This window comes from Sphingomonas sp. BK036 (assembly GCF_004216825.1).
GTDB lineage: Bacteria > Pseudomonadota > Alphaproteobacteria > Sphingomonadales > Sphingomonadaceae > Sphingomonas.
Genome location: NZ_SGXR01000003.1, coordinates 629,799 through 684,940, shown reverse-complemented (window position 1 = coordinate 684,940; position 55,142 = coordinate 629,799). Strand labels below are relative to the sequence as shown.

Genomic DNA, 55,142 nt, shown 5'->3' with positions numbered 1-55,142 from the left:
CTCCGGCTCGGTCGGTCTCGTCAGCGACTATCGCTTTCGCGGCGTGTCGCAGTCGGACGAGAATCTCGCCGTCCAGGGTGGCATCACCATCGCGCACAAGAGCGGCCTGTATATCGGCACCTGGGGATCGAACCTCGCGGGCTGGGGCACGTTCGGCGGCGCGAACATGGAGCTCGACCTGATCGCGGGCTACAAGCTGCCGGTCGGCGGCGGCGGGACGCTCGACGTCGGCGCGACCTGGTACATGTACCCGAGCGGCTTCAACAACACCGACTTCATCGAACCTTATGCCAAGCTGTCGGGCACGGCCGGCCCGGTCGCGCTGACCGCGGGCGTCGCCTATGCGCCCAAGCAGCAGGCGCTGGGGCCGTGGTACGCCAATGGCACATCGGCGGCGAACGGCGTCTATGACCGGGTCAACGCCAAGGACAGCAACCTGTACCTTTGGGGCGACGTCAGCAGCGGGATCCCCAACACCGGGCTGACCGTGAAGGGGCATGTCGGCTATTCGAACGGCAACAAGGGGCTCGGACCGTTCGCGACCAGCGTGTCCCCGACCGGCGAGTATTTCGACTGGCTGCTTGGCGCCGACTATGTGATCCCGTCGACTCCGCTGACGCTGGGTGTCGCGTATGTCGATACCGATATCGGCAAGGGCGAGTCGGCGTATCTCCAGCCGAGCTTCAGCCGTGGGCAGGACGGCAATGGCTCGATCGCCAACGGCAAGGTGCTCGTCTCGCTCACCGCGGCGTTCTGAACCGTCTCGGCAGACGGCGCGCCTGACCCATGTGTCCCCGCGAAGGCGGGGATTCAGACTGGGCTCCCGCCTTCGCGGGAGAACAAGGGGGCGGGACGAGGCTTCCAAACTCCGTCGTGGGAGAACAAGGCGCGCGCCGAGACTTCCCAACTCCGTCACCCCGGCGAACGCTGGGGTATCTCTCGAGGCAGATGATGCCTGCCACACGGGGAGATCCCAGCGTTCGCTGGGATGACGGGTGGGGTGGGGGCATCCACGACGACGGGCGGTGGGGTGGGGCTTCTCGGACGACGAGCCAAGTCCTGCGGGCACAAAAAAAGGGCGGCTCCCGCGCGGGGGCCGCCCTTTTTTCGTTCGTCCCGATCAGTTCGCGGTGGTGCGCGCGTCCTGGCCGTCGCCCTCTGGCGCGGCGACGATGTCGCGCGTGGTCGAGCCCTTGTCGACCACCGTCGTGCCCGGATCGCCCGCGTTGGAGCGGATGCCGGGATCGTCGCTGTCTGCGCCTGCATCGGCGACGACGCCCGATTCCGCCGGGCTGCGCGCGGCGGCGCCACCGAACAGCGCGTCGAGCGTCTGTGCGTTGGCGGCGGTATCCTGCGGGCGGGCGGCACCCGGCTGCGGCGGCACGAGCGCGAAGTCGGGCGGGATCACGAGCGGCGCCTGGCGCGCGACGGCGAACTCGTCCGGGCGCGCACGATCAAGGCTTCGGCCTGCGCCACAACCGGACAGAAGGGCGACGCTCGCCAGACCGGCAGCCAGGGGTACGAACTTACGCATGGGAATTCTCCACAGGGGGCTTTTCGCGCACGAGAAGCGCCCGGACAAGCAGGACGAGCACACCGACAGTAATCGCTGCATCGGCGACATTGAAGACCAAAAACGGACGCCACTCGCCGATATGCAGGTCGGCGAAATCGACCACATAGCCGAGCCGGATCCGGTCGAGGATATTGCCGATCGCACCGCCAAGCACGAAGCCCAGCGCGACCTGATCGGCGGGGTTCTTCTCGCGAGTCATCCACACCGCGACGCCGACCGCGATCGCGCCGGTCAGCAGCACCAGCGCCCAGCGAGTCAAATGGCCGTCGGCGGGGAGCAGCCCGAGCGAGATGCCGATATTGGGTACGAACCGCAGGTCGAAGAACGACGTGATCGTCCGCGCATCGCCGAGCGAATCGATCCCGAGCGGCTTCGTCACCGCCCATTTGCTGAGCTGGTCGGCGAGGAACAGCGCGATCGCCGCCCCGAACCCGGCCTTGGGGAGATTACGCATGCGCCACGACCCCTTCGCAGCGATCGCAGAGCTCGCCGTCGACGGTCACCTCGGGGAGGTGACGCCAGCAGCGGCCGCATTTGTGGAAGTCGGTGCGCGTCACGGTGACCGAGTCGCCCGGCGTGACCTTGGCGACGATGAACGCCTCGGCCAACTCCGCTGCTTCATTCGGCGCAAGAGGCGAGACCGATCGAATTGTCACCTCTGCCTCTAAGCTTGAGCGAACAGTCTTTTCGCGACGCATCGGTTCGATTGCTTCGGTAACGGTTTCGCGCAGCGCGCGGATCTGCGTCCACTTCTTCCCGATAGCAACGCCATCCTCCACCTCTGGCAGCGACGGCCATTCGAGGTAGTGTACCGAGCTGTCGTCGTTGGGGAAGCGTGACTGCCAGACTTCCTCCGCGGTGAAGCACAGCACCGGTGCGGCGTAGCGGACCAGCGCGTGGAACAGCACGTCGAGGACGGTGCGGTACGCGCGGCGCTTCACGTCGCCCGTCGCGTCGCAATAGAGCGAGTCCTTGCGGATATCGAAGAAGAACGCCGACAGGTCCTCGTTCGCGAAGTCGGTCAGCAGGCGCGTGTAGCGGTTGAACTCATAGCTTTCTGCCGCCTGACGCAGTTCGGTGTCGATCATGCCGAGACGGTGGAGCACATAGCGCTCCAGCTCGGGCATGTCGGAGACCGCGACGCGCTCCGAATCGTCGAAGCCTTCGAGCGCACCCAGCATGTAGCGGAACGTGTTGCGCAGCTTGCGGTACGCATCGGAGGCGGTGGCGAGCACCTCCTTGCCGATCTTCACGTCGTCGAAATAGTCGGTCGAGGCGACCCACATGCGCAGGATGTCCGCGCCGCTCTCGCCGATGATCTTGAGCGGATCGACGACGTTGCCGAGGCTCTTCGACATCTTGCGGCCCTGGCCGTCGAGCGCGAAGCCGTGGGTGAGGACCGCGTCATACGGTGCGCGACCGCGGGTGCCGCAGCTTTCGAGCAGCGACGACTGGAACCAGCCGCGATGCTGGTCCGAGCCTTCGAGGTAGAGATTGGCTCGCGTTCCTTCGCCGTAGCGCGCTTCGACGGTGAAGACGTGCGTGCAGCCCGAATCGAACCAGACGTCGAGGATGTCCTTCACGACCTCATAGTCGGCGAGGTTGTAGTCGGGGCCGAGCAGCGCTTGATGGCCGTCGGCGTACCATGCATCAGCGCCGTTCTCGCGGAAGGCTTCGACGATGCGCGCGTTGACCGCGGGGTCGTTGAGATACTGGCCGGTGGCGCGGTCGACGAACAGCGCGATGGGGACGCCCCAGGCGCGCTGGCGCGAGATGACCCAGTCGGGGCGGCCCTGCACCATCGACGTGATCCGGTTTTCCGCGCGCGCGGGGATCCAGGTGGTCGCGGCGATCGCATCGAGCGCGATCTCGCGCAGCGTGGCGCCGTTGCCGTCTTCTGCTCCCCTCCCGCTTGCGGGAGGGGTCGGGGGAGGGGAGGCGTCGAGCGCAGCATTCGCGGCACTGCCCTCCCCTGACCCCTCCCGCAGGCGGGAGGGGGACTCTGTGTCGCTCCGGTCCATCGGGATGAACCATTGCGGCGTCGCGCGGAAGATCACCTTGGCCTTGGAGCGCCACGAATGCGGGTAGCTGTGCTTGAAGTCGTCGCTCGCCGCGAGCAGCGCGCCGGTCGCGCGCAGGTCGGTGCAGATCTGGCCGTCGGCGGCCACGAACTTCTTGTTGATGACCGACCCTTGCCCGCCGAGCCACGCCCAGTCCGCGCGGTACATCCCCGCGCCGTCGACCGCGAAGACCGGGTCGATGCCGTACTGCTTGCAGAGCTCGAAATCGTCCTCGCCGTGGTCCGGCGACATGTGGACGAGCCCGGTGCCCGCGTCGGTCGTGACGAAGCTGCCGGGGAGGAATGGGCGGGGCTTTGCGAAGAAGCCGCCGAGCGCGTGCATCGGGTGGCGGGCGGTCGCGCCTTCGAGCTGCGAGCCCTTGCCTTCCCAGAAGATACCAGCAGTTGCGCCGGTATTTTCAAGATCAACTGGTTTGAACCGCTGGATAAATGTCTGAACCAGCGCTTCTGCGACCAAGAAAGTTCGATCATCTTCATGGCTGATCTTCACAGCCACGTAGTTGATCTCAGGCCCATAGCTCAGCGCCTGGTTCACCGGGATCGTCCACGGCGTCGTCGTCCAGATCACCGCATGCGCGCCGACCAGTTCGGGCGCGTTCGGCGCGTCGACGATCTCGAATGCGACGTCGATCTGCGTCGAGACGATGTCCTCATACTCGACCTCGGCCTCGGCGAGCGCGGTCTTTTCGACCGGCGACCACATCACGGGCTTCGCGCCGCGGTACAGCTGGCCGCTCTCGGCGAACTTCAGCAGTTCGCCGACGATCGTCGCTTCGGCCTCGTACTTCATCGTGAGGTACGGATCGGCCCAGTCGCCCATCACGCCGAGCCGTTCGAACTCACCCTTCTGCACGGCGACCCATTTTTCGGCATAGGCGCGGCATTCGGCGCGGAACTGGTCGACGGGGACGTCGTCCTTGTTGAGCTTCTTCGCGCGATATGCTTCCTCGACCTTCCACTCGATCGGCAGGCCGTGGCAGTCCCAGCCGGGGACATACGGCGCGTCCTTGCCCATCAGCGATTGCGAGCGGACGATGATGTCCTTCAGCACCTTGTTCATGGCGTGACCCATGTGGATGTCGCCGTTCGCGTACGGGGGGCCGTCGTGCAGGATGAACCGCTCGCGCCCGAGCCGCTGTTCGCGCAGCCGGTCGTAGATGCCGAGCTTGGCCCAGCGCTCGAGGATCGCCGGCTCCTTGGCGGCGAGGCCCGCCTTCATCGGGAAGTCGGTCTTCGGCAGGAAGACGGTGTCGCGGTAATCGCGGGCGGGCGCAGGAGTATCGGTCATAAGTGGGCCGGGCTGTAGCGGGTCGCGCGCCGCGTTGCCATCCCCTCTCCCTCGGGGACACAAGCACTACCTTCGTCACCCCAGCGAACGCTGGGGTGTCGTGCGGCAGGGGGCCGCTTCATTACCGGGATACCCCAGCGTTCGCTGGGGTGACGGACTCTGGCGGGTCTATCGCGCCAGGATCGCGCGTGCCCGCGCGCAATCGGCGTCCATCTGGGTGATGAGCGCATCGAGGCCGTCGAACTTGGCCTCGGGGCGCAGATACTCGATCAGCGAGACCTCGATCTGCTGCCCGTACAGGTCCTCGGCGAAATCGAAGAAATGCGGCTCGAGCAGTTCCTTCGGCGGATCGAAGCTGGGGCGGATGCCGAGATTCGCCGCGCCCTTCAGCACGCGGCCGTCTTCGAGCCGCCCTGTCACCGCATAGATCCCGTAGGCGGGGCGCAGATAATTGCCCATGTCGAGATTGGCGGTCGGATAGCCGATCGTGCGGCCGAGCTTGTCGCCATGCTGCACCACGCCCTCGATCGCGAATGGACGCGTCAGCAGCCGAGTCGCGGTCGCCATGTCGCCGGCTCGCAGCGCCTCGCGGATGCGGGTCGAGGACACCGTCTCGCCATCCAGCGCGACCGCGCCGACGGTTTCCGCGCGGAACCCGTGGACCGGGCCGCGCGCGGCGAGCGTGTGGACGGTGCCGCTCTTGGCATGGCCGAAGGTGAAGTCCTCGCCCGTCACCACGCCGCCGATCCGCAGATTGCGTTCGAGTCGGTCGGCGACGAACTGCTCGGCGGTCAGCGCGGCGAGATCGCCGTCGAAATGGAACACCACCATCGCATCGGCGCCCGCCGCGGCGAACAGCCGTTCGCGCTGGTCGAGCGTGGTGAGGCGGAAGGCGGGTGTATCGGGGCGGAAATGGCGGACCGGATGCGGATCGAACGTCGCCACCAGCGCGGGGCGACCCTCCGCCTTGGCCCACGTGATCGCGCGCGCGACCACCGCCTGGTGACCGAGATGGAATCCGTCGAAATTACCCAGCGCCACGATCCCGTCCGCCAGATGCGAAGGGATGGATGCGCCACCGTCGAGCCGTTGCATGCACGGCTCAGTACCCAGACGCCGCGGATCACGATAGTCCTTCCTTACGCTGGCGCGCCTTCGCGGGAGAACAATCCTCAGCGGCGGGTGAGGGTTACGAAGCTGTAGGGTGGGCGCTGCTTTTCTCCCGGGTGGTCTTCGCGGGCGATCTCGTGCCAGCCGTCGAACGCGGGGACGATGGCGTCGCCTTCGGGTTCGTCATGGACTTCGGTGAGTTCGATCCGGTCGGCATGGGGGAGCAGCTGCGCATAGATCTGCGCGCCGCCGATCACTGCGACGTCGTCGCCGGCCATCGCGAGCGCCTCGTCGATCGAGCGTGCCACTTCCGCGCCGTCGGCGTGCCAATGGCCGCGCGTGAGGACGATGTGGCGGCGGCCGGGGAGCGGGCTCGGGAAGCTCTCGAACGTTTTGCGGCCCATCACCATCGGCTTGCCCATCGTCAGCGCCTTGAAGCGCTTGAGATCGGCGGGGAGGCGCCAGGGGAGCTGGCCATCGCGGCCGATGACGCCGTTGGTGGCGCGGGCGAGATAGAAGGTGATCATGCGCGTATTATGCCGGATCGGGGGGCGGGGGGCTATGCTTGTATCACCACCCCGGCGAAGGCCGGGGCCCAGTTGGGGGGCGTCGGTGGTGAAAGACGGCGCCCCGTTACGACCACCTTTCCACCTGGACCCCGGCCTTCGCCGGGGTGGTGGTGTCAGGGGAGGCTCCGATCTCTAACTCCCCCGGCGAAGGCCGGGGCCCAATTGGGGAACGTCGCTAATGGAAACAGGGTGCCCCGTTACTGCGACCTGTCCAATTGGGCCCCGGCCTTCGCCGGGGTGGTAAGTAGCGGGTGGATCAGTTCGGCGCGTGTTCCTTCACATACGCCTCGGGATCCTTCTCGACGACCTTCACCCCGTTCAGGTGGTTCGCCTCGAACGCCGCGAACCGGACGCCGAGTTCGTGGCGCTCCTCCAACGTCGCATGCTTGCGGAAGTCGGTCAGGCCCTGGCGCTCTTCCTCGGCGAGGTGATCGCTGTTCGCCTTGTTGCACTCGCCGACCGCCTCGAACCACGCGTCCGAGCCGACCGGGTGCTTGTCGACCGCTTCGCCAGTTTCGCGGATGTCGTTGTGATCCTCGATCGCGTCCTCGGTCTCCTCGGCGGCCGAGTCGGCGTCGTTGCCGCCGGTGCCGATCTTCATGAGGCGCGGGTAGAAGAAGCGCTCCTCGGCCTCGGCATGCGCGTCGAGCAAATTCTTGAGGCGGGTCCACAGCGCCGACAGCGCCTCGGTGTCCTTGGCGTCGATCGAATCGATCTGCGCGAACAGCGCACGCTGCTGCGCGTGTTCGTCGAGGATGAGCTGGGTGATGTCCATGATAGGCCTTCCGAATAGGTTCGGACGGTCAACCGTGCGGACGGCACCCAGTTCCTATTGCGATTCGCTCTCTGTTCAGACCGCGACGGGCGCCTTGATGTGCGACTGCGCGACATAGTCGTGGAGCACGAAATCCTCATACTCGTACGCGTCGATCGAGTCCGGCTTTCGGACGATCTCGAGCCGCGGGAGCGGGCCAGGGTCGCGGCCCAGTTGCAGCCGCGCCTGTTCGAGGTGGTTCGAATAGAGATGGCAATCGCCGCCGGTCCAGATGAACTCGCCGACCTCGAGCCCGCATTGCTGCGCGAGGATATGCGTGAGCAGCGCGTAGCTGGCGATGTTGAACGGCACGCCGAGGAAGATGTCGCCCGAGCGCTGGTAGAGCTGGAGCGACAGCTTGCCGTTCGCGACATGCGTCTGGAACAGGCAGTGGCACGGCGCGAGCGCCATCGCGTGCAGGTCGCCGGGGTTCCACGCGCTGACGATCTGGCGGCGCGAGGCGGGGTTAGTTTTTATCTGATCGATCAGCTCGGCGATCTGGTCGATGTGGCGGCCGTCGGCGGTCGCCCAGTCGCGCCACTGCTTGCCATAGACCGGGCCGAGATCGCCGGCCTCGTCCGCCCATTCGTCCCAGATTGCGACTTTCCGCTCCTGCAACCAGCGGACATTGGTGTCGCCGCGCAGGAACCATAAAAGCTCGACGATGATCGAGCGGAGGTGGAGCTTCTTGGTGGTGAGGACGGGAAAGCCTGCCGCGAGATCGAACCGCATCTGCGCGCCGAACACGCTCAGCGTGCCGGTGCCGGTGCGGTCCATCGTCTCGACGCCGGTCGAGAGCACGCGGTCCATGAGGTCTAGGTATTGGCGCATCGGGGATGCGTAGCGGCGCGGGGGCGGCGGCTCAAGCGGATGCAGTTGCGCGTGCAGTTAGAGGTGGCGCGCGGCAGTCGTGCGTGTGTTGCCGTCGTCCGTGCCTTCCCCGCATATCGTCGACCTGTCGGCGGCGTGCCTGCTGTTCGCGGGGCTGCGCGATGCGGCGCGCGAGACGGTGGCGATCGCGTATCTTGATCCGAATCGGAGGCTTCTCGGGATGCGGCATGTCGTCGGTGGGCGGGATCATGTCGTGGTGTCGATCCGGCGAGTCGCGGCCGACGCGCTGGCATTCGATGCGCGGGGCGTGGTGATGGCGCACAACCATCCGAGCGGCGATGCGACCCCGAGCGACCGCGATCTCGCCTTCACGCGTGCGCTGGCGGCGGCGTTGCGGACGCTGGAGGTGGTGCTGGTGGATCATCTGGTGATCGCGGGGGAGCGCGTCACGAGCCTGCGCGCGATGGGGGTGGTTTGATGGGTAGGACGCAGACGCCGTCATGAGACGTTGGAGCTTGGGCGTTGGAACTGCGACATCGCGCCCCGCCCACCGTCATCCTGACGAAAGTCAGGATCCAGAGCCATAAGTCGCGCCGTTCGTGACCCTGGATCCTGACTTTCGTCAGGATGACGGAAAGGGGGTGGGAAGACGGCGTCAGGATGACGGAAAGGGGGATGATGGCGCCAGGATAACAAGAGCGCGCCAGCGTGCGAGTGACGGTGCCAACGACCCGCCGGATGCCGTCAATGCGACCTTTCCAACTAGGCCCCGGCCTTCGCCGGGGTGGCGCGGGTGGCTGGGTTAGCGCCTCGGACCGAAGCCAAAGCCGAAACTCACCCCAGCCGGCACGCCCGGATCGCCTCCGGCGCGGGGCGCGGGCCGGTTGCCTTGAATGCGGCGAGATAGCCGCCGGCGGACGGCATGTCCTCCATCGCGACCTGCGTGTAGCCGACCGCGGCGAACTCGCACTTCAACAGCGCCGGCGGCGTGCCGTGGTTCTGCGTCTGGCGATCAGCATCGACCACGATGACCAGCCCGTCGGGCTTGAGCGACGGGCGCAGCCGCCAGAGGAATTCATAGGGCTGCTCGATCTCGTGGTACATGTGCACCATCAGCACACGGTCGAAGCTCGCCTCGGGCAGTTTCGGGTCGTTCGCCTCGCCGAGCTTGACGCTGACGTTCGCCAGATCCTCGCGCGCGACACGTTCCGCCAGCTGGTCGCGGACGCTCGCGACGATGTCCTCGGCCAGCACGCGACCGTCCTTGCCGACGCGCGCGGCCATGCGGATCGTGTAATAGCCCTCGCCCGCGCCGATGTCGGCAACGGTCATGCCCTTGCGGATCTCGCCCTTGTTCATGACCTCGCCGGCTTCGTTCAGGCGATCGCGCGCTTCCTCATTCGACCAGCGCGCCGAGACGATCGACGCGACCGGGCGGTCGGCGGCGGGGAAGGCGGGTTCCTTCTGCTCGCGCTTGATCAGCGGCTTGCTGCCATCGCAGGCCGCGAGCAGGAAAACCGGCGACAGCATCAGGGCAAGGGCACCCCTAAGCCTCAATCGACGTCCTCCACCTCGACAGCCTCGCCGGTCACGCGCTGCGACAGCGCCGCCGCCATGAACGCTTCGAGGTCGCCGTCGAGCACGTCCGACGGACTGGTCGAGACGACACCGGTGCGCAGGTCCTTCACCATCTGATACGGCTGGAGCACGTAGGAGCGGATCTGGTGGCCCCAGCCGATATCGGTCTTGCCCGCATTCTCGGCATTGGCGGCAGCTTCGCGGATCGCCAGTTCGCGCTCGTACAGACGCGCGCGGAGCTGGTTGTACGCCTCGGCCTTGTTCTTGTGCTGCGATCGCTGGTTCTGGCACTGGACGACGATGCCGGTGGGCACGTGCGTGATACGCACCGCCGAATCGGTCGTGTTGATGTGCTGACCGCCCGCTCCGCTCGCGCGGTACGTGTCGATGCGCAGGTCGCTTTCGTTGTATTCGACCTCGATATTGTCGTCGACGACCGGATAGACCCAGACGCTGGCGAACGAGGTGTGGCGACGCGCGGCCGAGTCGTACGGGCTGATCCGGACGAGGCGGTGGACGCCGCTCTCGGTCTTGGCATAGCCGTATGCGTTCTCGCCTTTTAGCAGCAGCGTGGCGGACTTGATACCTGCCTGCTCGCCCGAATGCTGGTCGATCAGCTCGACCTTCAGGCCGTGGCGCTCGCCCCAGCGCGAATACATCCGGCTGAGCATCCCGGCCCAGTCCTGGCTCTCGGTGCCGCCGGCGCCGGCATTGACCTCGATATAGGTGTCGTTGCCATCGGCCTCGCCCGCGAGCAGCGCCTTGATCTTGTCCTTGTCGGCGCGCGCGGCGAGTTCGGCGAGCGCGGCGACGCCGTCGGCCTCCATCGCGGTGTCGCCCTCGGCCTCGGCCATCTCGATCAGCTCGGACGTGTCCGCCAGCTCGCTCTCGATCACGCGCGTCGCGCCGATCGCCTCGTCGAGACGACGACGCTCGCGCATCACCTCCTGCGCGGCCTTGGGATCGGACCAGAGCGCCTGGTCCTCGACGCGCGCGTTCAGCTCGTCGAGACGACGCAGCGCGCGGTCCCAGTCGAGGAAGCGGCGCAGCAAGGCCAGCGCGTCTTTGATGGTGTCTACGTGAGCCTGCGCTTCGGCGCGCATGGGTATTCTCCAAAATGTCCGTCATCCCGGAGGATGCCGGGATCTCCGTCCGCCAGCGCGCGGGTGCGGACGGAGATCCCAGCGTGCGCTGGGATGACGATGTAGGAACTGCGCTAGTAGATTCCGCCTTCTCTTTGCAAGAAATCGCTGTCGCGCGGGGCTTCGGCCTTCTTCACCGCGACCGTCGCGGCGGCCGCCGGGGCGGGGCCTGCACGGCGAGCGGCGCGGCGCGGTTCGCTTTCGGGCTTGAACGCTTCCCAGATCACCGCGGGCTTTGGATCGTCGGTGTTGGGCCATGTGCCGTAGACCGGACGTCCGCTCGCGCGATCGATCCGGACCATGCGGATCCCCGCGGGCGCACGGAACGGCAGCTTGGGCAGATCCTCATACGCCTTCACTGCGAACTGCTTGAAGATCGGTGCGGCGAGCGTGCCGCCCTGCGCGGCCCCGCCGAGGTTCTTCGGCGTGTCGAACCCGATATACAGACCGCCAACGAACTGCGGCGTGCCGCCCACGAACCACACATCGGTCGGGCCGTTGTTGGTGCCCGTCTTGCCGAACATCGGCCGATCGAGATCGCGGAGTGTCACCGCGGTGCCGCGCTGGACGACACCCTCGGTGATGTGGACCATCTGATAGGCGGTCATCGCGTCGAGCACTTGGCGCTGGCGCGTGATCGGCCGCGGCATCGGCTTGCCATCCCAGTCGGGCGCGTTGCAGCGATCGCAGGCGCGCCAGTTCTCGGGCCAGATCACCTTGCCGTGACGATCCTGGACGAAATCGATCAGCGACGGCGGCCCGCCCTTGCCGTTGTTCGCGAGGATCGAATACGCGTTGACCATCCGCCCGACCGTCGTCTCGCCGGCGCCCAGCGCGTAGGAGAGATACGGCGCGTAATCGCCGACGCCCATCTTCTTGATGGTGGCGACGACCTTGGGCATGCCGGTCTGCGCGGCGGTGCGCACGGTCATCAGGTTGCGCGACTGTTCGATTCCCCAGCGCATCGTGTGCGGCCCTGCGCCGCGCGAATTGCCGAAGTTGCGGAAGCATTTCTGCCCGAGCCGCGCGCCCTGATAGACGCAGAACGGCCCGTCGACGATGATCGACGCGGGCGTCATGCCGTTGTCGAGCGCGGCGGAATATACGATCGGCTTGATCGTCGATCCCGGCTGGCGCATCGCCTGAGTCGCGCGGTTGAACGCCTGCAACCGGTCGTCGAACCCGCCCTGCATCGCGAGGACGCGGCCCGAGGCCGGCTCCTCGACGACGAACGCACCCGATACCTTGGGGATTGCCCGTAGCGAGAATTCGCCGCCGTCGGGCGCCACCGCGATGATGTCACCGGTCTTGATCGCGCCGAACGCGTTGCCGCCCTTGCCGCGGACTGCCATCTGCGCGGCATAGCGCGGCAGCGTGCCGGTCTTGCCCGTGCGGAAGCCGAGGCTCCAGGCATTGCCGTCCTTGCCGGTCACGATCGCCGCGACCCAGTCGCGGTAATCGAGCGCGATATTGCTGTTGAGCAACGGCTGGAGCCAGTTGTCGTCCTCGATCTCGACATGGCGGATCGGCCCGTTCCAGCCGCGGCCGCTGTCGAACCGTACCAGGCCATCGCGCAACGCCTGCTGCGCCAGGTCCTGCAACCGCGTATCGAACGAGGTACGCACCCACAGACCGCCCGAATAGACGCTGTACGGGCCGTCCTTCGCGCTCTCGCCGAACTTGGCCATCAGCTGGCGGCGGACTTCCTCGACGAAATAGCCGCCGACGCTCTCGAACTTGGGTGTCCGCCGCATCACCGCGCCGAGCGGCTCGGCATTCGCCTGGTCATGCTGCGCGCGCGTGATGAAGCCGTTGTCGAGCATCCGGTTCAGCACGTAGTTGCGGCGGATCATCGCGCGCTCGGCATTGCGCACCGGATCATAGTTTGACGGACCCTTGGGCAGGATCGCGAGATACGCCATCTGCGCGAGATCGAGCTGGTCGAGTTCCTTGTCGAAATAGGCATGGCTCGCCGCCTCGACGCCGAACGCGTTGCGACCGAGCGCGATCTGGTTGAGGTAGAGCTCGAGGATCTGCTGCTTGGTCAGCGTATCCTCGATCTTGTACGCCAGCACCGCCTCGCGCAGTTTGCGCGACGGCGAATAGGCGTTGCCGATCAACAGGTTCTTCGCGACCTGCTGCGTGATCGTCGAGCCACCCTTGGCACGCTTCCCGCTGCCGAGCTTGGTCGCGTAATCATACACCGCGCCGGCGAGGCCGGGATAATCGACGCCGTGATGTTCGAAGAAGGACTTGTCCTCGGCGGCGAGGAACGCCTTGACCAGCAGCGGCGGATATTCGGCATAGCTCAGCTCGACGCGGCGTTCGCGCGCGTAGCTGTGGATCGGCGCGCCATCGATGCCGCGGACGTTGGTCGGCAGCGGGGGCTCGTAGGTGCGCAGCGTGTCGACCGAGGGCAGGTCGCGGATGACCGCGAACCAGAAGGCGAAGATCGCAACGAAACCGAGCACGACCAGCGCGAGCGCGACCTTGGTCCAGCGGCTTGCCCAGGCGCGCGACAACCCGCCCCGCAACCTGTCGGTGGTGCGGCGGGTCGCCGTCGTCGGATTGGGGGAGGGGTCGGACGCCATAAATATTGGCGTCGCATCTAGCAGGTTCGCGAGCGCTTGCCAGCCTTCGGTGGCGCAGGGGTGGGGCAGGGATGCGCCACAAGGCCTGTCGCCGCGACCATGCTTGTGGCAGCAGGCGCCGATGACTCCGCCCGCTCTGCCGATATTTGCCGTACTGCCCGATCTTCTCGCCGCGTTGCGCGCGCGGTCCTCGGCGGTTCTGGTCGCGCCCCCGGGCGCCGGCAAGACGACGGCGGTCGCGCCCGCCATGCTTGCGGAGCCGTGGTGCAGCGGCGAGATCCTTCTACTTTCGCCCCGCCGCCTTGCGGCACGCGCCGCCGCCGAACGGATGGCGTCGACCGCGGGCGAACCCGTCGGCCAGACCTTCGGCTACGCGACCCGCATGGACAGCAAGCGTTCCGCCGCGACCCGGGTCACGGTGATCACGGAGGGCATCTTCGTCGCGCGCATCCAGGCCGACCCCGAACTCGCGGGCATCTCCGCCGTGCTGTTCGACGAGGTCCACGAGCGCAGCCTCGACGGCGATTTCGGGCTGGCGCTCGCGCTCGACGTGCAGGCTGGGTTCCGCCCCGACCTCCGCATCGTCGCGATGTCGGCCACGCTCGACGGCGCGCGATTTGCCGCGTTGATGGACGGCGCACCCGTGATCGAGAGCGAAGGCCGCAGCTACCCGCTGACGCTGCGCCATATCGGCCGCCAGGCCGAGTTGCGGATCGAGGATTCGGTCGCCTCGGCGATCCGTCGCGCGCTCGGCGAAGTGGAGGGCGGCGTGCTCGCCTTTCTTCCCGGCGTCGCGGAGATCGAGCGCACCGCCGACCGGCTCGCCAATCTTCCCGACGACATCGTCCTGCATGAGCTTCACGGCAGCCTCGACCCCGTGGCACAGCGTGCCGCGATCCTTCCCGAACCCGATGGCCGCCGCAAGGTCGTGCTCGCCACCAGCATCGCCGAGACCAGCCTGACGCTAGACGGCATCCGCATCGTCGTCGATTCAGGCCTCGCCCGGCGCCCGCGCTACGATCGCGCCGCGGGGATGACCCGGCTGGTGACCGAACGCGCGAGTCAGGCCGCGGTGACGCAGCGGGCCGGCCGCGCGGCCCGCCTGGGGCCGGGCATCACGTATCGTCTTTGGGAAGAGGCGGCGACCGCAGGCCTGCCGCGCTACGACCCGCCCGAAATCCTGGAGGCCGATCTCTCGGCGCTGGTGCTTGCCTGCACGCTGTGGGGCGTCGGCGATCCGCGGGAGCTGCGCTGGATCGATCCGCCCCCGGCTGCTGCGATCGACGAGGCGATGGCGCGGTTGACGACGCTGGAGGCGATCGAGGACGGCCGCCCGACGCAGCATGGCCGCGCGATCGCGAAGTTGCCGATGCCGCCGCGACTGGCGCACATGCTGCTGCGGGCGGGGGAGCGCGGCCTCGCGCCGGTCGCGGCGCAGGTTGCGGTGCTGCTGGGCGAGCGCGGGATCGGCGGGCAGGACGTCGATCTTGAAACGCGTCTTCGGCGGTGGAAGACCGAACGCGGGCCGAAGGCGCAGGCGGCGCGGGGGATGGCCGAGAGATGGGCGAAACTTGCTCCCCTCCCGCTTGCGGGAGGGGTTGGGGGAGGGCGTGACATACACCGGGGGCGCGGCGTTGCTGGGTCAGTCCCTCCCCCGACCCCTCCCGCAGGCGGGAGGGGAGCAGAAGTTTGCGTCGCGCTTGGTTTTCCCGATCGCGTCGCGCGGCGGCGCGATGCGTCCGGGGAGACCTGGGCTTCGGTCGGCGGGCGGGGATTTCGGCTCGACCCGACCTCGCCGCTGGCGCGGTCGGAATGGCTCGCGGTGGCCGATACGCAAGGCTCCGCGGCGGGTGCGCGGATCCTGTCGGCGGTGGCGATCGACCAGACCACGGTCGAAGCGTTGTTCGCGGACCGGATCGAATCGCGCCGCACGGTGGTGTTCGATGCCACGACCGGCGGCATCCAGGCGTTGCGCGAACGAAGGCTCGGCGCGATTCGGTTGTCGAGCGGCCCCGATAGCGGCGCGGATCCGGACTCGATCCTCGCTGCGCTGCTGGCCGGCGTCCGCGAGCATGGCCTCGGCCTGCTGGCGTGGAGCGACGGCGCGCAGGCTTTGCGCGACCGTGCCGCCTATGCCGGCGTGCCGCTCGACGACGCGACGCTGCTCGACCGCGTGGACGAATGGCTCGCCCCGCTGCTGACGGGCAAGCGCCGGCTGGATGCGATCGCGCCCGGTGCGCTGGCCGAGGCGTTGCGCAATCTGCTCGGCTGGGACGCGGTGCAGACGATCAACCGCCTCGCCCCACCTGATTTCACCAGCCCCGCCGGCAGCACGCACGCGATCGACTATGCGGCGGAGGGCGGCCCGCGCGTCGAACTCCGGGTGCAGGCACTGTTCGGGCTCGGCGTGCATCCGGTGATCGGCGAGGCTCGCGTGCCATTGGTGCTGAGCCTGACGTCGCCGGCTGGCCGGCCGATCCAGACGACGCGCGACCTGCCTGGGTTCTGGGCGGGGAGCTGGACCGCGGTGGCCAAGGAAATGCGCGGGCGCTATCCCAAGCATCCCTGGCCCGACGACCCCGCCGCGGCGTCCGCCACGCTGCGAACGAAAAAGGCGGATGCAAGGGCCGCCGGTTCGCGATAAGGGAGCATCCATGCCTACCGCCCGTATCTTCCAGCGCCCCAAGAACGCCATGCAGTCCGGCAAGCACCGGACCGACGCCTGGCAGCTCGAATTCGAACCCTCGGAGGCCAAGCGCCCCGACCCGCTGACCGGCTGGGCCGGCAGCGGCGACACGCGCGATCAGCTGCGGTTGCTGTTCCCGACCGCGGAAGCGGCGATCGCGCACTGCGAGCGCGAAGGGTTCGGATACACCGTCGTGCCCGCGCCGCAGAAGACGCTGAAGCTGCAGAGCTACGCCGACAACTTCAAGTAAGCGGGGCGCGTTCGCCTCGCGGCTGCTGTCTTACCGTCATCCCAGCGAAGGCTGGGATCCAGAGTTACGGGCACGGACGCTTGTGGCTCTGGATCCTGGGTCGAGCCCAGGATGACGGCCTAGGGCTGGGCTAGAGTATGGACCCCGCCAGGATCAGCAGCATCTTGGTGTCGATCGCGATGCCGGCCTTGCGCTTCGCCGCGACGAACGCGGGCACCTCGGCTAGGGGCACGCGGTGCACGGTGATGTTCTCGTCGCTGTCGCCGCCGCCGTCGCCGATCCTGGTCAGCCCGGTCGCACGCACCAGCGTGAAGCATTCCGAGGTCATCCCGGGCGACGAGTAGAACACGCCCAGATCCTCGATCGAGTCGGCGCGGTAGCCCGTCTCTTCCTCAAGCTCGCGCCCGGCCGCCACCGCGACGCTCTCGCCCGCGGTCTCGTCGCCGACCAGCCCCGCGGGCAGTTCGAGGCAGGCGCGGCCCAAGGGCACGCGGAACTGTTCGACCAGGATCACGTCGCCATCATCGATCGCGACGATCACCGCCGCGGCGATCTGGCCCTGACGCGCGGCGAATTCCCACGTGCCCTCGGTCTGGACGGTCAGGAACTTGCCCGCCCATACGGTCTTGCTCATAGTTCGATCAGCCTGTCGGGAAGTTCGTTGACCGGCGCACCGGTACGCGGGAAATGCTCGGCGAGCACGCGGCCGATCTGTGCGACCGCATCGGCCATGCCGTCGGCGGGGCGATCGTCGCGGACGCCGGCCAGCACCGCCGCCATTGCCGCGCCCCAGGTTTCGTTCGGCACGCACGAGTGGATCGCATCGTCGGCGATGATCTCGGCACGGTGCTCGGCAAGCGACAGATACAGCAGCACGCCGGTCGCGCCCTTGGTCCGCTTCTCGGCGCCCGCGCGGAACAGCAGCAGCGCGCGCCGCCGGACGCGACGCGCCTTGGTCGCCCCCGGGGTCAGCGCGACGCGCACGGAAGTCGCCGCCAGGACGAGCCGCACGCCAAGGAACACCAGCGTCACCAGCACCAGCGCAATCGCATAGAGCGCGCCCTGCGGGGCGGATTGCGCCCAGGGATCGACCAGCCGCGCATAGATATGATCCGCCGCAACCGGCCGGAACGCTAGCAGCGCCAGCGTCAGCAGCATGCCGAGCACCGCCCAGTGCATCGATACGTCATGGTAGGAGTCGGACTGCCGCGCGACGATCGTGACGATTTCGCCGGTCGTCGCGGTCTCCGCCTGCGTCACTGCCGCGGTGACGCGGTCGTGATCGGTTTCGCTCAGCCGCATGTCACCAACTCCCCGATGCGCCGCCGCCGCCGCCGGATCCACCGCCGCCACCGCCGAAACCACCGCCACCCCAGCCGCCGCCGCCACTATCGCCGCCACCGCCGCCGCCACTCCAGCCGCCGCCACCACCACCGCCGCCACGCGTCATCGCGTCGGCGATGCTCCACAACACGATCGGCAGGGCACCGCTGCCGCCACCGCTGCCGCCATCGGTATAGCGCCTGCCGCCGGCGCGCCGCGACAGCATCGGGATGACGATCGCCGCGAGCACGATCCCGAAGAAGATCAGCCCGATCGGCACGCCGCCGCCGCCCGAACCCGACCGGCGATGCGTCTTGTCATACTCGGCCGCCGCCGCCGTCACCTTCGCTCGCGCCTCGGCATCGGGAAGCGCGAGCTGGTCCGCGACCGCGTTGGTGCCCGCGACGATGCCGCCGGGAATATCGCCTGCCTTGAACCGCGGCAGGATCTGCTGGTTGATGACGACGCTCGAGAACGCGTCGGTCAGTACGGGTTCGAGCCCGTAGCCGACCTCGATCCGCACCTTGCGGTCGTTCGGCGCCACCAGCAGGATCGCGCCGTTGTTCGCGTCCTTCAACCCGACACCCCAGCCCCGGATCAGGCGATTGCCGTAATCCTCGATCGGATAGCCTTCGAGATCGGGCACGGTCGCGACGACGAGCTGGTTGCCCGACGATTTCTTCAGGTCGTCGAGCCGCTTGGTCAGCGCCGCTTCCTGGTCGGGCGGAATGACATTGGCCGCATCGACGACGAAGCCGGTGAACTTGGGCAAGGTCTGCGCGGTGGCGGTCCCCGTAACGGTGCCGCTTCCCAGCAGCACCGCGCAGGCCAGCGTGGCAAGGTAGCGGATCATCGCGCAGACCCCATCATCAGCTCGCGTTGCCGAAGTTCACCGTCGGGGCGGTCTCGGCACCCGGCGTGGTCGCCGCGAACGGCACCATCGGCTTGGCACCGTAGAAGATCTTCGCGCCGACCGCGTCGGGGAAGGTGCGGATCTTGGTGTTATACGCCTGCACCGCGCCGTTATAGTCGCGGCGCGCGATCGTGATGCGGTTCTCGGTGCCTTCGAGCTGGCTCATCAGCGTGGTGTAGTTGCCCTGGCTCTTCAGCTCGGGATACGCCTCCTGCAAGCGCTGCAACGAGACTCCGACCGCGCCCTGGACGCGCTGATATTGTGCCATCTTGGCGGGGTCGGAGAGATCGTCCGCCGACACCTGGACCGAGTTCGCCGCGGCCCGCGCCTGAGTCACCTGGACGAGGATATCCTTCTCCTGCGCGCCCGCCGCCTTCACCGTGGCGACGAGGTTGGGGATCAGGTCGGCCCGACGCTGATAGTCGTTCTGCACGTCGGCCCAGCGCGCCTTCACATTTTCCTCGGCGGTCGGGATGCTGTTGATCCCGCAGCCCGCGAGCGCGGATGCGAGGAGGATCGCGGCGGCGCCGCGGGCGATTGGGGCACGTGACATCGGGGGTCTCCAGAATAGCTGTGTCGCCCTCATAGGACAGTCGGCAGGGTTGGCGAAACCGAAATCGGCGGTTAACTTTATGCGGGATTTAAGAAGGGGGCGGGGATGCTCAAGGAATTCAAGGCGTTCATCATGCGCGGCAACGTGCTCGATCTCGCCATCGCGGTGATCATCGGCGCGGCATTCGGCAAGATCGTCACGTCGCTGACCGACGACGTGCTGATGCCGGTAATCGGCAAGATCTTCGGCGGGCTCGATTTCTCGAGCTATTTCTGGCGGATGGGGCCGGTGCCGGCAAATTATGCGGGCTCGCTCAGCGACTATGCGGCGCTCAAGAAAGCGGGCGTGCCGCTGCTCGGCTATGGCGCGTTCGCGACGCAGCTTGTCAATTTCGTGATCGTCGCCGGCATCATCTTCATGATCCTGCGCGTGGTGAACCGCACCGCGGCGCTCATCGAGCGCGAGACCGCGCGGCTGAAGCGCGAGGAAGAGGCTACCCCGGTCGCGCCGGCACCCGAGCCGGTCGAGATCGCGTTGCTGCGCGAGATCCGCGACGAGCTGAAGGCGCGGGGGTGACCGCCTTGTCCCTCTCCCCTGCGGGGAGGGGGAGGGAGCCGTCAGGCAACGGAAGGGGGAGGGGCCTGAGGCTCGGGGCGGGATCCCAACACCCCCTCATCCGGCGCAGCCGCGCTACCTTCTCCCCGCGGGGAGAAGGATAGGGTCACGCTGCGGCGAGATCCTCGGCGTTTGCGTCGGCCAGGCTCGTGCCGTCGAGGATCCGCGCGGTTTCGTCGCGGACTCGCATCATCGCATAGCGGATCGCGCAATCCGCCTCGCTCTTGCAGTCGAGGCAGGGCCGGTAGGCCGTCCGACTGACGCACGGCACGAGCGCGAGCGGTCCCTCGATGATCCGGATGATTTCACCGAGCGAGATCAGGTGGCTGGGGCGCGACAGGCGATACCCGCCCATTTTGCCGCGATGGCTGTGGAGCAGGCCGGACTCGCGCAGATCGGCGAGGATCAGCTCGAGAAACTTGCGCGGCACGTTCGCCTCGGCGGCGATCCGGGTCATCGGGATCGGAGGCCCACCGACGGGGGCCCCGCCAAGAAAGATCATCGCGCGAAGCGCGTAGCGGGAGCGCTGCGTCAACATAATGCAGATTGCTATGCACGCGGTTTGTGGCGAGCGGAAGGCGGTTTGGCACGTTGCGTGCTACGACATCGCGGATCGGGACAAAAAAGCAGCGCCCGCCGGGCTTTTCATCGCGCCGCGGCTTCCCTATATCGGGTTTGCCGTCGGGGGAATTCTCTCTTGGCGGCTATGGCGATAAACCGTGGCGTGTCATAGACACAGCGGACCCGGGGGCAGTACCCGGCGACTCCACCACCGCCCTCTTCGCAAGAGGGGGACGATGACGGGGTCGAACTAGGATCGACGTGTGTTCAACGACGCTATGTTTCGCTCGGAATGGGACCACCGCAACGGCCCATACACAAGTGCCAACGATAACGAAGCACTCGCAATTGCCGCATAACTGACGGTCTAACGACCTAAGTTATACGGACGAAAGCGCGGTTCGGGCCACACCGGGCAACAGAAGTGGAAACCGGCGGTACGGGGGGCACCGAGCAACAGAAGCTCCCCACTCTCCCTTACGATTTTTCTATACGAGGTACTGTGCGCTACTGGCCGGTCGCGCAGTCTAAATGGCTGCGCTCCGAACGGACTGCTTACAGTGTCGGCGCTGCGAGCGGTGACAGGCGGCGCGCGTCGCAGCCATGATCGTCGTGATCCATGCCGACCAACGTCCGTCATCGCGAACGATGACGGTGCCGTCGGACGACCGGATCAGCGTCGGAGCAGCTTGCTGAGCTGCGCGCCGGTATAGGGCTTCCGGATGAATTGCGCGGCCGCGGGGAGGGCCATCTTGCCGTTGTCCGTCCCCGACGTGACCAAGATCGCGATGTCGGGACGCTGCGCATGGACCGCGTTGGCGAGATCGATGCCGTTGAGGTCACCCGGCATGCGAACGTCGGTGAATAGCGCGCCGATATCGGGCCGTTCCTCCAGCTTGACCAGCGCGTCGGCGGCGTTGCTGGCTTCGACGACTTCATACCCCGCATCTTCGAGTGCGAGGTTGGAATGGACCCGGACAAGGGCGTCGTCATCGACGACGAGAATAACGGACTTCGACATAACGTTCATATCGGTTCGAACATCCGGCATGGCGCTCGCGTTCCGTTATTAATCATCCGCGTTACCTAAAATCCGGCAAAGCGAGTCACCCATGAGAAAGGGGCCCGGTTTCCCGAGCCCCTCCATCAATTCGCGTTAGGCCGTAGGGGCTTAGTCGCGATCGCCCGTCAGGAACGCCGGTGCGAATTCGGGGGCCTTGTCGCCGTCCGAACGCTCGGCGCGGGGAGCGCGCTCGCCGCCCTGGCCACCGCCGTCACGACGCGGGCCACGGCCACCGCCGTTGCCGCCGGCATCGCGACCGCCATCGCCATCACGACGCGGGCCACGCGAGCCGCGATCACCGCCGCCGCCTTCGCCGCGCGGGCCGCGACCGCCGCCATCACGACCGCCGCCGTTGCCGGCATCACGGCCGCCATCGCCGTCACGACGCGGACCGCGCGAACCACGGTCGCCGCCTTCGCGCGGCTCACGGGCAGGACGCGTGTCCTCCAGCTCTTCGCCGGTCGTCTGGTCGACGACGCGCATCGACAGGCGAACCTTGCCGCGCGGATCGATCTCGAGGACCTTGACCTTGACTTCCTGGCCTTCGCTCAGCGCATCCGAGACCTTCTCGACGCGCTCGTTCTTGATTTCGGACACGTGGACGAGACCGTCCTTGCCACCCATGAAGTTCACGAACGCACCGAAGTCCACCAGGTTGACGACCTTGCCGTCATAGACCTTGCCGACTTCGGCTTCCTCGACGAGGCCCTTGATCCACTTGATCGCAGCATCGATCTGCGCGGGATCGGACGACGACACCTTGATCACGCCCTCGTCGTCGATGTCGACCTTGGCGCCGGTCTGCGCGACGATCTCGCGGATCACCTTGCCGCCGGTGCCGATGACTTCACGAATCTTCGACTTCTCGATCGTGAAGGTCTCGATCCGCGGTGCGTGTGCCGACAGCTCCTCACGCGTGTGGTCGAGCGCCTTGGCCATCTCGCCCAGGATGTGTGCGCGGCCTTCCTTGGCCTGTGCCAGCGCCTTGCCCATGATCTCCTCGGTGATGCCGGCGATCTTGATGTCCATCTGCATCGTGGTGATGCCCTCGGACGTGCCAGCCACCTTGAAGTCCATGTCGCCGAGGTGATCCTCGTCGCCCAGGATGTCCGACAGAACCGCGAAGTTCTTGCCCTCGAGGATCAGGCCCATCGCGATGCCCGAGACGGGACGCTTGAGCGGAACGCCCGCATCCATCATCGACAGCGAACCGCCGCAGACCGTCGCCATCGACGACGAGCCGTTGCTCTCCGTGATGTCCGACAATACGCGGATCGTGTACGGGAACTCTTCCTTCGACGGCAGCACCGGGTGCAGCGCGCGCCAGGCGAGCTTGCCGTGGCCGACTTCGCGACGACCCGGCGCACCGAAGCGACCGACTTCACCGACCGAGTAGGGCGGGAAGTTGTAGTGCAGCATGAAGTTTTCGTAACTCAGACCGTTCAGGCCGTCGATCATCTGCTCTGCGTCGCGCGTGCCGAGCGTGGTGGTGCAGATCGACTGTGTCTCGCCGCGCGTGAACAGGGCCGAGCCATGCGTACGCGGCAGGAAGTGCACCATCGCCTCGATCGGACGGATCTGCGTGGTGGTGCGGCCGTCGATGCGGGTGCCGTCCTTGAGGATGGCGCCGCGGACGATCTCCGCCTCCAGCTTCTTCATCAGCTTGCCGGCCGCCATCTGGTCCTGCGGGGTCGCATCGGCAAAGGCGGTCTTGCCCTTGGCGCGTGCGGCGTTCAGCAGGTCCGAACGCTTGGACTTGTCGGTCACCTTGTAGGCGGCCGCAATGTCCTTGCCGATCAGCTTCTTCAGCTTGTCCTTGGCGGTCGACAGGTCGGCCTGCTCGGCCATTTCCCACGGATCCTTGGCAGCCTGCTCGGCCAGATCGATGATCAAGTTGGCGGCTTCGCGGCACGCCTTGTGCGCGAACTGGACCGCGCCGAGCATGATCTCTTCCGAAAGCTCCTTGGCTTCCGATTCGACCATCATCACGGCCTGGCCGGTGGCGGCGACGACGAGGTCGAGGTCACCCGCCTTGGCTTCGTCGAGCGTCGGGTTGAGGATGTAGGCGCCATCGACATAACCGACGCGTGCTGCGCCGATCGGGCCCATGAACGGCACGCCCGAGATCGTCAGCGCCGCCGATGCCGCGACCATCGCGAGGATGTCCGGCTCGTTCTCGCCGTCATACGACAGAACCTGGCAGATCACGTTGATCTCGTTGTAGAAACCCTCTGGGAAGAGGGGACGGATCGGGCGATCGATGAGACGGCTGGTCAGCGTCTCCTTCTCGGTCGCGCCGCGCTCACGCTTGAAGAAGCCGCCGGGGATGCGGCCGCTCGCGGAGAACTTCTCCTGGTAATGGACGGTGAGCGGGAAGAAATCCTGCCCTTCCTTGACGGTCCGTGCAGCCGTGACGGCGCACAGAACGACGGTCTCGCCGAGGGTGGCGAGCACGGCGCCGTTTGCCTGACGGGCCACGCGGCCGGTCTCGAGCGTCAGCGTCTTGCCGCCCCACTGGGCGCTTACGGTCTTGGTATCGAACATTTCGTTTCCTTCACTCCAAACGCCAGATGCGTTTGGGGCCTATGTGCGGGCTTAGCCGGCCCGCGGCGGTGTGGAGCGAGTTGTCGCTCCTAAAGGGATCGGCCGAATTGCCTTTCCCTAAAGTCTTCCCGGGCGAAGGCCGGGGCCCAATTGGGGTACGCTGCGTGTCGCGCGCGCCGCCAGTCTAGAATCTTTTTGCCATAATGCCAAAAGGGGCGACCTTTCGGCCGCCCCTTCGGTTACTTGCGAAGACCGAGCTTCGCGATCAGATCCAGGTAGCGCTGGCCGTCCCTGTGACGGAGATAATCCAGCAGCGTCCGGCGCTTGTTGACCATCATGAGAAGACCACGACGCGAGTGGTTGTCCTTCTTGTGGCCCTTGAAGTGCTCGGTCAGGTTCTTGATGCGCTCGGTGAGGATCGCGACCTGGACTTCCGGCGAACCGGTATCGCCCTCGGCGCGCGAATGCTCCTTGACGAGCTCGGTCTTGCGTTCAGCGGTAATCGTCATGAATTCGTCCTACGACATCACAGATTGAAACCGCGAACGACCCGGACGTCTCCGTCCTCGACCTCGACCAGCGCGACCGGGACGTCGTCCAGCTCGGCAAAGTATTGGCCATCGTCTGCGGCGATCCCGGCCAAGATACGCCCCTGTCGGAGCGCCCCTGCCTGGTCGGGGGTGAGGGAGAGAGCCGGGATGTCGTCCAGCGCCACCCTCAAGGGCAGAAGTACATCTTCAAGGGCGCGCGCCTGCCCGAGTTCGTCGAGTTTGTCCAGCGATATCGCGTTTTGCAGCCCGAACGGACCCGCCTTGGTACGACGCAGCATGGTGACGTGGCCGACCGTCCCGAGCGCGATCGCGATGTCGCGCGCGAGGCTCCGGATATAGGTGCCCTTGGAGACGTGCGCGGTGAGCGTGACCTCCGCCAATTCCTCCCCGGAACGGGGAGGGGGACCGCCGTCCGCCTGGACGGTGGTGGAGGGGGGCTCGCCACCAGCGGAACGTTCGCGGAAGCCCCCCTCCACCAGCTTCGCTGGTCCCCCTCCCCGTACCGGGGAGGATAGCGAATAAATCGTCACGTTCCGGCTGGCGAGCAGCACCTCATGCCCGGCACGCGCGAGGTCGTAGGCGCGCTCGCCGTCGACCTTGAGCGCGGAATAGGACGGCGGCACCTGCGCGATCGGACCGGTGAACTGCGCGAGGACGGCCTCGACCGCGGCCATCGTCGGTCGCACGTCGGAGGTGGCGATGCTCACCCCCTCGGCGTCGAGCGTGTCGGTCTCGACCCCGAACAGGATCGTGAAGTCATAGATCTTGTCGCTGTCGAGCATTCGCCCGGCAAGCTTGGTCGCCTCGCCGACCGCGATCGGCAGCACGCCGGTCGCCAGCGGATCGAGCGTACCGCCATGGCCGACCTTGAATTTGCCATAGCCGCCCTGACGCAGCACGCGCTTCACCGCGGACACGCCCTGCGTCGAGCCCAGCCCCAGCGGCTTGTCGAGAATGATCCAGCCATGCATGCGAGAAGTCCTAAATTTCTACGTGAGACAGGAGCGAACCCCAACCCCTCCGTCATCCTGACGAAAGTCAGGACCCAGAGCCACAAGAGACGGTGTCTGGAACCCTGGGTCCTGACTTTCGTCAGGATGACGAGGGGGGCGACTAACGGCTAGCCCAAAGCCTCCGTAAAATGCCGTCGGCACAAAGCGACATAGCGGTCGTTGCCGCCGATTTCGGTCTGCTGCCCCTCGGCGATCGCCCGCCCGGCCGCATCGACTCGCAGGTTCATCGTCGCCTTGCGTCCGCACATGCACACCGACTTGATCTCGACCAGCGAGTCCGCCAGCGCCAGCAGCCGCGCCGACCCGGGGAAAAGCGCGCCCTGGAAGTCGGTCCGTAATCCGTAAGCCAGCACGGGGATCCCGACCACGTCGCAGACACGCGCAAGCTGGTCGACCTGCGCGGGCGTCAGGAACTGCGCCTCGTCCACCAGCACGCACGAGATCGCGTCCTCGCCGTGCTGCCGCGCGACGCACGCACCGATATCCGTCGTCGCGTCGAACGCGATCGCGGGCGCCTCCAGCCCGATCCGTGAGGTGATCGTGCCGGCGGCGAACCGATCGTCGATCGCGGCGGTGAACAGCATCGTCCGCATCCCCCGCTCGCGATAGTTGAAGTCCGCCTGGAGAAGGTTCGTCGACTTGCCCGCGTTCATCGACGCATAATAGAAATACAGCTTGGCCATCGGCTCAACCCAAAGACGCGTCGCGCGGCGGCGTCAATCCTCGGCCAGGTCGCGTGCGATATGCGGATCGCGGAGCAGCGTGTCGATATGCGTGCCCTCGTCGAAGCTCTCGTCGGCGAGGAACTTCAGCTTGGCGGCGTAGCGCGTCTGGACGCGGGTCGCGACTTCGCGCTGGAGATAGGCGGTGTTGGTCCGCAGCGCCTTCAGCACCTTTTCCTCGTCCTTGCCGAGCAGCGGCTTCACGAAGACGGTGGCGTGGCGCAGGTCGGGGGACATGCGCACCTCGGTGATCGTCACGAGATGCTTTTCGAGCACCGGATCGTGGACGTCGCCGCGCGCGAGGATGTCGCTGAGCGCGTGACGCGCCTGCTCGCCCACGCGGAGTGCGCGGACGGTTTTAATTTCGGGGGTATCGGTCTTCATTCTTCTAACTCCCTCGCCCCTCCGGGGAGAGGGTGGGGGTGAGGGGCGGCCGCACGCGCTTGCGCCTGGAACTGCCCCTCACCCAACCCCCTCCCCGATGGGAGAGGGCTCTCGGCCTCAAAGCGTGCGTTCGCGCATCTCGACTTCGAACGTCTCAAGGACGTCGCCGGCCTTGATGTCGACGAAGTTCGACGTGAACGTCACACCACATTCCAGCCCGGCGCGGACTTCGGCGACATCATCCTTGAAGCGACGCAGCGATGCGATTTCGCCTTGGTAGATGATGACGTCGTTGCGCGTGATGCGCGCCTTGAGCGCCTTGCGGATATTGCCTTCGGTGACGAGCAGACCCGCCGCCTTGCCATGCTTGCCCGCCGAGAAGACCTCGCGGATATCGGCACGACCGACGACCGTCTCGAACGCTTCCGGCCCAAGCTCGCCAGCCATCCCCGCCCGGATCTCGTCGATCAGGTCGTAGATGACATCATAGTACTTGAACGCGACCTTCTGGCGCTCGGCGATCTCGCGCGCCTTGGCGTTCGGGCGGACGTTGAAGCCGATGATCGGTGCACCCGATGCCGCCGCCAACGTGACGTCCGACTCGGTGATGCCACCGACGCCCGAGTTGAGCACGCGCGCCTTGATCAGGTCGGTGGAGATCTTGTTGATCGCCCCGACGATCGCCTCGACGGTACCCTGCGTATCGGCCTTCACGACCAGCGGATATTCGATCGCCTGCTTTTCCTTCAGCGCCGAGAACATGCTCTCGAGGCTGGCAGGAACCGATGCGGTCCGCTTGTCGGTCTTCACGCTGCGACGATATTCCGCGACTTCGCGGGCACGCGCCTCGTTCTCGACGACCTGGAACGGATCGCCCGCCGACGGGACACCCGACAGACCCAGGACCTCGACCGGCATCGCCGGACCCGCTTCCTTGATCTGCTTGCCCTTGTCGTCGACCAGCGCACGGACCTTGCCGCTCTCACCGCCGACGACGAAGATGTCACCGACCTTGAGCGTGCCGCGGTTGACGAGGATCGTCGCGACGGGGCCACGGCCCTTGTCGAGCTTGGCCTCGATCACCGTACCCTCGGCCGCGCGATCCGGATTGGCGCGCAGTTCGAGCAGTTCGGCCTGGAGCTGGATCTTCTCGATCAGCGCATCGAGACCGATCTTCTTGGTCGCGGAGACTTCGACGTCCTGGACGTCGCCGCCCATGTCCTCGACCACGATCTCCTCGCTCAGCAGGCGCTCGCGCACCTTCTGGGCATTGGCGCCTTCCTTGTCGATCTTGTTGATCGCGACGATCATCGGGACGCCTGCCGCCTTGGTGTGGGCGATCGCCTCCACCGTCTGCGGCATCAGGCCGTCGTCGGCCGCCACCACCAGGATGACGATGTCGGTGACGTCCGCACCACGCGCACGCATCTGCGTGAACGCCTCATGGCCCGGCGTGTCGAGGAAGGTGATCTTCGACTTGTCCTTCAGCGTGACCTGATATGCGCCGATATGCTGGGTGATGCCACCCGCTTCGCCGCGCACCACGTCGGTGCCGCGCAGGGCATCGAGCAGCGACGTCTTGCCGTGATCGACGTGACCCATGATCGTGACGACGGGGGCACGCGGCTTGAGCGTCTCCTCGGCATCATCGATCGTGTCGTTGGCCAGATCCTGGTCGACATCGCTGACGCGGGTCAGGTTGTGACCGAACTCGGTGACGAGCAGCTCGGCCGTATCCTGGTCGATCGTCTGCGTCATCGTGACGGGCATGCCCATCTTGAACAGCGCCTTGACGAGGTCTGCACCCTTCTCGGCCATACGGATGGCGAGTTCCTGGACGGTGATCGCCTCGGGGACGACCACGTCGCGGATCTGCTTGGCCTGCGCCTCGCGCGGACCACCGGTGCCACGACGCTCCTTCTCGCGCGCACGCTTCAGCGCGGCGAGGCTGCGGGCGCGGGCGCCATCACCGTCGCCGAGTGCGCGGTTGACGGTGAGCTTGCCCGAGGTGCGACGATCATCGCCCTTGCGATCACGCTGCTGCGGACGCGCCGGCGGTGCATCGCGACGAATGCCGCCGGCGGGTGCGTTCACACCGCCCGCGCCGGGGCGCGCCGCGGTCGTGCCGGCGTTCGCAGCCGTGGTCGGCGCTGCGGCGGCAGCGGGTGCTGCAACAGGCTTTGGCGGCGGCGGAGGACGCTCCGGACGTGCCACCGGCGAGAACCGACGCGGCGCCGGGAATGCCGGATCGCGAGTCAGTTCGAGGATGGGTGGCGGTGCCGGCGGTGCGACCGGGGCCGGCGCTGGCTTCGGAGCCGCAGCCGCGACCGGCGCGGGGGCCGGTGCAGGCTTGGGTGCAGCGACCGGCGCCGGGGCAGGGGCTGCCGCAACGGGCGCCTCGACCGGCGCGGGCGCAGGCGTCGGTGCCGCGACGGGCGCCGAGGCGGCCTCGACGACGGGCGCAGGCGCAGGCTTCGGAGCCTCGACCGGCTTCGGCGCGGGTGCTGCCTTGGCTTCCGCCTCGGCACGCGCGCGCTCGGCGATGCGATTGCGCTCGTCCTCTGCCGCCTTGAGGCGCTCGGCCTCCTGGCGACGACGCCCTTCTTCGAGCGTGTTCATGCGCTGCTCTTCAGCCTCGCGGAGCAGCTTGGCCTGACGCTCCTGCGGCGACAGGTTGCTCGGCGCCTGCTGGCGCACGGGGGCAGGTGCAGGCTGCGGCGCGCGCGGCTGCGGTGCCGGTGCGGGGGCCGCAACCGGGGTGGGCGCGGCAACCGGCGCGGCATCCGCCACCGGACCGTCGGGCTCGCCCGGACGGCGCAGTACGCGCGCGCGCTTGGTTTCCACGATCACCGTATTCGATCGGCCGTGGCTGAAGCTCTGCTTCACCTGGCCGGTCTCGACCGTGCGCTTCACACCCAAAGGTGCGCGCATGCCAAGTTTCGGCTTCTCGTTGTCCGTGTCGCTCACTCAAATTCCTCAGTCATGTCCACGGCCGGGCGTTGTCCGGTCGATCCGGACGCCCCTTCAATTTGTGACGCCGATGCGCCCTGCGAGGCCGTTTCGCAAGACACGGTGGAAGATTCGGGGCCGATAAAATGCAGCCAACGGTCGAGCGCTTCGCTCACCCGCTTTGCTGCAGCGCGGTCTGTCAGGCCAATGTGTACCACATTTTCCCGTCCCAGCGCCAACGCCAATATGGTGCGCGACGCAGGCAGTGCCAACCCCCGCAAACCCGAGCCCTCGACATCGTTGCCGATGCGCCACGCCTGATCGAGCTTGCGGTTGCCATCCTCGGCCGCGTCGGACGCGTGATACAGCGCCTTCAGCTTGCCCGAGCGCGCGTTCTGCTCGATCCGGTCGGATCCGATCAGCACGGTGCCCGAGCGCGATTCGAGCCCGAGCCGGTCGAGCGCGTTACGCTCCAGCGCGGCTTCGATCATCGCGGGAAGCTCGGGTGCGATGGTGAACTCGCCGGTCTTGAACGCCCGAGCGAGCGCGCCTTTCAGCTTGCCCTTCTTGATCGCCGCTTCGAGTTCGAGTCGCGTCACCCCGATCCACGCGCCGCGGCCAGGCGCCTTGGCGCGCACGTCGGGATGAATCTGGCCGTCGGGGGCCAGCGCGAGTCGCACCAGATGCGGGCGAACGTCGCGCTCGCCCGACAGGATGCACTTGCGCACGGGCTCATGCCCCTCCCGCATGCGGGAGGGGTCAGGGGAGGCGCTATCCGCAGGGGCGGCAGCCGTAGCTGCCCTCCCCCGACCCCTCCCGCGAGCGGGAGGGGAGTTTAGCGGCTTGGTCTCATCGGGAGGGTTCCGCATGTGCGTCCTCCTGCGCCGGAGTTGTCTTGGGCGCGTCGCGGTCGACCAGCAATTGGCCGCCCGCGCCGTAATTCTCGGTCGAGACTTCTTCGATTACGATCTGCACCGCAGCCGGGTTTTTTCCCAGCCGCTCGACGAGCGACTGGGTGACGTCGGCGACGATGCCGGCCTTCTGGTCCTTGGTGGCGGACCCCGAAATGCGGATGCTGACAAACGGCATCAGGCCTTGTCGTCCTCGCTCTTCGCGTCGGTCGACTCCGTAGTGTGATCCGCCGCAGCGTCGTCTGCCGTAGCTTCCTCAGCCGCAGCCGCTTCCACCGGAGCCTCGTCCGCCTCGTCAGCGTCAGCCTCGGGGGCCTCGTCCTCGAACCAGTGCGCACGCGCGGCCATGATGATCTCGTTACCCTGCTCGTCGCTCAGGCCGTACTCGGCGAGAATGCCGCCCTTGGGCTCGGGACGCTTGGGCGCATCGTCGTTGCGACGGCGTGGCTCGACGCGCTTCTTCTCGACGAGCTCGTCGGTCGCCAGATCGGCGAGATCGTCGAGCGTCTTGATGCCTGCCTTGCCGAGCGTGACGAGCATCGCCTCGTTCAGATACGGCATGTCGATCAGCGCGTCCTCCACGCCGAGCGCGGTACGCTCTTCGCGGCTGGCCGCGTCGCGACGCTCGAGCGCCTCGGTCGCGCGGTTCTGCAACTCACCCGCCAGATCCTCGTCGAAGCCCTCGATGCTCGCGATCTCCTCGACCTCGACATAGGCGACCTCCTCGAGGTTCGTGAACCCTTCGGCGACCAGCAGCTGTGCGAGCGTCTCGTCGACGTCGAGCTCCTTCTCGAACATCGCCGAGCGCTCGACAAAGTCCTTCTGGCGCTTTTCCGAGGCATCGGCCTCGGTGAGGATGTCGATCGCCTTACCGGTCAGCTGCGACGCAAGCCGCACGTTCTGACCACGACGGCCGATCGCCAGCGAAAGCTGGTCATCGGGAACGACCACCTCGATGCGCTCTTCTTCCTCATCGATCACGACGCGGCTGACCGAAGCGGGCTGCAACGCGTTGACGACGAAGGTCGCGATATCGGGCGACCAGGGGATGATGTCGATCTTCTCGCCCTGCATTTCCTGCACGACGGCCTGAACGCGGCTGCCCTTCATGCCGACGCACGCGCCGACCGGATCGATCGACGAATCGTGGCTGATGACGCCGATCTTCGCACGCGAACCGGGATCGCGCGCGGCCGCCTTGATCTCGATGATGCCGTCGTAGATTTCGGGCACTTCCTGCGCGAACAGCTTCTTCATGAAGTCGGGGTGCGCGCGGCTGAGGAAAATCTGCGGCCCGCGGTTTTCGCGGCGTACGTTGAGGATCAGCGAGCGGATGCGGTCGTTGACGCGCACCACTTCGCGCGGGATCTGCGCATCGCGGCGGATGACGCCTTCCGCACGGCCCAGGTCGACGACGACATGGCCGAACTCGACGCGCTTGACGACGCCGGTGATGATCTCGCCCGCGCGGTCCTTATATTCTTCGAACTGGCGCTCGCGCTCGGCGTCGCGGACCTTCTGGAAGATGACCTGCTTGGCAGCCTGTGCGGCGATGCGGCCGAACTCGATCGGGGGCAGCGGATCGACGATGAAGTCGCCGAGCGCTGCGTCCTTCTGGAGCTTCTGCGCGCCCTTGACGTCAACCTGCTTGAAATAGTCATCGACCGCCTCGACCACTTCGACGACGCGCCACAAGCGCAGATCGCCGGTGTTCGGATCGAGCTTGGCGCGGATGTCGTTCTCGGCGCCGTAGCGCGAGCGGGCGGCGCGCTGGATCGCGTCCTCCATCGCCTCGATCACGATCGCCTTGTCGATCATCTTCTCCGACGCGACCGAATTCGCGATCGCGATCAGTTCCGCGCGGTTTGCGGTGACTGCCGTGGCCATCAATGCTGTCCTTCTTCGGTGTCGGCCTCGTGAGCGTCAGGCTCATCGGTGGGCGTGTCTTGATAGAAAACTTCGTCCGCGCCTTCGATCGAAAGCGGCGCGGTCGCGGCGATGAGTCGGTCGGTCATGACGAGCTTGGCGTCGGCGACCTGCGAAAAGTCGATCGTCATGATCTTGTGCTTGTTCACGTCGACGGTGATCTTGGTCCCCTCGACGCCCATGAGGTTGCCCGAGATCTGCTTGCGATCCTCGAACGGCTCGACGAGGCGGATACGCGCCTCCTGGCCTTCCCAATCGGCAAAGTCCTGGAGACGGGTCAGCGGACGATCGATACCGGGGCTCGACACTTCGAGACGGTAGGCGTCCTCGCCGACAGGGTCCTTGCCCTCGGCTTCGAGCGCATCGAACTTGTCCGAGATGCGGCGCGACAGCTCGGCGCAATCCTCGATCACCAGCTGGCGGGTGTCGGGGCGCTCGGCCATCACCTGCAGCGTCGGATCGGACTTGCCGCCCTGCATGCGCACGCGCACGAGGCTGAGGCCGAGCGCCTTGGCCTCGGGTTCGATCAGGTCGGTCAGCAGGGCGATATTCGCCATCGAAATTCCAAACAGGGCCAAAGCACAGGGGGTTTCCGCCGCGGAGCAAGCCCCGCAGCCTCTTCACCTGGCGATGTAGAGAAGTGATGTCTCTATACGCCGGGTGGCGCTGCTCCGCAAGCGCGGGCAACCTTCGTTCGTCACGCCGCGTTTGACTAGAGATTTCCGGGAGAGAATCATGATCCGCAAAACGCTGTTCGCCACCAGCCTGTTGTCCACCACGCTGCTCGCCGCGACTGCCTGTTCCGCGCAACCCGCCGCGGCCGGCAAGCCGTTCAAGGAGACGGTCGTCGCCGATTTCGACTCGCCCTGGGCGATGACGTTTCTGCCCGACGCGCGCATGTTGGTGACCGAGAAGAAAGGGCAGATGCTGCTCGTCTCCGCCGATGGCAAATCGCGCCAGACGGTCGCAACGATCAAGGTCGATTCGGCCGGGCAGGGCGGTCTGATGGACGTCGTCCTCGCCCCCGATTTCGCGACCAGCCAGCGCGTCTATTTCAGCTATTCGACTACAGGCGAGGGCGGCAAGGGCGTCGTTCTGGCACGGGGGCAGCTGTCGATTCCCGTGTGCGTCCAGGCGCCCTGCGACTTTGCCCGTTTGGAAAACATCACCGAATTGTACCGCGCGCGCCCGTTCGTGGAGGGCAACGGCCATTATTCCGGGCGCATCGTTTTCTCGCCGGATGGCAAATATCTGTTCTTCACCAATGGCGAGCGGCAGAAATTTACCCCGGCGCAGGATCCGAAGGTCACGCTCGGCAAGGTGTTGCGCCTGACGCTCGACGGCAAGCCCGCGCCCGGCAACCCGCTCGCTGCCAAGGGCTTTGCACCGGAGGTCTGGAGCTACGGCCACCGCAACCTGCTCGGCATCGCGTTCGATGCGAAGGGTAATTTGTGGGAGCAGGAGATGGGGCCGAAGGGCGGCGACGAGGTCAATTTGATCAAGCCCGGCCTCAACTATGGCTGGCCCAATGCCTCGAACGGCAGCCACTATGACGGTCGTGACATCCCCGATCACAAGCCCGGTGACGGCTATGAGCCGCCCAAGGTGTCGTGGAATCCGGTAATCTCGCCCGGCGGGCTGATGATCTATTCGGGCGCGATGTTCCCGCAGTGGAAGGGTGATGCGTTCATCGGCGGACTGTCGTCGCAATCGCTCGTCCGTGTCGACCTGAACGGTACGAATGCGGCCAAGGGTGACCAGTGGGACATGAGCGCGCGAATCCGCGAAGTCGAACAGGGGCCGGATGGGGCGATCTGGCTTCTCGAGGACGGCGGCGATTCGCAAGGCCGGTTGATCAAGCTGACGGCAAAGTAGCCCGCATTCCCCTCCCGCTTGCGGGAGGGGTTAGGGGAGGGGACGACGTACGTACTGGCGTCCGGCTGATGGGGCACGCTCCTCCCCCGACCCCTCCCGCAAGCGGGAGGGGAGCAGAAGATCAGTCGCGCACGATCAGATAGTTCATCCGCGCGGCCGCAATCGGCTTGTCGCGTTCGTCCTGCCAGGCGGTGGCCTCGACGTTCGCAACGCGCGTGCCCAGCCGCGTCACCACGCCGGCCGCACGCGTAGGCTTATCCCTGCCGCCGCGCATGAAATCGACCGTGACGTTGACCGGCTTGATCGCGCCGCCACCCTCGGCCTCCAGCGCATGCTGCAACGCCGCGATCGCCGCCATCTCGAGCAACCCCGAGATCGCACCGCCATGCAGGAACCCCGGCCGCCCCAGCACGTCGTCCGCAAACGGCATCACCAGCACGGGCGGCGCGCCTTCCTCGACCTCGACCGAGACGCGCAGGATCTCCGCATAGGGCGGCAGGCCGATGCTCATGCCTCGATCCTTCGGTTGAGACCCATGCCGGCGACATCGCCCACCACCATGAACGTCCCCGCGACATGCGCCAGCGGATCGCCCGGGTCGCCGTCATGCGCCTGCCCGCGCACGAACGCGATCGAGCGCGTGATGCGGTAGCATTCGCCGCGCCCGATCACCGTCTTGCCCGGAGTCGCGGGGCGCAGGTAATCGACGCGCAGGTCGAGCGTCGCGTGCGGCACGAACGCGTTGCGCTTGATCCAGATCGCCAGACTCGTCGCCATGTCCATCATCGTGATGATCGGCCCCGACGCGATCACGCCGCTCGCCGGATCGCCGATCAGCCGTTCGTCATAGGGCAGAGCAAGCTCCGCCCAGTCGTCGCCATGCGCGTGATAGCGCATCCCCAGCGCGGCGCCGTGCCCGCCGAACCCGCGCGTCGCAAACCATTGTGGATCAAAACCAGCCATCCGCCCGCCTCTACACGCCGCGCGTCGGGGCGCAACATTGCGGGGACACGCACGGGCGGTTAGCGTTGCCGCAAAGATCGAGAGGATCGCCCCAATGAACGACCGCGTCACTATAACCGTCGCCGAAGGTATCGCCGACGTCCGCCTCAACCGCGCGGACAAGATGAACGCGATCGATCCGGCGATGTTCGAGGGCATCGCTGCGGCGATCGACCAGCTTGCGGGCATGAAGGACGTCCGCTGCGTCGTGCTGTCGGGCGAGGGCAAGGCGTTCTGCGCGGGGCTCGACATGGCGTCGATGGCGAGCGGCGGGTCGGGGCTGGAGCTCGGCGACCGTACCGCTGGTGGCGCGAACCTCCCCCAGCAGGTCGCGTGGGGCTGGCGCACGCTGCCGATGCCGGTGATCGCCGCGGTCCACGGCGTCGCGTTCGGCGGGGGCTTCCAGATCATGTCGGGCGCGGACATCCGCATCGCCCACCCAAGCGCGCGCTTTGCGATCCGCGAAAGCCATTGGGGACTGGTGCCGGACATGGCCGGCATCGCGCTGTGGCGCACGCTGGCGCGCGACGACGTGCTGCGCGAACTCACCTACACCGCGCGCGAGTTCGATGGCGCGGAGGCGGTGCGGCACGGTTTCGTCACGCGGCTGTCCGAAGACCCGCTCGGCGAGGCGATGATGCTCGCGCGCGAGATCGCGGCGAAGAACCCGCACGCGATCCAGGGTTCGAAGCGTCTCTACAACCTCGCGGCGGATGCGGACGCGGTGGCGGTCCTGCACGCCGAGACCGAGGAACAGCTGAAGGTCATCCGCACGCCGAACCAGGTCGAACAGGTGCGGGCGAACATGGAGAAGCGCGCCGCGGTGTTCGAGGACTGAGGCCCCCCGCGGGCGCGGGCGCGTCATCCTGACGAAAGTCAGGACCCAGAGTACCACGCGCCGTGCTCCGTAACCCTGGATCCTGACTTTCGTCAGGATGACGGGGGAGGGGGCTGACGTTCATCCCCCTCCTACCACCCCGGCGAAGGCCGGGGCCCAATTGGCAAGGTCGTTGTAACGAAGCGCGGCCTTTAGTTTGCACCGTCCCGCAATTGGGCCCCGGCCTTCGCCGGGGTGGTCTTGAATGGCAGCGGTCCGCTCGCGAACCTACTTCACCTTGTCGTACGGCGTGAAATCCCGAAACCGGCAATAGCCCGACGGGATCGACATGCCGTTCGACACGGTCCGAAACCGATCGTTCCGGCACAGCTGCCCACCATAAACATCGACGATCATCGTATCGAACGGCCGCAGCGAAGCACATTCGCCGACCGGCCCCGTCTTCCAGATCCGCTTGCCCGACTGCCGGTACAGGATCGTCTGCGAGTCGACGATCTCGGGCCCGTTCAGCTGTTGAAGGGTGATGCACCGCACCGGCGTCCCCGCAATCCGCCCCGCCAGCGGATCGGACTTGCCCGCTACCAGCATCAGCGCGACCGCTGCGAGAACCGGTGCGCGGATCATGGTTTCCGATACGGTACGAAATCGCCGAAGCTGCAACTGCCGGTCGGAAAGCGCGATGTCCGGTCGAACGTCTGCGCGATATCGCCGCGGCAAAGCTGCCCGCTCGGCGTCCGTGTCACGAGAATGTCGCCGCGCGCGATCCCCTCGCACCCACCGTAGGTGTCGCTGCGGTACACCATCCCGTTGTTCACCCGGTACAGGATGGTCGCGCCGTAGCCCGAGCTCTGCTTTTGCGGAAACTGGCTGATACACGTCTCAGGCTTGCCCGGTACGAGCCCGGCGAGCTCCTTCGCCAGCTTCTCCTGCACGTCCGCCTTGCGGACCTGCACGCGCTCGACGTCCGCCTGCGTCTGCGTACAGGCGCCGAGCAGCAAGGCCGGCAGCATCAGGAGTGGCAGGAAAAGCATACGCATCGCAACGCTCCTCGAAAGTCTTACCACGCCCATACGCCTCTTACCCGCGAAACGCATCCTTCGCCGCGCGATAGCCCGCCAGCTGCTCGACCGACGTCGCCCGCAGGAACGGGTTCGTCGCCCGCTCGCGCCCGATCGTCGTCGGCACGGTCGGCTCACCCTTCGCGCGCGCCGCATCGACCTCGGCCATCCGTGCGACGATGTCGGCATTGTCCGGCTCGGCGACCAGCGCATAGCGGCCGTTGCTCTGCGTATATTCGTGCCCGCAGAACACCTCGGTTTCGTCCGACAGCACCGCATACCGTTGCATGTTCGCGAACATGTCGGCCGGCGTGCCCTCGAACAGCCGGCCACACCCCATCGCGAACAGCGTGTCGCCGGTGAAGATCGCCGCATCGTCGGCGAAGTGGAACGCGATATGCCCCTGCGTATGCCCCGGCACGGTCATCACGGTCGCTCCGTGCGCGCCGATCCGCACGAGATCGCCGTCGCCGACCTGCTCGTCGAGAGTCGGGATCTTGTCCGCCTCCGCCGCCGGGCCGACGATCGTCGCGCCATATGCCTTCATCTCGGCGTTGCCGCCGGTGTGATCGGGATGCCAATGCGTCGTCCACACCCGGTCGATCCGCCAGTCGCGCATCTTGGCGGCGGCGATCACCGGCCCCGCCTCGCCCGGATCGACCACCACCGTCTCACCCGAGACGGTGTCGTGAATCAGCCAGGCATAATTGTCGGAAAGGACGGGGACGCGGACGATATCGAGCATCAGCGGCTCACCACTTTCCGGTGTTCGGCATCGACGCCCAGGGCTCCGCCGGATCAAGCGCGCCATCCGCCTGCAATAGCTCGATCGAGATGTTATCCGGGGTCCGCACGAACGCCATGTGCCCGTCGCGCGGCGGCCGGTTAATCGTCACGCCGGCATCGTGAAGCCGCTGGCAAGTGTCGTAGATATTGTCGACGCGGTAGGCGAGATGCCCGAAATTGCGGCCCTCGCCATACTCCTCGGGATCCCAATTGTGCGTCAACTCGACCTCGGCGCCCTCGTCGCCGGGGACCGACAGGAAGATCAGCGTGAACCGGCCCTTCTCGTTCTCCATCCGCCGGACCTCCTTCAGCCCGAGCATCTCGAAGAACGCGATCGTCTTCGCCGGATCGGTCACGCGGATCATCGTGTGGAGGTATTTCATGCTTGCTCCAAGGGTTGTTCGGAACGGGAGATAGGAACGGGGAGGGGGTGGTGAAAGGGCACCAATCGATGCTTCGCCTATAGCCACCTCCCCGGCGAAGGCCGGGGCCCAGTTGGGAAGGTGGTCGTAACGGAGAGCCGTCCTGCATCAGCACCGTCCCTCAATTGGGCCCCGGCCTTCGCCGGGGAGGTGGTACGTTAGCGTCCGACCGGAACGCCGGCATTAGGCGTGCTCGCACGCGGCGCGGCGCCCGCGTCAAACTGCCGCAACGCCGTCACCGCACTCCGCCCCACCGGCGTCTCCGGCGCCAGCCGCGCAGCCTGCCCCCAAGCCTCGCGCGCACCGGCCTCGTCGCCCGCCAGCGCGGCGATATTCCCCGCCTCGAGCTGCACCGAAGCATCGTCCGCCGCGCGCTTCAACGCCTCGCCGATATCCTTCTTCGCGCGCACGGGATTGCCCTCGCGCCGCGCCAGCGTCGCCGACAACAGCCACGCGAGCGGATCGTCCGCGGCGTTGGTCAGCGCCAGGTCGATATCGGTCCGCGCCGATTCGAGATCGCCCGTGGCCACCAGCGCGCGCGCATGATCGAGCTGTGCCTCGCCCAGCGGTAGCCCGGTCAGCGTCCCCGCGGTCAGCGCCGAATCGAGTGCCGCGCGTGCCTTGGCGGGCTGTGCCGCGGCCAGCCACGCATTCCCCGCCTGCGCCCAGTAATTGGCCGCCCCCGCATCCTTGGCGAGCTGTGCCTCGCGCGCCGCGTCCTCGAACTCGCCCGCGGCCGAGGGCCAGCTCTTCTCCGCCGCGAACGCGAGCCCGGCGCATCCCCGCGCGAGAAAGCGCCCGCCTGCCATCCGCCAGCGTCCCGCCTCGGCGCGCGCCGCCTCCGGATCGCTCTCGGCAAGCGCGACGCAGCGTTGCAACCGGTCGGTCCGGATCTCGAGCGGACCGGCGGCGGCCGCCTTGGGAGACGCCACCTTGGACTTGGCCGGGGCGGCGGCAGGGCTGGCCTGCGCCAGCGACAGAAGCAGCAATGGCAGGATCATAAAGCGGCGATCACATCCTCGACCGCCCGGATGATGAGGGAGATGTCGCTGTCGCGCGACAGGCGGTGATCGCCGTCCTTGACCAGCCATGTCTGCACATCGGCTGAACGCACCAGCTCGGCGAGCCGTGCGGTCCGCTGCCACGGCACGTCCGGGTCGCGCTGGCCCTGCACCAGCCGCACCGGACCATCGAACGCGATCTCGCCGTACATCAGCCGGTTGGCCTCGCCCGAGGACCAGAAGGCGCGGGTATAGACGGTCGGTGCCGGACCATACGGGTTCTTGCGCTCCAGCCGCCCGCTGGTCAGCAGCGCCATCTTCTCGTCGGTGGTAAAGCCCCAGTCGGTGAAGTCGGGCGCCGGTGCGACGCCGACCAACCCCTTGACCAGATCCGGCCGCGCCTTCGCCGCCAGCAGCATCAGCCACCCGCCGAGCGACGACCCGACGATCACCGCGCCGTCCTCGACCAGCGCATCCAGCATCGCGAGCACGTCGTCGCGCCAATCAGCCAGCGTCTGCTCCTCGAACGCGCCTTCGCTCTGCCCGCACCCGCCATAATCGAACCGCAGGAACGCGCGCCCCTCGGACTTTGCCCAGGCCTCGAGCGTCACCGCCTTGGTCCCGGTCATGTCGGACGCATAGCCCGACAGGAACACGATCGTCGGCCCGGTGCCGGGGGTGTGGTGATAGGCGAGGCGCGGGCGCTCCTTGACGGGAGGCGAGGCGGCGGGCTGCGTGGTCGTATCGGTCATGCCGCAGCTTTAGACTGTCTTCGAGCGGCTGGTGAAGAGGGTACGGAACCTGCGTTGGCGTCGGCCGCCCCCGCCCCCTGGCGGGGGAGGATCGACGGGACGGACTTCGCCGTTGTCAGATAATGAATTCGACCGTCTTCATCTGCGCCTGGTCGGCGGCGACCGCGCCGCGTTTCTCGACCATCTGGCGGTGGAGTTCGGCGACCGTCTCGCTGCCGCGCGTCTTGCAGAGCGCGGGGACGACCGCGTGGACCAGCGCGCCGAGGCCGCCCTTGATCATCGTCAGGCCGAAGCGGCTGGCGACGCCGAAATGCTCGGCATAGCTTTCGCCGACGGTTGCGGGATGGTCGAGGAACAGGCGGCGAAACATCGGCAGTCTCCTGGGGCGCATCCTATCATCGCGCGGTCAGCGCGTCGACCATGCCGGCGGCCAGCACGCTCAGCGTATCGTCGCGCGCGCCCATCACCACGATCCGGTCGCCGGGCCGGGCTTCGGCGACCAGCGCGGCGGCGGCCTCCGCCCGGTCGGCGATGTGCCGCGCGTCGCGGCCCCCGACGGCGATCTGCGCGACGATGTCGGCGCTGGTGACCTCTCGCGTGACCGTGCCGCCATAATAGGCCGGGTCGGGGAGGACGAGCAGGTCGTCTGGCGCCATCCGCTCGACGAAGGTGGCGACGAGTTCGGATCCCATGACCTTGAGCGGCCCATAGCCGTGCGGCTGAAAGAGGAGGAGCAGGCGGCCGGGAAACGCGTGGAGCGTGTCGAGCGTGGCGGCGATCTTGTCGGGGTTGTGGCCGAAATCGTCGATTACCGCGATGCCGGCGGCCTCTCCGACGAGATCGAAGCGGCGGCGCAGGCCGGTAAAGCCCGCGATCGCCTTGACCGCGTCGGGCAGCGACACGTCCGCCGCCATCGCCGCACCGATCGCAGCGAGCGCATTCGAGACGTTGTGGCGGCCTGGGACGGCGAGCTTCACGCGCGTGCGGGTGCCGCGCGAGACGAGGTCGAACGCAATCGCGAACGGCTCGGGCTTCAGGTTTTCGGCGCGCAGGTCGGCCGACGCGTCGATCGCGAACGTCGTCACCTGGCCGCGCGGCAGCCGCGACGCGAGGGCGGCGGCGTCGGGGTCGTTGGCGTTGACGACCGCCGTCTCGGCCTTCGCGATGAAGCCGCCGAACAGCACGCGCAATTCCTCGAGCGACTTGTGATCGAGGCTGACATTGTTGAGCACCGCGATCCTGGGCGCATAACGCGCGATCGAGCCGTCGCTTTCGTCGACCTCGCTGACGAAAATGTCGCTCGCCCCTACGAGCGCACTCGCAAACGGCGCGTCGTCGGTGGCGAAGTTCTTCATGACCGCGCCGTTCATGACGGTCGGGTCACGGCCGACCGCGTGGAGGATCCAGCCGATCATGCCGGTGACGGTCGACTTGCCGCTGGTCCCCGCCACGCCGATCGGCAGGCGGCTGTCGTTGAACAGCGAGGCGAGCAGCTCCGCGCGGGTGGCGCGCGGGCAGCCGAGCGCGTCGGCGGCGATCATGTCGGGAACGGTGGCTTCGATCGCGGCGGAGGCGACGACCCGCTGGTCCGCGGACACGATGCCGCTGCCGTCCTGCGGGAACAGCGCGACGCCCTTGGCGGCGAGATCGGCGAACTTGGCGGGGACCCGGCCCTGGTCGAGATTGCGGTCCGATCCCGCGACGGTCGCGCCGCGGCCCGCCAGGATCATCGCGAGCGGCATCATGCCGCTGCCGCCGATGCCGACGAAGAAATAGGCGGGCTGATCGGCAGGCTGGTCGGAGGGGTTGGTGATATCCATGCGCTCGCGCTATCGGCGGTTGCGTAACGGGGCAAGACAGGACGAACCATGCGCATCGGTGTTCTCGCCGCGTCGAGCCGGACCAATCCCTCGGCTATCCCTGCGATCACGGCGTATGCCGCGGCGGCGTTTCCCGAGGTCGAGCTGGTGTTTCATCCGCAATGCACCACGACCGACGGGCATTTCGCAGGTTCCGATTTCGCGCGGGCTGCGGCGTTCCTGGAGTATGCGAACGATCCGGCGTTCGATGCGCTCTGGTTCCTGCGCGGGGGCTATGGCGCGAACCGCATTTTGCAGATGGTCGTGCCCGAGCTCGGGCGCGCCGCGCGGCACAAGACGTATCTGGGCTATTCGGATGTCGGGTTCCTGCTGGGCGCGCTCTATGCGCGGCGGATCGGGCGGGTGGCGCATGGGCCGATGGTCAGCGACATCCACCGGCATGACGGCGAGGCGACGGTGGCGCGGTCGCTCGGCTGGATGGCGCGGGGGGATCGTTCGGGACTCGAGCCGGGGTTGCGCGGGCAGCCGTCGGCGGCGTTCAACCTGTCGATCCTGACGTCGCTGATCGGGACGCCCTGGCTGCCCGACCTGACCGATCACGTGCTGATCGTCGAGGAGGTGTCGGAGCCGATGTATGCGATCGATCGGATGCTGTTCAAAGTGGCGAACGCGACCCAGCTCAAGGGGATCGCCGGGCTGCGGCTGGGGGCGGTGACCGCGGTGCAGGCGAACGAGCCGCCCTGGGGCGAGACGCTGGACTATATGATGGTGCGCTGGTCGCGCGACATGGGCGTGCCGTATCTCGGGCGCGCCGAGATCGGGCACACGCAGGCGAACCATGTGGTGCCGTTCGGGGTGGTTTGAGGGGAGGGCAGAGCCCTTCCACCCCGGCGGAGGCCGGGGCCCAATTGGCAAGGTCGGCGTAACCGTGCGCGGTCCTTCGTTAGCGACGTTTCCCAATTGGGCCCCGGCCTTCGCCGGGGTGGAGCTTGAAGGCGGCGCGGCGATATTGTGTCAGGCTGTAGTGTCCGTGCGACGCGGGTTGCCTATATCGGCCCCGCGACGGCATAAGCGCCGCTCTTCCATCACGAGAAAGTTCCCCATGTCCGCCATGTTCCGCATTACGCTTCCCGACGGCTCCGTCCGCGAGGTTGCGCCCGGGACTACGCCCGCAGATGTCGCCGCCGCGATCGGGCCGGGGCTCGCCAAGGCGGCGCTCGCCGCGCGGATCGACGGGCAGGTGCGCGATCTCAGCCGGCCGTTCGAGGGCGACACGAACCTTGCGCTGGTGACTGCACGCGACGAGGCGGACGCGCTGGAGCTGGTGCGCCACGATCTCGCCCACGTCATGGCCGAAGCCGTGCAGCACCTGTTCCCCGGCACGCAGATCACCTTCGGGCCGGCGACAGACGACGGCTTCTACTACGATTTCGCGCCCAAGGATCGCCCGTTTACCGACGAGGACCTGCCCGCGATCGAGGCGGAGATGCGCGCGATTATCGCGCGCAACGAGCCGTTTTTGCGCGAGGTCTGGAGCCGCCAGCAGCTGATCGACCGCTGGACCGAGCAGGGCGAGACGTTCAAGGCCGAATGGGCCGCCGAACTGCCCGAGGGCGAGGAACTCACCATCTATCGCCAGGGCGAATGGCTCGACATGTGCCGCGGCCCGCACATGGTCTCGACCGGCAAGCTCGATCCCGCCGCGTTCAAGCTGACGCGCGTCAGCGGAGCCTATTGGCGCGGTGATCAGAAGAACGCGATGCTGAGCCGCATCTACGGCACCGGCTGGCTCAACAAGAAGCAGCTCGATCAGCATCTCTTCCGGCTCGAGGAAGCCGCCAAGCGCGATCACCGCAAGATCGGCGCGGAGATGGACCTGTTTCATCTCCAGTCCGAGGCGCAGGGGTCGGTGTTCTGGCATCCCAAGGGCTTCGTGCTCTGGCGGCAGATGGAGGCGTATATGCGCCGCCGGCTCGACGCCGCGGACTATGCCGAGGTGAAGACGCCGCAGCTGATGGACGCCAAGCAGTGGGAACAGTCGGGCCATTGGGGCAAGTATCGCGAGAACATGTTCGTGGTGCCCGACGAGATCCCCAACGTCGAGGATGAGGGCGCTGTGCTGTCGGGCGAGGGCGACCTGATGGCGCTGAAACCGATGAACTGCCCCGCGCACGTGCTGATCTTCAAGCAGGGGATCAAGTCGTATCGCGACCTGCCGATCCGGATGGCGGAGTTCGGCTGCTGCCACCGCAACGAGCCGCACGGCGCGCTGCACGGCATCATGCGCGTCCGCCAGTTCACGCAGGACGACGCGCATATCTTCGTCCGCGAGGACCAACTGGTCGAGGAGGTGCGCAAGTTCTGCGAGCTGCTCGACAGCGTGTACAAGCATCTGGGCTTCGAGGACTATGCGGTGAAGCTCGCGCTGCGCCCCGAGAAGCGGTTCGGCGACGATGCGATGTGGGACAAGGCGGAGGCCGAGCTGCGCGAGGCGGTGATGCAGTCGACGCTGAGCGACACGATCAAGGCGAATTTCGAGGAGCTGCCGGGCGAGGGGGCGTTCTATGCGCCGAAGCTCGAATTCCACCTGACCGATGCGATCGGGCGGACGTGGCAGGTCGGCACGATCCAGTCGGACCGCGTGCTGCCCGAGCGACTCGACGCGTCCTATGTCGGCGCGGATGGCGAGCGGCACCGGCCGGTCATGCTCCACCGCGCGATCCTCGGCACGTTCGAGCGCTTCATCGGCATCCTGATCGAGCATCATGCCGGGCGCTTCCCGCTGTGGCTGGCGCCGGTGCAGGTGGTCGTCGCGACGATCGTATCGGATGCGGACGACTATGCGCTGAAGGTCGCGGCCGACCTGCGCAAGGCGGGGATCCGCGTCGAGACCGATCTGCGCAACGAGAAGATCAACTACAAGGTGCGCGAGCATTCGCTGGCCAAGGTGCCGCTGCTGTTCGTGGTCGGCAAGCGCGAGGCGGACGAGGGAACGGTCGCGATCCGGCGGCTCGGCAGCCAGGGCCAGGAGATGATGAGCCTCGACGATGCGGCGGCACGGGTTGCGGTCGAGGCGCGCGCACCCGATATGTGATGGATGAGGCCGGCTTTCCGCGCAGAGCTTTCTGCGCTATAAGCCGGCCCAAATACTTCGTCAGAAACAACAGGAGCAACCCCCATACGTCCTCCCACGATGCGCCGGCCGATGCAGGCGCCCGCGATGAACGGCCCGCGATTCAACGAATTCATCCAGAGCCAGAAGGTCCGCGTGATCGATCACGAGGGCGAGAATCTGGGCGTGATGTTCACGCGCGAAGCGATCGAGCAGGCGGCCGAGCACGGCCTGGACCTGGTTGAAGTTTCGCCCAACGCCGATCCGCCCGTCGCCAAGTTCCTCGACGTCGGCAAGTTCAAGTACGAGGCGCAGAAGAAGGCCAACCTCGCACGCAAGTCGCAGAAGACGCAGGAGATCAAGGAGATCAAGATGCGTCCGAACATCGACGACCATGATTACGACACGAAGATGAAGAAGGTGAACGACTTCATCGGCGAGGGCGACAAGGTCAAGATCACGCTGCGCTTCCGTGGCCGCGAGCTGAGCCACGGCCAGCTGGGCATGAACCTGTTGAAGCGCGTGCAGGACGACGTCGCCGAGATTGCCAAGATCGAGGCATATCCGCGCATGGAAGGCCGTCAGATGCTGATGGTGCTCGCGCCGAAGTAACCCCGGCAGCGCTGGTATCAACGCATGCAGGTCTGGAAGGCCGGTTCGACAGGGGTCGGACCGGCCTTTGTCGTGTCTGCGACGGTCGGGGTCGTGTCTGTGACCGGAGCGAGCGGTTCAAGCGCGCGGGATCTAAGATTTTTTCCAACGGTGGCGGAAGCGGGGGGTAGCGCCTAGATTCCCCTGCAATGTCCTCTCCCAACTCCCCCGATCGATTCAACGAAGACAAATCCACGTTCGCGGTGCGCGGCGGTGGTGAAGCGCCCGATCTTGCGGCGGGCGTTGCGGCGATCCGCAACGTGCTCGGCACGCTGCCGGTCCGCCCCGGCGTCTATCGCATGCAGGACGCGCGCGGCGACGTGCTCTACGTCGGCAAGGCGCGTGCTTTGCGGAATCGCGTCGCCAACTATGTCCAGGTCGAGCGGCTGACGAAACGCCTCCAGCGGATGGTGTCGCAGACTCGGTCGATGACGATCGTCACAACCAACAACGAGGCCGAGGCGCTGCTGCTCGAATCGCAGCTGATCAAGCGCTATCGCCCAGCATACAACGTGCTGCTGCGCGACGATAAGAGCTTCCCGTTCATCCTGCTGCGCGACGATCACGATTTCCCGCGCGTCCAGAAACACCGCGGCGCCAGACGCGCGAAGGGCAATTACTACGGCCCGTTCGCGAGCGCAGGGTCGGTCAACAACACGCTCAACGCGCTCCAGAAGCTGTTCCTGCTGCGCAGCTGCACCGACAGCTTCTTCAAGACGCGCGACCGGCCATGCCTGCTGTACCAGATCAAGCGCTGCTCCGCGCCGTGCGTCGGCCGGATCGATGAGGGCGCCTACAAGGAGCTGGTCGACGACGCGAAGAGCTTCCTCGCGGGCAAGTCGACCGGCGTGCAGGCCAAGCTCGGCGCGCAGATGCAGGCCGCCGCCGAGAATATGGACTTCGAACTCGCCGCGCTGCTGCGCGACCGGTTGAAGGCGCTGACGTTCATCCAGGGGACGCAGGCGATCAACGCGGAAGGGGTAGGCGACGCGGATATCTTCGCGATGGCGTGCAAGGACGGGCTGATCGGCATCCAGGCGTTCTTCATCCGCGGCGGCCAGAACTGGGGGCATCGCAGCTTCTTCCCGCAGCACACCAACGACGTGCCAGAGGACGAGGTGCTCACCAGCTTCCTCGGCCAGTTCTACGAGGACGTGCCGCCCGCCCGCCAGATCCTGCTCGACCGCGAGCTGCCCGAGGCGGCGCTGCTGGTCGAGGCGTTGGGCGAGCGCGCGGGCTACAAGGTCGCGCTCCAGGTGCCGCAGCGCGGCGATCGCCGCCGGCTGATGGATCAGGCCAAGCGCAACGCGATCGAGGCGATCGAGCGTCGCCAGGCCGAATCGACCACACAGGCCAAGCTCCTGCGCGAAGTCGCCGACCTGTTCGATCTGGCCGAGCCGCCGCAGCGGATCGAGATCTACGACAACAGCCATATCCAGGGCACCGCCGCGACCGGCGCGATGGTCGTCGCCGGCCCCGAAGGCTTCCGCAAGGGCCAGTATCGAAAGTTCAACATCAAGGACAAGGACACCATCCCGGGCGATGATTTCGGGATGATGCGCGAGGTCTTCACGCGGCGCTTCGCGCGCGCGCAGGCCGAGGATCCCGATCGCGATTCGGGCGAATGGCCGGATCTGGTGCTGATCGACGGCGGCAAGGGACAGCTCAACACGGTCAAGGCCGCGCTCGAGGAGATCGGCGTCGAGGACGTATGCCTCGTCGGGATCGCCAAGGGGCCGCAGCATGGCCGCGACGGGCGCGAGGTGTTCCACATGCTCGACGGCCGCGAATTCCAGCTCCCCGTCAACGCGCCGGTGCTGTTCTACCTCCAGCGGCTGCGCGACGAGGTCCACCGGTTCGCGATCGGCGTCCACCGCGACAAGCGCAGCAAGGCGATCGGCGCGAGCCCGCTCGACGAGGTCCCCGGCATCGGCCCAGCGCGGAAAAAGGCGCTGCTGATGCATTTCGGGACCGGCCGCGCGGTGCGCAATGCGAGCCTGCAGGACCTGCAACAGGCGCCGGGAGTCTCGGCGGGCGTCGCGCAACAGGTCTACGACTTCTACCATTCGCGGTGATGGCAACGGGGAGGGCGCGACAGGTCGCCGCACCGTCCCCAAACTCGCGCCGTGCTCGTGGAAATAGATCCAGATCAAGCTGATTGCACAAAACTAAACCCATTCTTCACTCGCCATTGTTACATTGTGACGTGCCAACGCCCGTTTTCCTGACCGTCGATACCGAATTCGCCTGGCGTCATCATGCGGCCGGGCGCGATTCTGACGAGATCTATGCGCGGTCGCTCGAACCCGCCGGCGTCGGGCTGAGCTACCAGCTCGCGGAACTTGCGCGGCATTCGCTCAAGGCGTGTTTCTTTGTCGATCCGATGCCCGCGCTCGTCTACGGCCTCGCGCCCGTGCGGCAGATGGTCGAGACGATCCTCGCCGCCGGGCAGGAAATCCAGCTCCATCTCCACCCGAACTGGACCGCGGCGCGGCGGGGGGACCGGGGCGAGCATCACGGCCGGTTCCAGCTCTACGACTATAGCCTGGCCGAGCAGATCGACCTGCTAGTGCGCGCGACCGACCTGCTGGTCGAGGCCGGCGCGCCCAAGCCGATCGCGTTTCGCGCAGGGAGCTATGCCGCCAATGACGACACGCTGACCGCGCTGTCGACGCTGGGCTTCACCTATGACAGCAGCCACAACGGCTCCGAAGCGCCCCATACGAGCCGGATCTCGCTGCCCGCGCAACAGATCGCACCCGTGCAGCGCAGTCGCGACGGCGGCGTGATCGAGGTGCCGGTCACGGTGATCGAGGAGAGGCGCGACCGGGTGCGGACGTTCCAGCTTTGCGCGCTGTCCGCCGGCGAGAGCTATGACGCGCTCGAACATGCCGCGGTGTCGGGGCATGGCGCGGTGACGATCGTCAGCCACGGGTTCGAACTCGCCAACCGGAGCGGGACGCGGCCCAACGCGGTGCATGTCCGGCGTTTCCGCGCATTGTGCGCGATGCTCGACGAGATGCGCGCGGCGTTGCCGACGCATCATTTCGCGGATCGCCCGCCGCTCGCGCTCGGTCATCCCGACGTGCCGCTCGCGCCGGACCGGTTGCGCATGCGCTGGCGGCAGGCCGAACAACTCTGGTCGAACTGGGTCGAGGAACGCTCATGACCGCGCCGCCGGCGACGGCGGATAACAGCGTTCGACGGCTGGCGCTGAAGTTCCAGATCGGCGCACGGACGCTGGCGACGATATCGCGACGACTGGTGCGCGTGCCGTTCTCACTCGACGCCGTCCTGGCTTCGTCGGCGGGGACCGCGCCATTCGCACTGCCCGCGCTACCCGACGAGGCCGACGGCTATCTGGTGACGTCGCTGCCCGAGACGATGCTCGCCGGCCTTGACGGCAATGGCCTGATCGCGGTCGTCCGGCAGCGCTATGTCCGCTATCATGTCGATCTGGCGGCGGGGGAGGCGGCGTGGCTCGCCGGCCTGTCGGGCAGCGCGCGCTCGGGGATCAAGCGCAAGGCGAAGAAGCTCGCCGCGGCGAACGGGCGCGCGCTCGATATCCGGCGCTATCACGATTCGGCCGCGTTCGCGGTCTTCCATCCGCTCGCCCGCGCAGTGTCGGCGGCGACCTATCAGGAAAAGCTGCTCGGATCGGGACTGCCTGACGATGCGGCGTCGGTGCGCGATCTCGAGTCACTCGCGGATGCGGACCGGCTGCGTGCCTGGCTGCTGTTCGTCGAGGGCGCGCCGGTCGCGTATCTCTGTTGCACCGCCGAGGGAGAATCGTTGCGATACGATCATGTCGGGCACGATCCGGCGCATAACTACCTGTCGCCCGGCGCGGTGCTCCAGGTCGAGGCGATGCGCGACCTGTTTGCGGAAGCCCGGTTCGCGCGGTTCGACTTCACCGAGGGGGAGGGCCAGCACAAGCGGCAATTCTCGACCGCGGGGACGGCGTGCGTCGACGTGCTGATGCTGCGGCCGACGCTGGCGAACCGCGCGACGCTGGCGGCGCTGCGGGGGTTCGACGGCGCGATGGCGTCTGCCAAGCGGGCGGCGACGCATCCGGCGCTGGCCAGGCTCGCGAGGAAGATCCGCCGCTAGGGCTGGATCGTTCGCCGAGTGCCATCCTCCAGCAGCCCCCCGTCATCCTGACGAAAGTCAGGATCCAGAGCCACGCAGGGCGGCATTCGTTACTCTGGATCCTGACTTTCGTCAGGATGACGGGGGTGTGGCGGGACGTCGGTCCCCCTCCCGCTCCCGAGACGACCGCGGTATAGGCCCCGCATGCACCTCCGCGCAGCCGCCATCGTCGTCGCCGTCCGTCAGCACGGCGAGCATGGCGCGATCGTGCGTGCGCTGACCCGCAACGACGGCGTGCAGCCCGGCTATGTCCGCGGCGGGCGGTCGCGCGCGATGCGACCCGTATTGCTGCAGGCGAACGTCATCCAGGGCGAATGGCGCGCGCGCACCGGCGAGCAGCTCGCCTCGCTCACCGCCGAGTTGATCCACAGCCGCGCGCAGATGCACGGCGAGCCGCTGGCGGCAGGCGCGCTCGAATGGGCGACCGCGCTGACCGCGGCGGCGTTGCCCGAAGCGCAGCCCTATCCGCAGATCCACGACGCGCTCGACGGCCTGCTCGGCGCGATCGAGGCGGCGCCGTCGGCGCGCGGCTGGGCCGCCGCGCTGGTGCGGTATGAATTGCTGATGCTGGCGGAGCTCGGCTTCGGGCTCGACCTCGACCGGTGCGTCGCGAGCGGCACCGCGGACGATCTCGGTTTCGTCTCCCCCAAGAGCGGTGCCGCGGTCTCGCGCGGGGCGGCGTTCGGCTATGAGGCCAAGCTGCTCAGATTGCCCACCTTCCTTATGGTCGGCGGCGAGGCGGACTGGCCCGACATCTTCGACGGGCTGCGATTGACCGGCCATTTCCTCGCGCGCGACATCCTCGTCGACCGGCGCGCCGACCCGTTGGCGGCGCGCGATCGGCTGGTCGATCGGCTCAAAAGGGCGGTTGCGTGAGCGCGCACCGCCCGGCAAGGGCCGCGCAGGAGGAACGCACATGCCCTTGATCGCGATACTGGCCGGCGACGGCATCGGACCCGAAGTCACCGCGGAAGCGCGCCGGGTGCTCGATACGCTCGGCCTCGACCTGACCTATGAAGAGGGCCTTGTCGGCGGCGCCGCGTTCAAGGCGGCGGGGCATCCGCTGCCGACCGAGACGCTCGACCTCGCCCGCCGTGCCGACGCCATCCTGTTCGGTGCGGTCGGCGATCCCGATTGCGATGCGCTCGAACGCCAGTTCCGCCCCGAGCAAGCCATTCTCGGCCTGCGCAAAGACCTCGGCCTGTTCGCGAACCTGCGTCCCGCCAAGCTGTTCGCAGGGCTCGAGGATGCGTCCGCGCTGCGTCCCGAGATCGCGCGCTCGATCGACATGGTCATCGTCCGCGAACTGACCGGCGACGTGTATTTCGGCGCGAAGGGCATCCGTACTACCGCCGACGGCCTGCGCGAGGGCCATGACGAGATGCGCTATGACGAGGCCGAGATCGCGCGCATCGCCCGCGTCGGCTTCGAGACCGCACGCACGCGCAAGGGCAAGCTGCTCTCGGTCGACAAGGCCAATGTGCTCGAAACCTCGCAGCTGTGGCGCGACGTCGTGATCGAGGTGTCGGCCGACTATCCCGATGTCGAACTCAGCCACATGTATGTCGACAACGCGGCGATGCAGATGGTCCGCAATCCCGGCCAGTTCGACGTGATCGTCACCGGCAACCTGTTCGGCGACATCCTGTCCGACGAGGCGTCGATGTGCGCGGGCTCGATCGGCATGCTGCCATCGGCTGCGCTCAACGACTCGAACAAGGGCATGTACGAACCGATCCACGGCAGTGCGCCCGACATCGCCGGGCAGGGCAAGGCCAATCCGTGTGCGGCGATCCTGTCGGCGGCGATGATGCTGCGCCACTCGCTCGACCTGCCCGACGCCGCCGACCGGATCGAGGCTGCGGTCGCCGCGGCGATTCTCGGCGGCGCGCGCTCGCCCGATCTGGGTGGTACGCTGACGACGCGTGAGATGGGCGATGCGGTGTTGGCCAACCTCGCTTGACCGGCGCCCTGCTCGAGCTCGCGATCGTCATCCCGACGTTCAACGAGAAGGGCAATGTCGCGACGTTGATCGCCAAGCTCGATCAGGCGCTCGTCGGGCGCCGGTGGGAGGCGATCTTCGTCGACGACGACAGTCCCGACGGGACCGCCGACGCCGCGCGCGCGATCGCGCGGCTCGACACGCGGGTGCGCGTGATCCAGCGGATCGGCCGGCGCGGGCTGTCGTCGGCGTGCATCGAGGGGATGTGCGCCACCGCGGCGCCGTTCGTGGCGGTGATCGACGGCGACCTCCAGCATGACGAGACCGTGCTGCCCGCGATGCTCGACCTGCTCAAGACCGGCGAGGCCGAGGTCGCGATCGGCTCGCGCTTCGTCACCGGCGGCTGCACCGGCGAATGGGACAGCGACCGCGTCGCCAAGTCCGCGCTGGCGACCCGGCTTTCGCGGCGCGTGCTCAAATGTGATCTCAACGATCCGATGAGCGGGTTCTTCATGATCCGCACCGACATCGTGCGCCAGCTCGCGCCGTCGCTGTCGGCGATCGGGTTCAAGATCCTGCTCGACCTGCTGACCGCGTCGCCGACGCCGCTCCGCTTCGTTGAGATTCCCTACACCTTCCGCTGCCGCACCGAGGGCGAGAGCAAGCTCGATCACGTCGTCGCGATGGAATATCTGATCGCGCTGTACGACCGGATGTTCGGCCGGTTCGTGCCGGTGCGGTTCGCGATGTTCTCCGCGATCGGCGTGCTCGGCGTCGGCATCCACATGGCGGTGCTGACCGCGCTGTTCGTCGGGTTCGGTGCGAATTTCCTGGTCGGCGAGATCGTCGCGACTCTCGCCGCGCTCACCTTCAACTTCTTCCTCAACAACGCGCTGACCTATCGCGATCGCCGGCTGAAGGGGTGGCGGCAACTCGTCGACGGCTGGGTGTCGTTCGCGGTGATCTGCTCGGTCGGCGCAGTCGCCAATGTCGGCATCGCCGCGTTCCTGTACGAGATGCGCGATGGCGCCTGGGCGGCGTCCGCGCTGATCGGCGTGCTGGTCGGCGCGGTGTGGAACTACGCACTGTCGTCAAAATTCACCTGGGGGCGGTATTAGGGCAAGCGACCGTTACGGCCGCAAGGCTTGTCATCGCGGCTCCCCAGCGGCAAAGCGGCGCGCATGAAGCGCAAGACCGGCCAGGATCGTTCGATCACCCAAAATTGGCGTCCCGCGACGCGCGCCATTCGCGGCGGCACTGCCCGCAGCGAATATGGCGAGACGTCGGAGGCGTTGTTCCTCACCTCGGGCTATTGCTACGACAAGGCGGGCGACGCCGCAGCGCGCTTTGCCGGCGAGCAGGAGGGGATGACCTATTCGCGCCTGCAGAACCCGACCGTGCAGATGCTCGAGGAGCGGATCGCGCTGCTGGAGGGTGCCGAGGCGTGCCGGACGATGGCGACGGGCATGGCCGCGATGACCGCGGCGCTGCTCTGCCAGCTTCAGACCGGCGATCATCTCGTGGGCGGGCGCGCGGCGTTCGGGTCGTGCCGCTGGTTGACCGACACGCTGCTGCCGAAGTTCGGGATCGCGACGACGATCGTCGATGCGCGCGATCCGCAGGCGTTCCTCGACGCGGTCCGCCCCGAGACCAAAGTGTTCTTCTTCGAGACGCCCGCCAACCCGACGATGGACATCGCCGACCTGAAGGCGATCTGCGACATCGCGCGCGAACGCGGCATCACCACCGTGGTCGACAATGCGTTCGCGACTCCGGCGCTCCAGCGGCCGATGGAGTTCGGCGCGGACGTCACCGCCTATAGCGCGACCAAGATGATGGACGGGCAGGGCCGCGTGCTCGCCGGCGCGGTCTGCGGGACCGAGGATTTCATCACCAACACGCTGCTGCCCTTTACCCGCAACACCGGGCCGACCTTGTCGCCGTTCAACGCGTGGGTGGTGCTCAAGGGCCTCGAAACGCTCGACCTGCGCATCCACCGCCAGTCCGAGAACGCGATGAAGGTCGGGCAATTCCTCGAAGGCCGCGTGCCGCGCGTCCTGCACCCCTTCCTGCCGAGCCACCCGCAGCACGAACTCGCGATGCGCCAGATGGACGCGTGCGGCCCGATCTTCGCGTTCGAGGTCGAGGGACGCGAACAGGCGCATGCGTTGCTCGACGGGCTCGAACTCGTCGACATCTCGAACAACATCGGCGACTCGCGCTCGCTGATGACTCACCCCGCCTCGACCACGCACGCGAGCGTCTCGCCCGACAAGCAGGCCGAGATGGGCGTGACCGAAGGCCTGCTGCGGATCAACGTCGGGCTTGAGGACGCGCAGGACGTGATCGACGACCTCGACCAGGCCCTGAGCAAGGCTGGCCTATGAAAGCGCTGTTCCCCAACGCGGCGACGACCGATGGGGTAACGGTGCGCGTCTCGGTCAGCTACCTGCCCGAACAGTCCGAGCCCGAGCGTGGCCGCTGGTTCTGGGCCTATCACATCCGCCTCGAGAACGACGGCGACGAGAGCGTCCAGCTGCTCACCCGCCACTGGGTGATCACCGACGGCCGCGGCGCGCGTCACTCGGTCGAGGGTGAAGGCGTGGTCGGCGAACAGCCAGTGATCGAGCCGGGCGCCAGCTTCGATTACGTCTCCGGCTGTCCGCTCGCGACCCCGTCGGGTGCGATGCAGGGCACGTACCGCATGGTCCGCGAGGACGGCGCGATCTTCGACGTCGAGATCCCCCGTTTCGCGCTCCTCGCGCCCGCGGTGTTGCATTGATGCGCGCGCAGCACATTGACCGTCACCCCAGCGAAAGCTGGGGTATCCCTGTTGGCCGCCGTGACGCCCGCCCCATGAATATCCCAGCTTTCGCTGGGATGACGGGTGAGGCCGGGGTGACGGATGTTGGCCGGGTCCTCGCTGCCCAAGGTCCCGTCCAATGAAGCGCACGCATCTCCCGCTCAACGGCCTGCGCGTACTCGACGCGGCTGCGCGGCATCTGTCGTTCACGCGCGCCGCGGACGAGTTGGCGGTGACGCCCGCCGCGGTCGGCCAGCAGATCCGCGCGCTTGAGGATACGCTCGGCGTCGTCCTGTTCCGGCGCACCACGCGCGGGCTCGAACTCACCCCCGAGGCGGAGGCTGGCCTCGGCGCACTACGTGGCGGCTTTCTCCAGTTCGAGGAAGCG

55 protein-coding genes and 1 other RNA gene (2 of these 56 cut by a window edge) are annotated in these 55,142 nt (G+C 67.1%); 20 read left to right on the top strand and 36 right to left on the bottom strand.

Annotated features, from left to right (window positions below; all coding sequences use genetic code 11):
- Positions 1 to 757: the 3' portion of a TorF family putative porin gene (locus EV283_RS03320; protein WP_130322632.1), read on the top strand. Its footprint begins 101 nt before the window's first position; the window shows 757 of its 858 coding nt (coding positions 102–858); its start codon lies beyond the left edge, outside the window; it ends in the stop codon at positions 755 to 757.
- 363 nt (positions 758 to 1,120) lie between these two features.
- On the opposite strand, the gene EV283_RS03315 is transcribed toward EV283_RS03320, so the two are convergent.
- From EV283_RS03315 to EV283_RS03285, 7 genes are all read right to left on the bottom strand, one after another.
- Entirely contained in the window at positions 1,121 to 1,534 is a 414-nt protein-coding gene (locus tag EV283_RS03315) for a DUF3035 domain-containing protein (RefSeq protein ID WP_130322630.1), read from the bottom strand.
- Entirely contained in the window at positions 1,527 to 2,030 is a 504-nt protein-coding gene (gene lspA / locus EV283_RS03310) for a signal peptidase II (RefSeq protein ID WP_056411710.1), read from the bottom strand. The genes EV283_RS03315 and lspA overlap by 8 nt, the downstream gene beginning before the upstream one ends.
- On the bottom strand, positions 2,023 to 4,944 hold the full coding sequence (gene ileS / locus EV283_RS03305; RefSeq protein WP_130322628.1) for an isoleucine--tRNA ligase: 2,922 nt from the start codon (positions 4,942 to 4,944) through the stop codon (positions 2,023 to 2,025). The genes lspA and ileS overlap by 8 nt, the downstream gene beginning before the upstream one ends.
- Before the next feature lie 168 nt (positions 4,945 to 5,112).
- Positions 5,113 to 6,039 (bottom strand): bifunctional riboflavin kinase/FAD synthetase, encoded by a 927-nt coding sequence (locus EV283_RS03300; protein WP_130322626.1) that lies wholly within the window; start codon positions 6,037 to 6,039, stop codon positions 5,113 to 5,115.
- Between the two features lie 77 nt (positions 6,040 to 6,116).
- Positions 6,117 to 6,581 (bottom strand): dihydrofolate reductase, encoded by a 465-nt coding sequence (locus tag EV283_RS03295; RefSeq protein WP_130322624.1) that lies wholly within the window; start codon positions 6,579 to 6,581, stop codon positions 6,117 to 6,119.
- Positions 6,582 to 6,879: 298 nt separating this feature from the next.
- Positions 6,880 to 7,398 (bottom strand): hemerythrin domain-containing protein, encoded by a 519-nt coding sequence (locus EV283_RS03290; RefSeq protein ID WP_031395906.1) that lies wholly within the window; start codon positions 7,396 to 7,398, stop codon positions 6,880 to 6,882.
- A 75-nt stretch (positions 7,399 to 7,473) separates the two neighbouring features.
- A complete protein-coding gene (locus EV283_RS03285; protein ID WP_130322622.1) occupies positions 7,474 to 8,268 on the bottom strand; it encodes a thymidylate synthase in 795 nt (264 codons plus the stop codon).
- A gap of 100 nt (positions 8,269 to 8,368) precedes the next feature.
- Between EV283_RS03285 and EV283_RS03280 the strand changes: the two genes are divergently transcribed.
- Entirely contained in the window at positions 8,369 to 8,746 is a 378-nt protein-coding gene (locus tag EV283_RS03280) for a JAB domain-containing protein (protein WP_242615762.1), read from the top strand.
- Between the two features lie 356 nt (positions 8,747 to 9,102).
- On the opposite strand, the gene EV283_RS03270 is transcribed toward EV283_RS03280, so the two are convergent.
- The 3 genes from EV283_RS03270 to EV283_RS03260 form a co-directional block, all read right to left on the bottom strand.
- Complete coding sequence (locus EV283_RS03270) at positions 9,103 to 9,798, bottom strand: class I SAM-dependent methyltransferase (RefSeq protein ID WP_130322616.1); 696 nt, start codon at positions 9,796 to 9,798, stop codon at positions 9,103 to 9,105.
- Positions 9,799 to 9,821: 23 nt separating this feature from the next.
- Entirely contained in the window at positions 9,822 to 10,949 is a 1,128-nt protein-coding gene (prfB, locus tag EV283_RS03265; RefSeq protein ID WP_130322614.1) for a peptide chain release factor 2, read from the bottom strand.
- A 113-nt stretch (positions 10,950 to 11,062) separates the two neighbouring features.
- Positions 11,063 to 13,579, bottom strand: coding sequence for a transglycosylase domain-containing protein (locus tag EV283_RS03260; protein WP_130322612.1), 2,517 nt, complete (start codon positions 13,577 to 13,579; stop codon positions 11,063 to 11,065).
- Between the two features lie 121 nt (positions 13,580 to 13,700).
- On the opposite strand from EV283_RS03260, the gene hrpB reads away from it, so the two are divergent.
- Together hrpB and EV283_RS03250 are read left to right on the top strand one after the other, a co-directional pair.
- Positions 13,701 to 16,223, top strand: a complete 2,523-nt coding sequence (gene hrpB, locus EV283_RS03255; RefSeq protein ID WP_130322610.1) for an ATP-dependent helicase HrpB — start codon at positions 13,701 to 13,703, stop codon at positions 16,221 to 16,223.
- A 10-nt stretch (positions 16,224 to 16,233) separates the two neighbouring features.
- The gene (locus EV283_RS03250) at positions 16,234 to 16,515 is read left to right on the top strand and encodes an ETC complex I subunit (protein WP_055881180.1); all 282 of its coding nucleotides are present in this window, start codon (positions 16,234 to 16,236) and stop codon (positions 16,513 to 16,515) included.
- Between the two features lie 130 nt (positions 16,516 to 16,645).
- On the opposite strand, the gene EV283_RS03245 is transcribed toward EV283_RS03250, so the two are convergent.
- From EV283_RS03245 to EV283_RS03230, 4 genes are read right to left on the bottom strand one after another with little or no spacing between them, the layout of a single operon-like run.
- On the bottom strand, positions 16,646 to 17,149 hold the full coding sequence (locus tag EV283_RS03245; protein ID WP_130322608.1) for an NUDIX hydrolase: 504 nt from the start codon (positions 17,147 to 17,149) through the stop codon (positions 16,646 to 16,648).
- A complete protein-coding gene (locus EV283_RS03240; RefSeq protein WP_130322606.1) occupies positions 17,146 to 17,817 on the bottom strand; it encodes a hypothetical protein in 672 nt (223 codons plus the stop codon). Before EV283_RS03240 ends, EV283_RS03245 begins: the two co-directional genes overlap by 4 nt.
- 1 nt (position 17,818) lies before the next feature.
- Positions 17,819 to 18,691, bottom strand: a complete 873-nt coding sequence (locus tag EV283_RS03235; protein ID WP_130322604.1) for a TPM domain-containing protein — start codon at positions 18,689 to 18,691, stop codon at positions 17,819 to 17,821.
- Between the two features lie 16 nt (positions 18,692 to 18,707).
- Positions 18,708 to 19,304: a LemA family protein gene (locus EV283_RS03230; RefSeq protein WP_056411687.1), complete on the bottom strand. Its 597-nt coding sequence runs from the start codon at positions 19,302 to 19,304 to the stop codon at positions 18,708 to 18,710.
- A 105-nt stretch (positions 19,305 to 19,409) separates the two neighbouring features.
- On the opposite strand from EV283_RS03230, the gene mscL reads away from it, so the two are divergent.
- A complete protein-coding gene (gene mscL / locus EV283_RS03225) occupies positions 19,410 to 19,880 on the top strand; it encodes a large conductance mechanosensitive channel protein MscL (RefSeq protein ID WP_056411685.1) in 471 nt (156 codons plus the stop codon).
- A gap of 145 nt (positions 19,881 to 20,025) precedes the next feature.
- Here mscL and EV283_RS03220 read toward each other — a convergent pair whose 3' ends face one another.
- Positions 20,026 to 20,457 carry an Rrf2 family transcriptional regulator gene (locus EV283_RS03220; protein WP_055881164.1) on the bottom strand — a complete coding sequence of 144 codons (432 nt, stop codon included), beginning with the start codon at positions 20,455 to 20,457 and terminating at the stop codon, positions 20,026 to 20,028.
- A 100-nt stretch (positions 20,458 to 20,557) separates the two neighbouring features.
- On the opposite strand from EV283_RS03220, the gene ssrA reads away from it, so the two are divergent.
- Positions 20,558 to 20,913, top strand: a transfer-messenger RNA (tmRNA) gene (gene ssrA, locus EV283_RS03215).
- A gap of 240 nt (positions 20,914 to 21,153) precedes the next feature.
- Here ssrA and EV283_RS03210 read toward each other — a convergent pair.
- The 11 genes from EV283_RS03210 to rimP all read right to left on the bottom strand — a co-directional run bounded on the left by EV283_RS03210 (position 21,154) and on the right by rimP (position 33,100).
- On the bottom strand, positions 21,154 to 21,501 hold the full coding sequence (locus tag EV283_RS03210; RefSeq protein ID WP_165391679.1) for a response regulator: 348 nt from the start codon (positions 21,499 to 21,501) through the stop codon (positions 21,154 to 21,156).
- 150 nt (positions 21,502 to 21,651) lie between these two features.
- On the bottom strand, positions 21,652 to 24,087 hold the full coding sequence (gene pnp / locus EV283_RS03205; protein WP_130322600.1) for a polyribonucleotide nucleotidyltransferase: 2,436 nt from the start codon (positions 24,085 to 24,087) through the stop codon (positions 21,652 to 21,654).
- Between the two features lie 239 nt (positions 24,088 to 24,326).
- A complete protein-coding gene (rpsO, locus tag EV283_RS03200) occupies positions 24,327 to 24,596 on the bottom strand; it encodes a 30S ribosomal protein S15 (protein WP_130322598.1) in 270 nt (89 codons plus the stop codon).
- A gap of 17 nt (positions 24,597 to 24,613) precedes the next feature.
- On the bottom strand, positions 24,614 to 25,609 hold the full coding sequence (gene truB, locus EV283_RS03195) for a tRNA pseudouridine(55) synthase TruB (RefSeq protein ID WP_130322596.1): 996 nt from the start codon (positions 25,607 to 25,609) through the stop codon (positions 24,614 to 24,616).
- A gap of 149 nt (positions 25,610 to 25,758) precedes the next feature.
- On the bottom strand, positions 25,759 to 26,334 hold the full coding sequence (locus EV283_RS03190) for a thymidine kinase (RefSeq protein ID WP_130322594.1): 576 nt from the start codon (positions 26,332 to 26,334) through the stop codon (positions 25,759 to 25,761).
- A gap of 33 nt (positions 26,335 to 26,367) precedes the next feature.
- Complete coding sequence (rbfA, locus tag EV283_RS03185; protein WP_056411674.1) at positions 26,368 to 26,757, bottom strand: 30S ribosome-binding factor RbfA; 390 nt, start codon at positions 26,755 to 26,757, stop codon at positions 26,368 to 26,370.
- A 117-nt stretch (positions 26,758 to 26,874) separates the two neighbouring features.
- Positions 26,875 to 29,724 carry a translation initiation factor IF-2 gene (infB, locus tag EV283_RS03180; RefSeq protein WP_130322592.1) on the bottom strand — a complete coding sequence of 950 codons (2,850 nt, stop codon included), beginning with the start codon at positions 29,722 to 29,724 and terminating at the stop codon, positions 26,875 to 26,877.
- Positions 29,721 to 30,455, bottom strand: coding sequence for a DUF448 domain-containing protein (locus tag EV283_RS03175; protein WP_242615761.1), 735 nt, complete (start codon positions 30,453 to 30,455; stop codon positions 29,721 to 29,723). Before EV283_RS03175 ends, infB begins: the two co-directional genes overlap by 4 nt.
- A gap of 100 nt (positions 30,456 to 30,555) precedes the next feature.
- Positions 30,556 to 30,795 carry a 4-oxalocrotonate tautomerase family protein gene (locus tag EV283_RS03170; RefSeq protein ID WP_031392998.1) on the bottom strand — a complete coding sequence of 80 codons (240 nt, stop codon included), beginning with the start codon at positions 30,793 to 30,795 and terminating at the stop codon, positions 30,556 to 30,558.
- A complete protein-coding gene (nusA, locus tag EV283_RS03165; RefSeq protein ID WP_130322588.1) occupies positions 30,795 to 32,504 on the bottom strand; it encodes a transcription termination factor NusA in 1,710 nt (569 codons plus the stop codon). The genes EV283_RS03170 and nusA overlap by 1 nt, the downstream gene beginning before the upstream one ends.
- Entirely contained in the window at positions 32,504 to 33,100 is a 597-nt protein-coding gene (gene rimP, locus EV283_RS03160; RefSeq protein ID WP_055881131.1) for a ribosome maturation protein RimP, read from the bottom strand. Before rimP ends, nusA begins: the two co-directional genes overlap by 1 nt.
- Before the next feature lie 178 nt (positions 33,101 to 33,278).
- Here rimP and EV283_RS03155 point away from each other — a divergent pair, with 178 nt between their 5' ends.
- The gene (locus EV283_RS03155) at positions 33,279 to 34,418 is read left to right on the top strand and encodes a PQQ-dependent sugar dehydrogenase (RefSeq protein ID WP_130322586.1); all 1,140 of its coding nucleotides are present in this window, start codon (positions 33,279 to 33,281) and stop codon (positions 34,416 to 34,418) included.
- 121 nt (positions 34,419 to 34,539) lie between these two features.
- Here EV283_RS03155 and EV283_RS03150 read toward each other — a convergent pair whose 3' ends face one another.
- On the bottom strand, positions 34,540 to 34,929 hold the full coding sequence (locus tag EV283_RS03150; RefSeq protein ID WP_130322584.1) for a PaaI family thioesterase: 390 nt from the start codon (positions 34,927 to 34,929) through the stop codon (positions 34,540 to 34,542).
- Entirely contained in the window at positions 34,926 to 35,381 is a 456-nt protein-coding gene (locus EV283_RS03145; protein WP_121904285.1) for a PaaI family thioesterase, read from the bottom strand. The genes EV283_RS03150 and EV283_RS03145 overlap by 4 nt, the downstream gene beginning before the upstream one ends.
- 94 nt (positions 35,382 to 35,475) lie before the next feature.
- On the opposite strand from EV283_RS03145, the gene EV283_RS03140 reads away from it, so the two are divergent.
- Positions 35,476 to 36,258, top strand: a complete 783-nt coding sequence (locus EV283_RS03140) for a crotonase/enoyl-CoA hydratase family protein (protein ID WP_130322582.1) — start codon at positions 35,476 to 35,478, stop codon at positions 36,256 to 36,258.
- A gap of 267 nt (positions 36,259 to 36,525) precedes the next feature.
- Here EV283_RS03140 and EV283_RS03135 read toward each other — a convergent pair whose 3' ends face one another.
- The 8 genes from EV283_RS03135 to EV283_RS03100 form a co-directional block, all read right to left on the bottom strand.
- Positions 36,526 to 36,882, bottom strand: a complete 357-nt coding sequence (locus EV283_RS03135; protein ID WP_242615760.1) for a hypothetical protein — start codon at positions 36,880 to 36,882, stop codon at positions 36,526 to 36,528.
- Positions 36,879 to 37,295, bottom strand: a complete 417-nt coding sequence (locus EV283_RS03130) for a hypothetical protein (RefSeq protein ID WP_242615759.1) — start codon at positions 37,293 to 37,295, stop codon at positions 36,879 to 36,881. Before EV283_RS03130 ends, EV283_RS03135 begins: the two co-directional genes overlap by 4 nt.
- A 40-nt stretch (positions 37,296 to 37,335) precedes the next feature.
- Positions 37,336 to 38,061: a hydroxyacylglutathione hydrolase gene (gloB, locus tag EV283_RS03125; protein ID WP_130322580.1), complete on the bottom strand. Its 726-nt coding sequence runs from the start codon at positions 38,059 to 38,061 to the stop codon at positions 37,336 to 37,338.
- 7 nt (positions 38,062 to 38,068) lie between these two features.
- On the bottom strand, positions 38,069 to 38,485 hold the full coding sequence (locus EV283_RS03120) for a VOC family protein (protein ID WP_107956865.1): 417 nt from the start codon (positions 38,483 to 38,485) through the stop codon (positions 38,069 to 38,071).
- A gap of 197 nt (positions 38,486 to 38,682) precedes the next feature.
- On the bottom strand, positions 38,683 to 39,525 hold the full coding sequence (locus EV283_RS03115; RefSeq protein WP_242615758.1) for a hypothetical protein: 843 nt from the start codon (positions 39,523 to 39,525) through the stop codon (positions 38,683 to 38,685).
- Entirely contained in the window at positions 39,522 to 40,277 is a 756-nt protein-coding gene (locus EV283_RS03110; protein ID WP_130322578.1) for an alpha/beta hydrolase, read from the bottom strand. The genes EV283_RS03115 and EV283_RS03110 overlap by 4 nt, the downstream gene beginning before the upstream one ends.
- Before the next feature lie 115 nt (positions 40,278 to 40,392).
- The gene (locus EV283_RS03105; RefSeq protein ID WP_107956868.1) at positions 40,393 to 40,647 is read right to left on the bottom strand and encodes a DUF6356 family protein; all 255 of its coding nucleotides are present in this window, start codon (positions 40,645 to 40,647) and stop codon (positions 40,393 to 40,395) included.
- Between the two features lie 25 nt (positions 40,648 to 40,672).
- A complete protein-coding gene (locus EV283_RS03100; RefSeq protein WP_130322576.1) occupies positions 40,673 to 42,097 on the bottom strand; it encodes a Mur ligase family protein in 1,425 nt (474 codons plus the stop codon).
- A gap of 48 nt (positions 42,098 to 42,145) precedes the next feature.
- Between EV283_RS03100 and EV283_RS03095 the strand changes: the two genes are divergently transcribed.
- The 12 genes from EV283_RS03095 to EV283_RS03040 form a co-directional block, all read left to right on the top strand.
- A complete protein-coding gene (locus EV283_RS03095; RefSeq protein WP_130322574.1) occupies positions 42,146 to 42,961 on the top strand; it encodes an LD-carboxypeptidase in 816 nt (271 codons plus the stop codon).
- Positions 42,962 to 43,199: 238 nt separating this feature from the next.
- A complete protein-coding gene (gene thrS, locus EV283_RS03090) occupies positions 43,200 to 45,191 on the top strand; it encodes a threonine--tRNA ligase (RefSeq protein WP_130322572.1) in 1,992 nt (663 codons plus the stop codon).
- Positions 45,192 to 45,290: 99 nt separating this feature from the next.
- Positions 45,291 to 45,821 carry a translation initiation factor IF-3 gene (infC, locus tag EV283_RS03085; RefSeq protein ID WP_056411632.1) on the top strand — a complete coding sequence of 177 codons (531 nt, stop codon included), beginning with the start codon at positions 45,291 to 45,293 and terminating at the stop codon, positions 45,819 to 45,821.
- Positions 45,822 to 46,009: 188 nt separating this feature from the next.
- Positions 46,010 to 47,935 carry an excinuclease ABC subunit UvrC gene (gene uvrC / locus EV283_RS03080; RefSeq protein ID WP_107956872.1) on the top strand — a complete coding sequence of 642 codons (1,926 nt, stop codon included), beginning with the start codon at positions 46,010 to 46,012 and terminating at the stop codon, positions 47,933 to 47,935.
- A 131-nt stretch (positions 47,936 to 48,066) separates the two neighbouring features.
- On the top strand, positions 48,067 to 49,029 hold the full coding sequence (locus tag EV283_RS03075; protein WP_130322570.1) for a polysaccharide deacetylase family protein: 963 nt from the start codon (positions 48,067 to 48,069) through the stop codon (positions 49,027 to 49,029).
- Positions 49,026 to 49,970 (top strand): GNAT family N-acetyltransferase, encoded by a 945-nt coding sequence (locus EV283_RS03070; protein ID WP_130322568.1) that lies wholly within the window; start codon positions 49,026 to 49,028, stop codon positions 49,968 to 49,970. The genes EV283_RS03075 and EV283_RS03070 overlap by 4 nt, the downstream gene beginning before the upstream one ends.
- A gap of 183 nt (positions 49,971 to 50,153) precedes the next feature.
- Entirely contained in the window at positions 50,154 to 50,885 is a 732-nt protein-coding gene (gene recO, locus EV283_RS03065; protein ID WP_130322566.1) for a DNA repair protein RecO, read from the top strand.
- 40 nt (positions 50,886 to 50,925) lie between these two features.
- A complete protein-coding gene (leuB, locus tag EV283_RS03060; protein WP_130322564.1) occupies positions 50,926 to 51,972 on the top strand; it encodes a 3-isopropylmalate dehydrogenase in 1,047 nt (348 codons plus the stop codon).
- Complete coding sequence (locus EV283_RS03055; protein WP_130322562.1) at positions 51,969 to 53,069, top strand: glycosyltransferase family 2 protein; 1,101 nt, start codon at positions 51,969 to 51,971, stop codon at positions 53,067 to 53,069. Before leuB ends, EV283_RS03055 begins: the two co-directional genes overlap by 4 nt.
- Positions 53,070 to 53,132: 63 nt before the next feature.
- Positions 53,133 to 54,338, top strand: coding sequence for an aminotransferase class I/II-fold pyridoxal phosphate-dependent enzyme (locus tag EV283_RS03050; RefSeq protein WP_055881074.1), 1,206 nt, complete (start codon positions 53,133 to 53,135; stop codon positions 54,336 to 54,338).
- A complete protein-coding gene (gene apaG / locus EV283_RS03045; protein ID WP_130322560.1) occupies positions 54,335 to 54,733 on the top strand; it encodes a Co2+/Mg2+ efflux protein ApaG in 399 nt (132 codons plus the stop codon). The genes EV283_RS03050 and apaG overlap by 4 nt, the downstream gene beginning before the upstream one ends.
- A gap of 160 nt (positions 54,734 to 54,893) precedes the next feature.
- A protein-coding gene (locus tag EV283_RS03040) for a LysR family transcriptional regulator (protein ID WP_130322558.1) crosses the window boundary here: on the top strand, positions 54,894 to 55,142 show its start. It continues 534 nt past the right edge of the window; the window shows 249 of its 783 coding nt (coding positions 1–249); it begins with the start codon at positions 54,894 to 54,896; its stop codon lies beyond the right edge, outside the window.

What these genes read in the sequence shown, in the direction of transcription:
- EV283_RS03315 (WP_130322630.1), bottom strand. Translation starts at nt 1,534, where the DNA reads ATGCGTAAGTTCGTACCCCTGGCTGCCGGTCTGGCGAGCGTCGCCCTT.
- lspA (WP_056411710.1), bottom strand. Translation starts at nt 2,030, where the DNA reads ATGCGTAATCTCCCCAAGGCCGGGTTCGGGGCGGCGATCGCGCTGTTC.
- ileS (WP_130322628.1), bottom strand. Translation starts at nt 4,944, where the DNA reads ATGACCGATACTCCTGCGCCCGCCCGCGATTACCGCGACACCGTCTTC.
- EV283_RS03300 (WP_130322626.1), bottom strand. Translation starts at nt 6,039, where the DNA reads ATGCAACGGCTCGACGGTGGCGCATCCATCCCTTCGCATCTGGCGGAC.
- EV283_RS03295 (WP_130322624.1), bottom strand. Translation starts at nt 6,581, where the DNA reads ATGATCACCTTCTATCTCGCCCGCGCCACCAACGGCGTCATCGGCCGC.
- EV283_RS03290 (WP_031395906.1), bottom strand. Translation starts at nt 7,398, where the DNA reads ATGGACATCACCCAGCTCATCCTCGACGAACACGCGCAGCAGCGTGCG.
- EV283_RS03285 (WP_130322622.1), bottom strand. Translation starts at nt 8,268, where the DNA reads ATGCGCCAATACCTAGACCTCATGGACCGCGTGCTCTCGACCGGCGTC.
- EV283_RS03270 (WP_130322616.1), bottom strand. Translation starts at nt 9,798, where the DNA reads ATGCTGTCGCCGGTTTTCCTGCTCGCGGCCTGCGATGGCAGCAAGCCG.
- prfB (WP_130322614.1), bottom strand. Translation starts at nt 10,949, where the DNA reads ATGCGCGCCGAAGCGCAGGCTCACGTAGACACCATCAAAGACGCGCTG.
- EV283_RS03260 (WP_130322612.1), bottom strand. Translation starts at nt 13,579, where the DNA reads ATGGCGTCCGACCCCTCCCCCAATCCGACGACGGCGACCCGCCGCACC.
- hrpB (WP_130322610.1), top strand. Translation starts at nt 13,701, where the DNA reads ATGACTCCGCCCGCTCTGCCGATATTTGCCGTACTGCCCGATCTTCTC.
- EV283_RS03250 (WP_055881180.1), top strand. Translation starts at nt 16,234, where the DNA reads ATGCCTACCGCCCGTATCTTCCAGCGCCCCAAGAACGCCATGCAGTCC.
- EV283_RS03245 (WP_130322608.1), bottom strand. Translation starts at nt 17,149, where the DNA reads ATGAGCAAGACCGTATGGGCGGGCAAGTTCCTGACCGTCCAGACCGAG.
- EV283_RS03240 (WP_130322606.1), bottom strand. Translation starts at nt 17,817, where the DNA reads ATGCGGCTGAGCGAAACCGATCACGACCGCGTCACCGCGGCAGTGACG.
- EV283_RS03235 (WP_130322604.1), bottom strand. Translation starts at nt 18,691, where the DNA reads ATGATCCGCTACCTTGCCACGCTGGCCTGCGCGGTGCTGCTGGGAAGC.
- EV283_RS03230 (WP_056411687.1), bottom strand. Translation starts at nt 19,304, where the DNA reads ATGTCACGTGCCCCAATCGCCCGCGGCGCCGCCGCGATCCTCCTCGCA.
- mscL (WP_056411685.1), top strand. Translation starts at nt 19,410, where the DNA reads ATGCTCAAGGAATTCAAGGCGTTCATCATGCGCGGCAACGTGCTCGAT.
- EV283_RS03220 (WP_055881164.1), bottom strand. Translation starts at nt 20,457, where the DNA reads ATGTTGACGCAGCGCTCCCGCTACGCGCTTCGCGCGATGATCTTTCTT.
- EV283_RS03210 (WP_165391679.1), bottom strand. Translation starts at nt 21,501, where the DNA reads ATGTCGAAGTCCGTTATTCTCGTCGTCGATGACGACGCCCTTGTCCGG.
- pnp (WP_130322600.1), bottom strand. Translation starts at nt 24,087, where the DNA reads ATGTTCGATACCAAGACCGTAAGCGCCCAGTGGGGCGGCAAGACGCTG.
- rpsO (WP_130322598.1), bottom strand. Translation starts at nt 24,596, where the DNA reads ATGACGATTACCGCTGAACGCAAGACCGAGCTCGTCAAGGAGCATTCG.
- truB (WP_130322596.1), bottom strand. Translation starts at nt 25,609, where the DNA reads ATGCATGGCTGGATCATTCTCGACAAGCCGCTGGGGCTGGGCTCGACG.
- EV283_RS03190 (WP_130322594.1), bottom strand. Translation starts at nt 26,334, where the DNA reads ATGGCCAAGCTGTATTTCTATTATGCGTCGATGAACGCGGGCAAGTCG.
- rbfA (WP_056411674.1), bottom strand. Translation starts at nt 26,757, where the DNA reads ATGAAGACCGATACCCCCGAAATTAAAACCGTCCGCGCACTCCGCGTG.
- EV283_RS03175 (WP_242615761.1), bottom strand. Translation starts at nt 30,455, where the DNA reads ATGCGGGAGGGGCATGAGCCCGTGCGCAAGTGCATCCTGTCGGGCGAG.
- EV283_RS03170 (WP_031392998.1), bottom strand. Translation starts at nt 30,795, where the DNA reads ATGCCGTTTGTCAGCATCCGCATTTCGGGGTCCGCCACCAAGGACCAG.
- nusA (WP_130322588.1), bottom strand. Translation starts at nt 32,504, where the DNA reads ATGGCCACGGCAGTCACCGCAAACCGCGCGGAACTGATCGCGATCGCG.
- rimP (WP_055881131.1), bottom strand. Translation starts at nt 33,100, where the DNA reads ATGGCGAATATCGCCCTGCTGACCGACCTGATCGAACCCGAGGCCAAG.
- EV283_RS03155 (WP_130322586.1), top strand. Translation starts at nt 33,279, where the DNA reads ATGATCCGCAAAACGCTGTTCGCCACCAGCCTGTTGTCCACCACGCTG.
- EV283_RS03150 (WP_130322584.1), bottom strand. Translation starts at nt 34,929, where the DNA reads ATGAGCATCGGCCTGCCGCCCTATGCGGAGATCCTGCGCGTCTCGGTC.
- EV283_RS03145 (WP_121904285.1), bottom strand. Translation starts at nt 35,381, where the DNA reads ATGGCTGGTTTTGATCCACAATGGTTTGCGACGCGCGGGTTCGGCGGG.
- EV283_RS03140 (WP_130322582.1), top strand. Translation starts at nt 35,476, where the DNA reads ATGAACGACCGCGTCACTATAACCGTCGCCGAAGGTATCGCCGACGTC.
- EV283_RS03135 (WP_242615760.1), bottom strand. Translation starts at nt 36,882, where the DNA reads ATGATCCGCGCACCGGTTCTCGCAGCGGTCGCGCTGATGCTGGTAGCG.
- EV283_RS03130 (WP_242615759.1), bottom strand. Translation starts at nt 37,295, where the DNA reads ATGCGTATGCTTTTCCTGCCACTCCTGATGCTGCCGGCCTTGCTGCTC.
- gloB (WP_130322580.1), bottom strand. Translation starts at nt 38,061, where the DNA reads ATGCTCGATATCGTCCGCGTCCCCGTCCTTTCCGACAATTATGCCTGG.
- EV283_RS03120 (WP_107956865.1), bottom strand. Translation starts at nt 38,485, where the DNA reads ATGAAATACCTCCACACGATGATCCGCGTGACCGATCCGGCGAAGACG.
- EV283_RS03115 (WP_242615758.1), bottom strand. Translation starts at nt 39,525, where the DNA reads ATGATCCTGCCATTGCTGCTTCTGTCGCTGGCGCAGGCCAGCCCTGCC.
- EV283_RS03110 (WP_130322578.1), bottom strand. Translation starts at nt 40,277, where the DNA reads ATGACCGATACGACCACGCAGCCCGCCGCCTCGCCTCCCGTCAAGGAG.
- EV283_RS03105 (WP_107956868.1), bottom strand. Translation starts at nt 40,647, where the DNA reads ATGTTTCGCCGCCTGTTCCTCGACCATCCCGCAACCGTCGGCGAAAGC.
- EV283_RS03100 (WP_130322576.1), bottom strand. Translation starts at nt 42,097, where the DNA reads ATGGATATCACCAACCCCTCCGACCAGCCTGCCGATCAGCCCGCCTAT.
- EV283_RS03095 (WP_130322574.1), top strand. Translation starts at nt 42,146, where the DNA reads ATGCGCATCGGTGTTCTCGCCGCGTCGAGCCGGACCAATCCCTCGGCT.
- thrS (WP_130322572.1), top strand. Translation starts at nt 43,200, where the DNA reads ATGTCCGCCATGTTCCGCATTACGCTTCCCGACGGCTCCGTCCGCGAG.
- infC (WP_056411632.1), top strand. Translation starts at nt 45,291, where the DNA reads ATGCGCCGGCCGATGCAGGCGCCCGCGATGAACGGCCCGCGATTCAAC.
- uvrC (WP_107956872.1), top strand. Translation starts at nt 46,010, where the DNA reads ATGTCCTCTCCCAACTCCCCCGATCGATTCAACGAAGACAAATCCACG.
- EV283_RS03070 (WP_130322568.1), top strand. Translation starts at nt 49,026, where the DNA reads ATGACCGCGCCGCCGGCGACGGCGGATAACAGCGTTCGACGGCTGGCG.
- recO (WP_130322566.1), top strand. Translation starts at nt 50,154, where the DNA reads ATGCACCTCCGCGCAGCCGCCATCGTCGTCGCCGTCCGTCAGCACGGC.
- leuB (WP_130322564.1), top strand. Translation starts at nt 50,926, where the DNA reads ATGCCCTTGATCGCGATACTGGCCGGCGACGGCATCGGACCCGAAGTC.
- EV283_RS03050 (WP_055881074.1), top strand. Translation starts at nt 53,133, where the DNA reads ATGAAGCGCAAGACCGGCCAGGATCGTTCGATCACCCAAAATTGGCGT.
- apaG (WP_130322560.1), top strand. Translation starts at nt 54,335, where the DNA reads ATGAAAGCGCTGTTCCCCAACGCGGCGACGACCGATGGGGTAACGGTG.